The following is a 44,988-nucleotide window of genomic DNA, read 5'->3' as shown; positions in this document are numbered from 1 at the left end:
TCGCGCAGGCGAAGACCGACCGGTGGCCGCCCTGATCGAGCTGGCCCGTCAATACGGCCGATATGGCTGTCGAAGGATCGCTGCGCTGCCGCGAGGGGCTGAAAGTGCAATGAAACAACCGAGGAAAGGTCGGCGTTCGCAGGCTCACCTAAATGACGGATCGTGTATCCGGCTTCGTCCAGGGCATCGCAACCATGTCTGAAGCTACGATTTCGTCCATTGCCGAACCAATGAAGGCAAAGCCTTCCATCCCCTGAACATCCTTGATGAACACAGTCGGGAATGCTTGGCGATCAGGGCGAAACAGAAGCTGAACTCAACCGACGTGATCGACGTCCTGACAGACCTGTTCATACTTCGCGGCGCACCCAGTTTATCCGATCTGACAATGGGCCGGAATTTGTCGCCCAGGCTGTCCCAGACTGGATCGCCGCCGTTGGCGCCAAGACAACTTACGTTGAACCTGGAAGCCCGTGGGAGAACGGATACGGCGAAAGCGTCAATGGCAGCTTCAGGGACGAGCTGCTCAACGGTGAGGTCTTCCACAGCCCAAGCGAAGCTCAAATCCTGATCGAACAATGTAGGAGACTCTAAAATACAAAACGCCCACAAAGTTTACTGGGTTATCGCCCACCAGCCGCCGAAACCATCACACCGATGGATCACAGGCCAACCATGCACTAACTTCCAACTTGGACCAGTCAGATGAGGCCGCTCACTCTGATCACTGTAGTGTGGCCCGTCAATCCGCCATTCGCTGCGACAGCAAAATAGGAGGCTGGACAATCTCACAGATCGCGCACAGAAATGGACCAACGCGGCTTAGATCTCAACGGAAGAACCCGGCAAACAACTTCCGTTGGGTATGACGAAGGCGATGTCTCGTTGCTTGAAATCCTGCTGTGGCTCAGCCCTTCTCACTAGAATTTCTGTTGCGAGTCTCGAACCAAATCGGTTCCAACAATACCGGATAGCCTCATGGATTTCTTCGGCAACGCGTTAATCTGATTTGAGATCGATGTCCCTGGACGGTGTTCTCTATCGGCACGTTTCCGCCGGGCGTCGGCGCTGTGAAGCCGTCGTGACCTGATTTGTGCTATGATTAATGGGTCCCCGTCGAGTTTCAGTGAAGGGGATCGTGATTTGATTTTCTGGAGAACCTTAGGCTTAGGTTTTCACTTTTCTAAGTATTTGAACTGGAGACGCGAAGGAAAATTGTTATGGCTGCCCCAAAAAAAATTGACGTGGACGAAATCACAAAACTCGTCATTTCTGATCCAGAGAATGTGCCTGGAACGCGAATGGTTGCAGGCTGGCTAGGAAAGGGAATAAAGGGTCGGAACTGGAGGTTGTATCAGGATCCAACTTTTACCTCTTACCTTGAAATCAACGAAGATGACATAATTCTAAGCAAAAAGATCGACGAGCGTATCGCGCCTCTTGGCGGGAGTATCCTCTGGGTGAAGAGCGAGGCCAAACTGCCGCACACTCGGCTCACTCCGTCCCAAGCGCAGACCGGCTTTCTCAGCGGTCAGATTTCTCGTGATCATATGGGACGAGTGGCGTCGAGCTTCACCATCGGAGGAGATGGTGGCACGGCCATCCATCCCACAATCATAATAACCATTCTTACGATTACTATAACAAATACGATTATTGTGATCGTTTCGACGGCTACCGACAATGCATGCCCGAATCCAAACAATAGCCAAGGCCTGTGCCCAACGAACTTGTCGGCCTGCTGCTAGTGCTATCTCCGGAATGCGTGATCCCTTACCTTCTCGAAAGAGGGATTTTGACAAATGAGCAGATCGTCCATGACGATCTGGCAGTGTTGGACATATCACGACGCAACTCGAATTTCGCCCTTTCTCTCGGGACCGGGCGGGGCTTTTTCCTGAAGCAGGGCAAGCGAATGGATAGGTTCAGTACAGTCTCGGCCGAGGCTTGCTTCTACGACTGGCTTGGCGCAGGCGGCGGCAAAACCCGAGTTTCTGATAAGGTGCCCAATTGCCATTTCTACGATGAGTTCAACGATATTCTGGTATTGGAATTCTTCGAAGAAGCAGAATCACTCGCCGCATTTCAAACTTCCAGGCGCCGTCGTTTCCCACTCTGGATCGCACGGTTTGTCGCGTCAGTTCTGGCGGACCTGCATGCTTCTACTGTGCCGGAAAGTGATCGAACGGATCCGCCTTGGGTGTTTTCTCTGACACAGCCGCGGCTGGATATGTACTCGCAAATTTGCTCCGCAAACCTCGAGCTTCTTACTATACTGCAACAATACGATGTTTTTGCGGACAGCTTTCGCGAAATGTTGTCGTCATGGCGCGCAGATAGCCCGATCCACGGCGATCTGAAATGGGACAACTTCATAGTCCTGAAGAATGAGTCTGGCTCAGCCCATCAGCTAAGAATGATCGACTGGGAGACGTTCCAGGCCGGCGATCCCTTTTGGGATGTCGCATCTATAGTTGCCGAGCACCTGCGTTTTTGGCTCAACTCCATTCCGGTTGCCGGAGAGGCGCCAACAGAAGAACTGCTTGCCAGCGCGCGTTTTCCACTGGAGGCGCTGCAGCCATCCATGTCAGCCTTTTGTGCGGCGTATTTGCACCGAAGTCGCCGCTGGATCGTCGATGCTTCGGCAGCGCGGATAAAAATCGTACGCTATGCAGCAGCAATCCTGGTTCAGTTCGCCTACGAGCAGCTCCAAGGTCAGTCGCAAATCAGTTCGAACATCATTTGCTTTCTGCAGCTTTCGCAAAACATGCTCGAACGTCCGGAGGAAGCAGCCGTCCACATCCTAAATCTGCAAGTTGACCAAAGTGTAGTCGCATGAGCCTTCATCGACAGCAGCTCAACGACTTGCTTGCGGCGCTTCGGATCAACGCGAACTACAGGTACAGTTGGTTCGGGCGTCGATCTCCTGGTTTACCCAAGCATCTCCGAGAGACAGTGGGGGCGGACACTCTCAGATCGTTTTTGGTCAGTTCGGTCCAGCACCGCCTCTACTCAGATTTCTATATACGTGGTCATGCAGCGCCAACATCGACAAGGCATGGCGGCAGTTTGGACGTTGGATTGACCGAATTCGTAAAGAGTCTGTCGCAGGCCAATCAAGGAATCGGCTGCTGGCGAGGGGGGTGGCAAACAGAGCGCCAAACAGATGACCTAAGTCTTGTCAGGCGAAATGGGCTGTCGATATGGGCGCCAGCATCGTCATGCAGGTCGAATGGCGACAGCGAAGAGACCCGAGTGTTGTTCCCGAAAGAGTATTTCGGCATTTCGCCGGGGTTCTACTTGGCTTCAGGTGATCTTGAACCGAGGGAGGGCACTAAATTGCTGCGTTGCTACTGGAATGTTGCGCAGTCGGGTGCCGCTGCTCTGATGGCTGGCGTAACTGGTATACTCAATGATGCCGGTATCGCGTTCCAGTTAAAGGTTGCAAACAACGCAGAAGGGTATGACCGATGCGATAGTGCCGTTCTGTATCTTGAGAGTGCAACAGCTGCGGATGCAATCGACCGTCTGACTTCGGTTTACTTGGATTTGATGCCACATCTTTACGGGCCGGTACCCGCAATGACATTAGCCATCGGTCGAGGCGTATCGCTGGCAGAGGATCCCGGTGGAGGCGAGAGTTTCGGCCTTCACCGTTGCAAGTTGATAGCCGAAGCATTGGTGACCGCACATGAGGCCGGTATCACGAGCAAGTCCGGCCGTTTGGACAAGATCGTTTTGCGGTTCGACGATGCTGGATTGAGGCTTAGCAACCCCTATTTGGGCGCTGATTCACCGGGTGTGCCGAACCCCGGTTGGCTGGTCGAGTCGAGCCCACTCACTCGGTCTCGTACCAATGGAGCCCGATCGCCGGGCTGTGCCGACTGGATGCTGTTGGCCGAGCGCGTTTCCGCAATGCTCACTGCAACCAAGCATTGCCACGGGGAACGCTGTACTTGGACAGGATACGAAGCTGCCAACTCATCGATGCATGGTAGTGATGGAAAGGGTCGGGTACTGCGCACCCTTGGACCCAATCTCTATTCAGGGACCTCGGGCATAGCGTGGTTTCTATCGGAGTTTGCCGCACTTTCCGGGGATAAATTGGCCGCTGAAACAGCCCGCGCGGCTTCGCACCAGACGCTTGCCCGGATCAATTCCATAGAGGGTACTGACCGTCTTGGCCTGTATTCGGGGTTTGCCGGGATCATATTGGCCTGTCTGCGCATCGGCACCTTGCTTGAGGAACAGCACCTGCGCAAGCACGCAGTCCAACTGGCGGAAGAACTTGCCCACATTCCTGTCGAAGGCGGCGAAGCTGATGTGATGTCCGGCGTCGCGGGAACGATTATAGGTTTGTTGTCCGTTGCAGCGCTGGGTTCCCGTCCAACTCTGCTGGCAGGCGCGACCAATTTTGGTCGGCACTTGATCTCACAGGCGCAGGCCGGCCGCGATGGACTGTTCTGGACATCGAAGGCCGACCCGGAGGAGCTACCACTGACCGGCCTGTCGCACGGTTCCTCCGGAATAGCTCTGGCGCTTTTAAGAGTGTTCGCAGCGACGGGAATCGATGAATTTAGAAAGGCAGGCATCGACGCGCTCCGTTTTGAGCAAGCCCACTTTGACCGGGCTAAGCTCAACTGGCCGGATTATCGGGGGATTTCCCGTCGTCGTTCGCCAACGGGTGTTCCCCACGCCTTTTCGTGTTTTTGGTGCCACGGAGCACCCGGAATTGCGCTCGCTCGTGTCGAGGCGCAGGAGATAACGGGCAATGCCATCTACGGCAAGCACGCTGCTGCGGCGTTTGAAACGATCCGCGTTTCAGTCTTGGAAATGCTTGCGCGAGGAATGCAGGCGGATACTTCATTGTGTCACGGCATTTGCGGTAACGTTGATATCTTGATGTCGCTGTCAGCAAGATTGGGAATAGTACTGCCGGAGAGTGACGACATCTTGCGTCGTATTCATCTAGTCTTGTCAAAGCACTTGGACGCTGCGGAGAAAGGGAAGCCTACTAACGGCATTACCTCTATGGGTCCTGGATTAATGCTAGGATTGACCGGAATCGGCGTTTTTGCGCTTCGTCGAATGACGCACACCGTGCCTGATATTTTGGGCCTCGGCCGATTCAATACCAAGCATCCGATATTTGTGGTCGGCCCTGAGCTGCCTTTGGCTGAGTGAGCAGGCGCTGCGATGCAACTTCCCCGGACCGGCACATTCAGTGCGCTTGAAAAAAACCGAGGATGTTGATCTCACGGTTGTCGCACAAAGCGTATTTGTGCAATTGCAGATATTTCTGACGCAGCATTCTTTTGCATCGTTTCTACGCCAAATCATACCGTCACGCCCTTCAGCCTTTGGAGTGACTGCACACGCGAAACGGCTTCCTGAGAGGCAAGGCACCACCTTCTCCCAATTAGGATTTGACAAGCAGGCAATATCAAGCAGTTTCTAGTCGATGAACATTTTTGGCCGAATGTGTCAAAGAGATTGGGTTAGAGAAACCCAAGGATTAGTCCAAGTTTTGAAATTTTACTATTTTCGAAGTTAATATGCTCTTCTTGAAACCCCGTGCCGTACTCCTCTTTCTGAAACCTACCATCCATCATTAGCTGCTAAAAAATGGAAACTAGGATGTGGACCCATTAAAATGGTTGCCGTGATCTCGACTGCGTGAGTCACGCCCTGAATTTCAGGGGTGTGCACTGAGCCATCTATTCTGTCTGACTGACGAACAAATGTGGCGTCTTCAGCCTTACTTTCCGAAGAGCCATGCAAGCCAAGGGTTAACGACCAGCGTGCTTTGAGCGGGATTATCTTCATAAACCGCAATGGGTTGCGGTGTCCGAAGCACCTCGCGAATATGGACCGCCAAAGACGCTGTACAACCGATGGAAGCGGTGGAGCAACATGGGTGTGTTCGCTCGGATCATGGAAGGATTGGCTGCTGAAGATACGGATCACAAGACGATCATGATCGACGCAACATACCTCAAAGTGCACCGCACTGCCTCAAGCCTGCGGGTGAAAAAGGTGGTGCGTGGCAGTCTGATCGGTAGGACCAAGGGTGGAATGAACGCAAAGCTTCACGCCATTACCGACAGCGTTGGCCGCCCAATTCGGTTCTTCATCTCCGCCGGCCAAGTTGGCGATTGTGCTGGGGCCAGGGCATCAGAAACGGCTATCCGCTGTGCTCGATCGGATGCTGGCCTTTGAAGTGGTCACGGACCGCAAGATCACAAAGCCAGACCCGCAGAGCAACGCTGCCATTTTCGCGGCCACGCGTGAAAGCGCGATCATCCTATCGAAATCGGACGCCTGTCAATGCCGCTTGCGTATGGTGCGACGGATGCGCCTGTCGACGGAAGATGTCGATAGCGTGGTAGACGAGCTGGGTCAGGCGTTCAATCGCGCCTCAGAAAAAGGCTCTACGTACTAATAAAACGCGCCAGCCGATCCGGCTGGTGCGTTCTTCATTAGGATTGGGTTAGCCCCGCAGCACTTTACCCGCTGCATCAAAGGGCGGCTCGTGCAGGATAACCGCCTTGTGTGGGCGCCCGAGTACCATGACCTCAACCTCATCTCCTGGCTGAGCATTTTTGACGAACCCCAAGGCCAGCGACATGCCGACAGTATAGCCATATGTGCCAGAGGTCACACGCCCTATGCCTTCGCCGTCCTTGAAGATTGGCTCGCCACCGGTTGCATCGGCGTTGGAGGCGGTCACGCCGGCCTCGTCCAGACGCAAAAGAACCAATTGTTCACGCGCCAAGTTTTCCAGAACCTTCTGCGCGGCGTCTTTATTCAGAAAATCCTTGTCGAACTTGCACAAACGGTCCAAGCCGACTTCGTGTGGCCAGTATTCCGGACTGTATTCGCGGCTCCACGAACCATAGCCCTTTTCGACGCGCATAGACATCAGCGCGCGGCTGCCGACGGGGCCCGCTCCGAACTCTTTGCCCGCCTCGATCAGCGCATCATACAGGCGCGCCTGGTTTTCGGTCGGGCAGTGCAGTTCCCACCCCAGATCGCCGGTGAAGGACACGCGCAGCGCCAGAACCTCAACACCCGCCAGTTCGATCATGGCCGAACGCATGAACGGGAAATCCTCGGTTGCCAGTGATGCGTCGGTCAGCTGTTGCAGGATTTTGCGCGATTTGGGACCGGCGACGTTGAACCCGCACATGGCTTCGGTCATGCTTTCGAAGGTTGTGCCTTCGGGCAGAGGAACCTGTTTGAAGAACCGCTTGTGATAGCGTTCGGCCATGCCCGAGCCGATGATCCAGAACTCATCCTCGGCCAAGCGGGTGACGGTGAAGTCACCTGCGATACCACCACGTTTCGAGATCAGCGGGGTCAAGCAGGAACGACCCACCGCCCTGGGCATGTTGTTGGCGAAGATGGCGTTCAGCCAGTCCGCGGCACCCGGGCCCTTGCAGCTATATTTGGCAAAGTTCGAGATATCGATGATGCCGGCGCGGTCGCGCAGCATCCTGCATTCCTCGCCCACAGGTCCCCACCAGTTCTGACGGGTAAAGCCGTTGGTGTCCACAATGCCGGGATTGTCTGCAAACCACAGCGGATGTTCCCAGCCGACGTTCTGCCCAAAGACGGCACCCATCGCTTTTTGGGTCTCGTAGATCGGGCGCACACGGGCCGGACGGCCTGCGCTGCGCTCTTCGTTCGGAAAATGGATGGCAAAGCGGTGTGCGTATTGATCCTGTACTTTGGCCTTGGTGAATTCTTTTGTGGCCCAGCGGTCAAACCGCGCCATGTCCCAGGCGAACATGTCGTATTCGGTTTCGCCCTCGATGATCCACTGCGCTGCCATCAGACCCATGCCACCGGACTGTGAGAAGCCTGGGATGATGCCGTTACAGCAGAAATAGCCGTCAACTTCAGGGACCGGTCCCATCAGAACATTGGAATCTGGTGACCAAATCATCGGGCCGTTGATAACTCGCTTGATCCCGGCCTTTCCCACAGCGGGTAGGCGCTCGATGGCATTCATCATATTTTTTTCGATGCGCTCCAGATCGTCGGGGAACAGGTCATGGGCAAAGTCCAGCGGCGTTCCGTCCTCGGCCCAAAACTTCATGTCCTTCTCATAAGCACCGACCAGCAGGCCGTTGCCTTCCTGACGCAGATAGTATTCACCATCGCGATCCGAGACCGAGGGCAGGCGGGTGCCGTGGGCCTGAACGTCCGACATCGCTTCGGTCACGAAGTACTGGTGCTCGGTCGGCTGCAGCGGCAGATCGATCCCGGCGAGTTTCGCAACTTCACGGCCCCACAGGCCAGCAGCGTTCACCACCCACGGTGTTTTGATGTCGCCTTTGGGGGTTTTGACGATCCAGAGGCCGTCGTCCTGCTGTTCGGTTGCGGTGACAGGGGTAAAGCGGTGAATTTCGGCACCGCGCTGGCGCGCGCCGACGGCATAGGCGTTGGTCACGCCCGACGGGTCGACATTGCCGCCATCGGGTTCGAACATCACGCAACGAATGCCATCGTAATTGACCAGTGGGTTCAGGCGCTGCGCCTCTTCGATGCTGATCTCATAGAAGTTCATGCCATAAAGCTTGGCCTTGGCCGCCTGCAGCTTCAGCTGATGCTCACGCTCTTCGGTCTGGGCCAGGTACAGTGAGCCGGGCTGGAACACGCCGCAGCTTTGACCTGTCTCTTCCTCCAGCGCCTTATACAGGTTCATCGTATAATGCTGGATACGGCTGATATTGGTGCTGTCATGCAGCCCGTGGATGTTCGCCGCCGCGTGCCAGGTTGAGCCTGAGGTCAACTCATCCCGTTCAAGCAGAACCACATCCGACCACCCCAACTTGGTCAAGTGATATAGAATTGAGCACCCGATTACACCGCCACCGATGACCACGGCCTGAGCTTCTGTTCGCATTTTGTTATCTCGCGCGTTTTGTGTCGTGGGTTTCTTTCACGATCCGGGCGTCATCGGCAATGTCCACAAAATTCAAGGTGGGGTGAGGTTGGTTAAACTCATGGATCGGGGAAATCAAAACGAAAGCAATTCGTCAGAGTGCGGGTGCACGACGCTGCGACCTTCTCAAAACTCCAGACGATGCGCACGACCGCGTGCAACGAGTTTTTGATTCAATTCATCCGCCTCGGGAGCGCCGTATTCAAGCGCAAAGACGAAGGCATGGGTCAGGTAGAAACAGGCCGCATCGTGGTCCTGCCGCAGCCCAGCTTGATTTGCCGCTTCTTGGTACAGGTGGATCAGCGCGGGCGCATCATAGTCCGCATGTGCCCGCAGCAATTGTATATCTAGCTCGTCCAGATCCATGGTCTGCCTTTCAGTGAAATCGCAATGTTTTTGGTGCGGACGTAGTTATAAAGTGCCTCAAGCCCTTTTTCACGCCCGAAGCCCGAATTGCCCACACCCCCGAACCGGGTCGAGATGCCAACTGCGATACAATCTTTGACAAAGACCTGACTGGCCCGCAGCTTGCTTGTCACCCGACAGATTGCGGGCAAAAATGCCTGCGACCAGCCCGTACCCGGTACCGTTGGCCGTGGTGAAAGCCTCGGCCTCGGTCTCGATGGGGGTAAAGCAGCTGACGGGGCCAGGATCTCTTCTTGCACCACTCCGCTGGAGGGGTCGACTTCGGCTAGATTGATTGGAGCCATGATGTAGCCGTTGCGATTCAGACGCGCGCCACCCGCTGCGAAGCGGACACCGACCTGACGGACGGTGGATGCTATTTCCGACGCTTAAGCCATTGACCAGGTCTGCGGCGCGCTCGATCGACACGTCATAGATAGAGCGATGCGCCATCCCCCGGGCCATGGCCGAGCAGACCAGACCGGCATTATAATAGATACCGCTTTGCAGGCTAGAAATCAGCGTGCCCAAATTAGCTTCGTTCAGGGCGACAGCGGTGGATTTGCCACCCAGCTCCATCAGTGACGGGATCACGTTATTGGCCGCCGACCGCTGGATGTGCTGACCCGTGGAATCCACGGCGGTAGAACGACCTGATCTACCTGGGAACTCGCCACCAGCTTTTTGTCCAGTTCCCAGCGGATGCCATTTAGGTCCGACACAGTGCCTGCGGGCACCTCTGCACGCTCCAGTGCCACGCTCGGCGTGGCCAGACCGATCGGATTCAGTTCCGGCAATTTTGGTGATGGTCGAATTGCCCGCCGCCTTTGATAGTGCCGACGACCGGCCCGCAATGGACACCGGGAAGCTCCACGGCACGATCTGTGCCGACACCCCGTAGGGTTCGAAAAATGTATTGTCGGTATAGTTTGGACCCAAGGGGATCGATTTGCCTTCGATCTTTTCGGTCACGCCGCCGTAGTATTCGAAGTACTGTGTTGCTACGGAGAATTCATACCGCGCTGCTTCCAGCGTTGGGGCCAGGGTGTCCTCGCTCGCCTGCGCGAAACCCGCCACATGATCCTGATTGCCGGAATATTCAATTGCAATGGCAGCGTCCTTTTCGCATTCAACACACGATCCGGCCAGATAGTTTCTGGCCAGGCCGTCGTTCAGAAAGCCGCTCATGCTCCGGCGCGGCCTTTTTCGACCTGAGTCGCCACCCAGTGGTGGAAGCAGTGGGTCGGACCGTCCATGGCAGGAGAGAAGCGGCCACCGTCGAATAGAACGCCGTGACGGCCCTTTTGCATTCCCTCAACAACGAACACGTCTTCCTGAAACACGGTGTTCCACAGCGCCGAGTTCTTGGCCCGCAGTGCCTCGTGCTGGGGCGCGTCTTCTGGTTTCTGAGCATAATAGAGCTCTATATGCTCGATGGTCTTTTCCTGTGTTACCGGCTCGAGGATAAAGGCAAAGCCGTGGTCGCGCTGAACACCCAGCATGACGTTCGGATAGACGACGATGTATTCCGCGCCTTCCCTCCATTTTTCGCTGAGACCTTGGAAATCGTTCAGTTTCTCACCATCCTGACCTTCGAACTGGCGATACACATAGGTGCCCTGACCAGAGTATTTGCCCAACTCGTTGATGTTGTAGTGATCTTCCAGGCGGGAATAGCTGTTCAGACCGGGGTGAACCCACGGCAGATGGTAGCTTTCACAAAAGTTCTCAACAGCCAGTTTCCAATTCGCGTCCAGTTCCAGATGCACCGAGGCACCGGCACCGCCATGATGCATCGGTTGTTCGAACTCTTTCCAGCGCTCCATCAACTCGCCGTGAACCTCTTCGAACTCGGGCGCGTTACCGTCTAGATTTACGAAAATTACGTCGCGCCAGACGTATGACCGAATGCGCATTAGGCCCAGTTCAGCAAAATCCAGATCTTCGTGGGTGTTCTGGCCGGGGCCGCCTACATGGGGCGCTGTGCGCAGCTCGCCATTAAGGCCATAGCACCAGCTATGATAAGGGCAGCGGATTGCGCCTCGGATTTTCTGAGGCTTGTCGACCAAGATCATACCACGGTGACGGCAGGTGTTCTGGAACACGCCGATCTCACCATTGCGGTTGCGGACCATCAGGATGGGCATTCCCAGGAAGTCGACCGGTTTCGCGTCGCCTGCCTCGGGGATGTCCTTGCCAAAACCGATACCGGACCAGTTGGCAAACAAGACCGACTCCCGTTCTTCGGCAAAAACGGCGGGGTCGATATAGTGCTCGTTCGGCAGTCCCTTGGCTGTGTTTACCGGGGTTAGAACGGACGAAAGCGATGCATGCTTGTTCATCGGTCACTCCTGAGTGTGTCTGTAGCTTTGGATTTCTTCCCCATTGGCAGCGCAACAGGTCCGTCTTCAATACCAAAAAACCTAACCGATACGTGAGACTGGCTAAACCGATCCGCCTTGAACTTCGTCTAGCAGCCAGTTCTTTAGGGCCAGCGCACCTTCGGGAAGTTGTTCATCCTCGCGCCCCACCAGATAGAAATTGTTTGGGGCCGGAATACTGAACTTCTCAAGCGCCACTAACTTTCCCGAGCTGAGCATCGGTTGAATCAGTCGCTTCCACCCCAGCGCGAGGCCAGCCCCTTTGCGCGCCACTTGCAGGGCCAGCGCGTAACTGTTGACCCGCGATTGCGCCGGTATGTTGCCGGTAAACCCAAGTTCGTGAAACCATTCCGGCCAGGTGGTCCAGGTATTGTCCCTGGTTTCCAGATGGATCAGGCGGTGCTCTGTCAGGTCGCTGAGACTGGCGCCCTTCAACTTAGCGGCCAATTCGGGGCTGCACACCGGTGTCAGGGTATCGCGATAGAGTTTTGTGTGCGGCAATGAGGAATTTGGATCCTGCCCGTAGCGGATAAAGAAATCCAGGTCGGGGCGGTCGGCAAAAGATGTGTCCTGCGCCATCTGATTCACTTTCACGTGCGGATGTTCCTGCCAGAACCGGATAACGGACGGGGATAGCCATAAGGCGGCAACTGCGGTGCTCGACCCCACGGTGGCGTGGTTTTCGGAATCACCACTGCGGACTTGTTCCAGAACCTTTGACACCTTGAGGAAAGATGTGCCCAGAACCTCATAGAGAGCCGCGCCATCTTCGGTAAGTTCAACACCTCTATGCTTGCGTATGAACAAACGCGCGCTCAGGTCGGTCTCCAGCGCCTTGATCTGATGGCTCACGGCGCCTGGGGTGACGGATAACTCGCTTGCAGCGTCCTTAAAACTCAGATGACGTGCCGCCGCTTCAAAGGCGGACAGCGTGGCAAGAGGGGGCAGGTTGTAATGGCGTCGTGACATCGGGGCTACGTTGCGTTGAAGTTTAGCTTGAGCTCGTTTCAACCGAATATGAGAAATTTTGCAATTGAAAACTATGTTTTTTTCTGCAGCTTTGGCACGGCCCGTTTTCACGCCCAGAATTACCAGGCGCCGAACACGAGTTTGGATACCTGCAGGGCATACCGACAAACACGTGATGGAAAACCAGATGAACACACAAGTCGCTCGCCTTGTCCGAAAAACTGAACTGAGCCCGGATACATCAGATTTCTGCTTCGAAATCCTTGGAGGTCGGTTAACTGGCCTTGAGCCCGGCGCCCATGTGGATGTTCACCTGAGCGATGATCTGGTGCGCCAATACTCATTATGGAGTTGGAGCCAGGACGGGCGCATGATCAACGTTGCCGTAAAACGCGAGGATGATGGTCGCGGCGGCTCGCGGGCCATGCACGACATGGAAGAGGGTACCGAGATTGCCGTAGGCGGTCCTCGCAATCATTTCCCACTGGAAAGCCATGATTGCCACGTTACTCTGATCGCTGGCGGGATCGGGGCAACCCCGCTGGTGGCAATGGCGCGCGAATTATTGAACCGGGGGCAGGATTTTCGGGTCTACTACCTTGTACGCTCTCGGGACTACGCCGCAATGGACAATCAGTTCCGCGCGCTGGGTCTGGATGAATGGTATCACCTGCATTGCGACGATACCGATGGTCCGTTCGATCTGGCGCTGGTGATGCAATCCATGCCGATGGGTGCTGATGTCTATACCTGCGGCCCCGAGCCGATGCTGAACGCCGTGTTGGAGTCTGGCACCGCCCTGCGCGGTGGTGCGATCCACTTCGAACGGTTCGCTGCCGTGTCGGATATCGAGCACGCGCCCAATTACAGCTTTGAGATCGAGGTTCAGTCCACCGGGGTTGTCTACACGGTGTCACAGGACGAAACGATCCTCGACGTACTCAAAGCCAACGGTGTCCATGTGGATTTCGGCTGCTCCGAAGGACTCTGCGGGTCGTGCATGGTCGATGTTGTTAAAGGTGAAGTGGATCATCGCGATGACATTCTGACCCCTGAGGAGCAGTCTACGAACAGCTATCTCTGCACCTGTGTGTCACGGGCAAAATCCGACCGTCTCGTATTGGCGCTGTAGCGGCATTGCCAAGTTGCTCCCTGCTGTAGACTGGACTAACCGATGCGGATGAAGAGACCAATGATCATGCCTCGCCTGAAAGGCTTTAGTTTTCGTCGCGAAATCATCGCCTATGCGGTTTGGGCGTATCACCGATTTGCACTCAGAACGGTTGGAGTCGAGGATCTGCTCGCCGAGCGCAGCGTGACCGTTAGTCGGGAAAGTGTCCGGCATTGGATCAACCGTGTTGGCCGCCGTTTCGCCGATCGCATCAGGTGCGACAGGTCTGCGGCTGCTGACAAGTGGCATCTGGACGAGGTTGTCATCTCGATGGGCGGTGAAAGATTTTGAATCTGGCGGGCGGTTGATGCCAATGGCAACGTGCTCGATATCCTGGTGCAGAGGCAATGCAATGCGAAAGCCGCCTGACGTTTTTGAAACGACTGATCGACCGGTTCGGCGATCTGCGTGTCATCGTCACCGACAAACTGCGCAGTTACCTCAAGCCGATCAAAGAATTATGTCCGGGCGCTGACCATCGGCGCACACGGGATCAAACACTCGGGCTGAAGGATCGCGCCGGCCGGCGCAAAAACGCAAAAAGCTGATGGACCGCTTCAAATCTCCGAGACATGCTCAAAGGTTCCAATCCGCTCACGACCAGAGGAACACCATGCTCCGCCCCCGCCGCTATCGCCTTTCCGCCAACTCGTACCGCCACGCCGGATCGGGTGCCCACGATCTTTGGAATGGCTAGCCCTCGAGTTGACCACCTACTGTGCCGTCTTCGGTACTTTTCAACCGCCGCCAAACAACTTGGCAATGCCTCCCTGACAGTCGTGGCCGATTGGCGCTGCTCAAAAAACTGGGTAGCTTTTTCATTCGGTGGCGACACGTCTGGCCACGCGGTAGATCATCACGAAGAAGACCGGCACAAAGACCACGCCCAGCACGGTGGCCGAGATAACGCCGCCCATCACACCCGATCCCATTGCCGTTCGTCCCCCGGCGCCCGCGCCCGAAGACAGGACCAACGGCAGAACACCCAGAGAGAACGCCATCGAGGTCATCAGAATGGGCCTGAACCGCTGATGCGCCGCGTCCTTGACGGCTTGCAACAAGGGTTCTCCAGCTACGACCTTGTCGCGGGCGAACTCAACGATCAGGATCGCGTTCTTGCCGGTCAGACCAATCACCGTCAGCAGTGCGACCTGGAAATAAACGCCGTTTTCGAACCCACCCAGCCAGGCCCCTACCAGCGATCCGGTCACGCCGATCGGCATGGCCAGCATCACGGCGAAAGGAATGGTCCAGCTTTCGTAGAGCGCCGCAAGACACAGGAACACGGCGGCAAGTGACAGGGCATAGAGCATCCCTGCCTGATCCCCGGACTCCCGCTCCTCCAGTGACAGGCCCGTCCAAGCGATCTGGTAGCCCGGCGGCAATTGCTGCGCCAGCGCCTCAATCTCGGCCATGGCTTCACCGGTGGTGAACCCTGGCGCAGGGCTGCCCTGCAACTGAATGGCCGAAACACCATTATAGCGGTACAGACCCTGCGGACCGAATTGCCAGTTCGCGGAAGAAAAGTTGGACAGCGGCACAAGACCACCTGAATCATTGCGGACCCGCCAGGCCTCGATATCTTCGGGGACCATGCGATAGGGTGCATCCCCCTGAACATAGACGCGTTTGATCCGGCCCCGGTCCAGAAAGTCGTTCACATAGCGCCCAGCCCAGGCCACCGATAAAAGCTCACCCACTTCCTGCGCAGAGAGGCCCATTGCACCTGCGGCGCGCCAGTCCAGATTGATGTTGAACTGGGCCGCGTCCTCAAGCCCGTTGGGACGGATCGAGGCGATTTTCTCACTTTGCCCCGCAAGACCCATCAGTTGATTTCTCGCCTGTACCAGCTCTTCATGGCTTTGGCCGTCACGGGCCTGCAAATAAAAGTCAAAGCCGCTGACGTTACCAAGTTCGATCACCGCAGGGGGAACAATGGGGAACACAAACGCTTCCTGAATTTGCGAGAATGCTCCAAAGGCCCGACCCGCAATGGCTTGAGCGCTTCGATCAGGGGTATTTCGTTCGTCCCAATCCTTCAGGCTGATGAACGCAATACCCATGTTTTGGCCCTGCCCGGCGAAGCTGAAGCCACGCACGGTAAAGACAGAAACGACGTTTTCAGTCTCATTCTCCAAATAATACTGCTCAATTTGTTCTAGCACGCCCTCAGTCGCCTCAGCGGTAGAGCCCGTCGGCCCCTGGACCAGAGTGAAAAGGATGCCCTGATCCTCTTCGGGCAAAAACCCGGTCGGCGTGCGGGCAAACAGAAATACCATGGCAGCACCGATCAGCAGATAGATAAGCCCCACGCGCAGCGGACGTCGGATCGAGAATCCGACCAGTGACGAATAGCTTTCTGTCAGCCGGTCGAACCCGCGGTTGAACCCTCCGAACAGGCCGCGATCGCGTTTGTCATGGTCGGGTTTGCGCAAAAGCGTCGCGCACAGGGCGGGTGTCAAGGTCAGCGCAACCACAACTGACAGCATCATGGCCGAGACGATGGTGATCGAGAATTGCTGGTAAATTACCCCGGTGGAGCCACCGAAGAACGCCATCGGGATGAACACTGCCGACAGCACCAAGGCGATGCCGACCAATGCACCGGTAATCTGACCCATGGATTTCTTGGTGGCCTCGTAGGGGGAAAGTCCCTCTTCCTCCATGATCCGTTCGACGTTTTCGACCACGACGATGGCGTCATCCACCAGCAGACCGATGGCCAGAACCATTGCAAGCATGGTTAGTGTGTTGATCGTGAACCCAAAGATCGAGATGATCGCAAATGTCCCCAACAGCACGACCGGCACAGCGAGGGTCGGAATAATCGTTGCGCGCAAGCTCTGCAGAAACAGGAACATGACGAGGAAGACCAGAACGATCGCCTCGATCAGCGTGTGGACGACTTCTTCAATCGAGATCTCGACAAAGGGGGTGGTGTCGTAAGGTACAACATACTCTACGCCGTCCGGGAAAAAAGCGGAGACTTCGTCCAGCTTGTGCTTCACGCGCTCGGCTGTATCGAGTGCGTTGGCACCCGAGGCTAGCCGGATCGCCATACCCGCGGTGGGCTTGCCGTTGAACCAGGCGGATGTGGTATAGCTTTCGGCTCCTATCTCCACCCGCGCCACATCACGCAGCAGAACAAGCCCGCCGTCGGTTTCTGCGCGCACCACGATCTGTTCAAAGTCTTCCGGCGTCGACAGCAGCGACTGCGCTGTGATCGTGGCGTTAAGGGCTTGCCCCTCGACCGCAGGCAAAGCGCCGAAAGACCCCGCCGAGACCTGAGCGTTTTCTTCCGAAACGGCCTGTACGATATCCGTGGGCGTCAGCTCAAATGCGGCCAGTTGTTCTGGGTTCAGCCAGACCCGCATCGCATATTGCGCGCCAAAGACCTGAACGTTGCCGACACCCTCCAGGCGGCTGAATTCATCGACCATGTTCGATACCATGTAGTCTGACAAATCCACAGCATCGAGGCGATCGTCGGTCGAAACAAGCGCCGCCACCAGAAGGAACCCGCCCGAGGATTTTTCGACGACAACACCCTGACGTTGAACGATTTCCGGCAGCAGCGGCGTCGCCTGACTTAGCTTGTTCTGAACCTGCACCTGCGCAATGTCCGGGTCGGTTCCGGTTTCAAAGGTCAGCGTCACCGTTGAAGACCCGGTCGATGTAGAAGACGAGCTGATGTATCGTAGCCCGTCGAGCCCGGTCATCTGTTCCTCGATCACCTGAGTTACGGTATTGTTTACGGTCTGGGCCGAGGCGCCGGAGTAGGAGGCGCTAACCTCGACTGTGGGTGGCGCGATTTGCGGATATTGTGCCACCGGCAAGTTGAAGACAGCCAAAGTGCCGATGCCCATCAGCAGGATGGAAATGACCCATGCAAATACAGGTCGGTCGATAAAGAAACGTGCCATGGGGAACTTTCACATCTGGTTGCGGGAGGCTGAGCGCTGCAGTCCATCAGCGCGGTTCAGGACTCCGGTTCCTCGGTTGGCGCAACCGTCGCGCCGACCCCTATCTTTTGCAGCCCCGCAACGATCAGGCGGTCGCCGGCTTCAAGTCCGTCCGTCACGATCCATTTGTTGCCCTCGGTGCCCCGGACCGTAAGGATCCGTTCGATGACGGTGTTGTTGTCGTCTACCACCATCGCCGTCGGCTGACCGCGCCGGTTGCGCGCGACGCCCTGCTGCGGTGCAAGCACTGCGCCCCGCAAAACTTCGACCGGCAGATGCGCGGTGACATACATGCCCGGCAGGACAATCTGGTTGGGGTTCGGGAATTCAATCCGAAGTACCGAAACACCAGTCTGCGGGTCCACTTGCGGCTCTGCCGCAAGGACCGTACCGGTCTGATCAAAGGTCGATCCATCCGCCAACGACACCGTCACCGTCGGGTCAATCATCTGCAACGCTGCCGTCTGCGATGCAACGGCCCGATTGAAACGCAACACATCCTGAGTGGAAACGGCAACGTCCACATAGACACGATCGATCTGCCGGATCACGGCCAGCGGTTCAGCCTGTTGTGCGGTCACCAGCGCGCCTTGCGTGGCCAGCGCACGGCCTACGCGGCCGGAAAGGGGCGCGCGGATCGTTGTGTGTTGCAGGTCGATCTTTGCGGTTTGCAACTGAGCCTGTGCCACCAGCAACGCGGCCTTGGCCGCGTCGCGCTCTGCCACGGCACTGTCAACCGCCTGTTGGCTGGCCACGTTGCGCAGCAACAACTCGGCCACGCGCTTTTCTTCCTTTTCAGCAGCGGTCAACCGAGCCTCGGCCTGAGCAACGCTTGCGGTGGCCTGCTGGACCTGTGCGTCATAGACGTCGTCGTCGATGCGATACATCGCATCACCTTCCTGAACGGTACTGCCTTCCTGAAACAGACGCTCGACAACGATCCCGGACACCTGTGGCCTGACTTCTGCCACACCCAACGCGGCAACGCGGCCCGGCAATTCCGAAAACAGGGTCACGTCCTGTGCTTCCAGAGTTATAACGGTCACCGGCACAGGATTGTTAGATTGCGCAGTGGCCAATGATGCCAAACCGGAAAGCAATGCAGTCAATGACATAAGCAGGAAGGCTCGGGTTCTGAGCATTTTTCGCATCTCCGTTCGGTGTTGTTATCCAAAAAAATGGTCGTGATATGAGCGGCGTCTGGGGCTGTGCCGCGTGTAGGCAATTGTTCCAGCTAGGCGGCACAGATTGGAAATCCATCAGGTGGAATTCTGCAACGCACTTCCTTCCCATAAATTCCTTACTGAGAAAGGCAATAAACTTTTTATCCTCGGCTCGTCCACTTCCCGCCTTCACATGCCACTGTGCATATTCGAACACGTTGTCGCTTCGCCCGCCGGAAGACCTATTTTTCCCGGCGCCATCTGCAATCAAGTCCTTTCCGCTCCCACCTTTCAACAGGTCGTTGCCGCTGCCGCCCGATATCCGACCATCGCCCCGGTCGCCTTTGACAAAATCGTTGCCCTCGCGGCCCGGGATCATGCCCTTGTCGCGCGTGCCGGTCAGGGCATCCGAGCCAAAGGTACCGATCTCGCCGTTGCCGTTTAGAACGCCCAGTTACCCAAGCAGGAAATTGGCATAGTCGAACCCGTTATTGGGCTGACGTCCGGTGAAGATTTCCGGGTTCAGCAATGGGTTGAAGCCAAGGCCTGTTGCCCCGGTCACCAACCCTGTCAGTCCGACGCCATCCGTGCAGTTGTTCCCTGATTAGACGACTCCGTCGGTTTGGAATTTGCTTACTAATCTCTCCTCCAGTTTCCGCAGGGGGTTACTGTCGAAGCCAAGCGGATGACCTGGTTGGCATTGCCAAGTTGTTTCCCGCCGTGGACCGGACTAACCGATGTGGATGAAGAGATCGACGACCATGCCTCGCCTGAAAGGCTTCCGCTTTCGTCGCGAAATCATGGCCTGTACGGTTTGGGCGTATCACCGGTATGCAGTCAGCACGGCTGACGTTGAGGATCTGTTCGCTTGGCGTGGCGTGACCGTCAGTCGGGAAAGTGTACGGCATTGGATCAAACTTATTGGTCGCCAGTCGTTTTCTCAAACAACTGACCGATCGGTTCGGCGAACCGCGTGTCATCGTCACCGACAAACTGCGTAGCTACGTCAAGCCAATCAGAGAACTATGTCCGGGCGCCGACCACCGGGCGCACACGGGGTTGAACAATCGGGCTGAAGGATCGCACCGGCCGGCGAAAAAACCCAAAAAGCTGATGGGTCGCTTCAAATCTCCGGGACATGCCCAAAGGTACCTTTCCGCTCACGACCAAGGGAACATCATGTTCCGGCCCCCCCGCTTTCGCCTGTCTGCCGTCGCTCTCGCCGCAGTTGTCATTTTTTGGCTATGAAACAAGAACGAGTCCTGACCCTAGGCCTCGTTGAGGCCGCTATCGATACTATTGTTGCGACTGCGTGCATTCAATTGTGCTCAGCCGTAATCAATTCGATAAACTGAGAAACGGTTTCTTGTGGAACACCGGCTGCTTCAAAGATCGCGGCAGCAAAACTCACAGGCGCTGTTCCAGAAGCGGTAATAAGTCGATCTGCTGAGACCGCCGAAGCACTTTGAACGTAGTGCGATACGCCATCATATCCCTCGGCATTCTTGACTAAAAACTCGGTATCGTTTGAAGTATGCGGCTTCTCGTTCAGCAATCCAGATCTGGCCAGGGCTAGGGTGCCACCACAAATCCCCCCTATTGGAACGCCTTTTTCATTTTGAGCCACAAGCATGTCCGAAATGTCCGGCGCGGTATCAGAATCCCACACGGTGCCACCAATAACTGCCACTACATCCGGTTGCCAATCGACCAGATCGCTCAATCCTTTGGAGACAACAACTGTCAATCCGCCCATCGAGATCAATTGCCCTGGAGTAGGAGAGAAGTACATCACATTGAGCCCATAAAATGAACCGCCGATACCACCTATCAAGGCGTACTCCCAGTCAGCGAACTCGTCTGTAAGTATCAGCGCAACTTTCACCATTTTGCTGTGCCCCTTAGAATCGCAGGAAGGAACGTATAGGGAACACTATGGACATGCAACGTAGCTGAGTCATCAAACATCCACATCCTTCGGTCCTGTGACCTAAGCAATCTTACCGGGTCAGCCTTCAAGCAGTTTTGTTTTTGAAGGCAGGTCGGACTCCGCCTATTCTGACGACGGATGATTTAAACTGGTTTTTGGAGGAAGTATTATGTCCGTTCCACAGATTGTTACCGTCGTTGGCTGTTTTTCCGTATCCGCAGCGAATGCGGAGGCATTTCGAAAAAACTGTGCGGAAATGATAGAACTGCGCAGTCAGGAACCTGGCCATGTGGCGTCGGCCTACAGTTTTGGCAAGGATGGGACGGCCGCTTCACGCGAAGATTACGAGAGCGCTGACGCAGTGATCCGCCATATGGAATTGGGCACACACATCTTTGAAAGGACACAAGCCTTGGTCGAGATAACCGGGGTAGAGTTGCATGGTCCTAGGGCTGAGCTTGAAAAACTGCGCGATTTGTTCAGCGAGATGTCTCCGAGATTCTATGAGACCGAGTTTGGGTTTCGGCGGTAGACGGGTTTGACTGTTTGATTGATGCCAAGGCCGTAATGCTTAGCCCATCATCGTGAGGGCCGTGTTTTCAGGCCCAAAGAAGACGTGGACGCCTGCTCCCTTTTTGTGGGTGCGACCCTTTGATCCTGCACCTGTGTTAGGGGAAACCAATCCGATGCTGCTTGAGTTGCTGGTTCACGGCAGTCCAGTTTTTTCAGTTTCAACACCGGCAAAGCTTTGGAATTTGACAAAAACCGCACGACTGCGACAATGGAAAGCCCCACTTGCGATAGGCGGGAACGGATCAAATGATGGGAAGACGCCGTTTTTTGACTCGTATTCTTCCAACCACATTCGGGACAAGCATCTGGATGCGCAGCCTGTCCAAAAATGCGGAGGCAAAAACCGTCGAACGTGAGAACAACAAAGTACTAACGGTAAAGGAAATGGAGATTCTGGCTGCCTGGTGTTCAACTATCGTGCCGGGTGCAGGAGACGCCGGGGTGGCAAAGTTTGTCGATCAAAGCCTTGCAGGAGATCGGGCTTCGTCGCTACTGCTCTTGCGGTACCTCAATGCCAGCGACATGGCGGGGTTTTACCGTCTGGGTCTCGCCGGAATCGAGCAGGAATGTACCCACCGGTTTAACCTGCCATTTGTCCAAATAACCAAGAGTCAGAAGATGGAATTGGTTGAGGCGGCCGTAACCTCGGATATGCAGATCTGGACCGACCCGGATCCGAATTTCTTCTATTTCATTTCACGAAGTGACGCGGTGGATGTGGTTTATGGCACGCAGGCGGGGTTTTCGGATCTGAACATCCCCTATCTGGCGCATATTCAGCCACCGCGACCCTGGTAACGAATTGACCGCATATGTGCTAAACCAAAACGCGGGGAACCAATGGCGAAAGCGGCACATGACAAAGTTGAAGTCGTAATTGTCGGTTCTGGCATCGCTGGCAGCACGATGGCAGCCGAATTGGGTGAGGCGGGGTTTGATGTACTGGTGCTTGAGGCCGGACCAGAGCGCTATCTGTCTGAAATGGTCAGCTCGCAAATCTGGTCGCGGAGGCTCAGATGGGCCGGGCCGGAAGTTCTGGAAACAGGTGACCTTGTGGGGGCGGCGAATTTTGCCATGGGTTGGGGGACCGGCGGCGCGGGCCTGCATTGGTACGCGAACTGGTACCGGCTGCATCCGGACGACTTTCACGTCAAATCTATGTACGGACGAAGTCTGGACTGGCCCATAGGATATGATGATCTGAAACCATGGTATGACCATGCGCAGTCCTATTTCGGGGTATCAGGAGACGACGATCCGCATGCGCCATCAGCGGCGCCTTTTCCCATGCCGGCCATTTCCTTATCCAAACAGTCGCAGGCAATCAAACCAGGTTTTGATGCAGAAGGTTTGAGGCTGACGACAAACACTTTGGCGGTGAATTCCGTCCCGTATGCCGGGAGAGCGGGTTGCCTGCTTGACGGCTGGTGCGATGCTGGGTGTCCGATTGGAGCATTGGCGAACCCATTGGTGTTGCAATGGCCACGGGCGCGAAAGGCTGGGGTTAAACTGCGCCACAATGCCTACGTGGCACGGGTTGAAACAGACCCTTCAGGATCGAAGGCAACCGGTGTTGTATATCTTGATGAGCAGGGCCGTGAAAATCTGCAACCCGCCGACATTGTCATCTCGGCCTGTCATACAATCTGGAATGCACGGCTGCTGCTGTTGTCTTCCAGTGACAAGCATCCCGATGGGCTTGGCAATGGAAGCAAGACACTGGGGCGATATTTCATGTCCCACGCCCTCACGACCATCCACGGGCTGTTTAACCAGGAAACAGAACCGCATTTGGGTGTATCTGGCGCCAATTCACTCTGCTTGGAAGGCTATGACGACAAACAACCAGCACAAGATGCCTTCGGTAGCCGCGCCTGGCTGGTAGGACAGGCGGCAAAACCAAACGATCTGTTGGGGACTGCTCTGGCAAAACCGGAATTGTTTGGCGCGGCTCTGGATGCATATTTGCGTCAGGCCAGTTTGCACTACGGAAACATGGCCGTGCTTTGCGAGGAGGATGGCATTCCGGAAAACTGCATCAAACTCGACGCATCAAAACATGATCGTTATGGATTGCCGCAAGCGCAAGTGAGTAATTCGCTTCCGCGGGCGAATGCGTCCAGATCAGAGCTAGCCAAAGAGGAGGGCCTGCGCATTTTCAAGGCCGCAGGGGCCCGTGACGCCTGGGCAGGGCCGCGAAACCCAATGCACATGATGGGTGGTACAATCATGGGCGATGACTCGTCAGCGTCGGTAACGAACTCCTTCGGACAGGCGCATGAAGTCGATAATCTGTTTGTCGCTGGCGCAAGCCTGTTTCCCACACCCGGCGCGGTCAACCCTACCGCTACTCTGGCCGCATTGGTGTTCCGCACAGCAGATTACATTCGCACCCATCGATCAGAACTGCTGCCCTAAAGGGAGCTGCGAGGGGGCGACCGCCCCTGCCTTCGGAGGTGTCGGGCAGTGATTGAAACCAGCGGTTTAGCACACTGTCTGGTGACCAGAACGCTGTCGAGCTGACGGTTGTCGCGCAAACTATTGGAGCGGCCAGAGGCAGGGATATGCTGGACACACTTATCCCAAGTTTTCAGCGAATTGACGAAACCCAGAGGTTTACGGCAAATCGAGTTGGCCCTTGCGGATCATTCTGGCGACTTCGGTCAGCACTAATCTCTTCCAAGTCACGATAAGGCACAGTGTACCGCAAAAAGAAGTATTCAGCGTACCAAACCGCTTCCTTGAGGAAGTGGCAGCCCTTCAATGAGGCCATTCGGAAACCTGTTCGCGATGGATTTGAAGGTAGCAACTACCGAACACACATTCTCGTCAATCAAAGCCAAATGTTTGCGACACATCCGGTTTTTTTCGCGCAACGCGGGTAGGGGCTTTGCAATACGAAAAAATTAGGGGTTGTGAAAATGTTGCGTCGCGAATTCATAGAGAGGACAGCGAGGGCGTCAACACCTTCAGAACCTCACTGGCGAACTATCGCAAATTTCATCAACAAAGCAGTGCGCCGCTGAGGTCGAAGTGTTTGGGAAACATTGCACGTAAAAACCGAAAAACAATTCTCATTGCCTCGTTGCGATCAAAGGAATCCGGGTGGAGTAGATAATCGGTCCACATACCTTCTAGCATTGCTAGTGTGCCGTGCGTGGCGTCCCGCGCAACCTGATTGGGGTGTTCATTTCCGGCTTCTTTCGCAATTCGCAAGAATGCGTTGAAGATCAGGTTCCGAAGTTTTGCATCGCGTGTATCTGAAAAGGCCGCAATCGCCGCTCTGTTTCTGGCTTCACCTCGAAATGCGTACCAGATTGAAACATTCTTCTTATTGAGGATGGCTTCACTCAAATCACCCCGAACAATCATCTCAATATGTTCTTGACCAGTTTGCCCGGTCGTTTCCAACATGGCATGGATGCCATCGTAGTATTGCTCGGACGAGTAGCGGGCCGCCTCGTCCACCAGATTGTCCTTGCCGCCGAAATGAAGGTGAATCATCCCGCGGGACAAGTCGGCACGTTGAATGATCTCGCTGACTGACGTCTCAGAAATTCCCTTTTCTGCAACCGAGTCGAGGACTGCCTCGATAAGAGACAGGCGGTTTCGTTCTCGTATCTGTTGGCGTCTTCCAGTCATTTGATCAGGCGGTTCAGTTTGTTTTCAAGCTCTTGCGGTGCCTTCTAACGGCGTTTGTGAAATTGGCCAGCCCCGTTGTGGAATTATCAGTTGACACAGCTAGCCCGAAAATTCCAGAATTAAATGGACGATTGTCCATTTTGTGATGGGAAACGTCTCGCCATTGAAAGCAATGTTCAGCAGGGAAGCATGGCCGGAGTCATTAGAAGTGAAGCGGGCAAAGGCCTGGCATTGAGCGCCCCTGCGACGCTCTATGTTGGCCTGCTTGTGGCCGTGCCTCTTTGCATTCTTGTCGCCTACAGCTTTTGGACTCAGACCTATGTCGAGATTGACCGCACGCTGACATGGGCGAATTACCAAGAGGCGTTCACCGATCCCTTGGTCCGACACCTGATGATCCGTTCAGTTGCAATTGCCGGGGCGGTGACATTGGTAACGGTCTGTCTGGCCTATCCGATTGCCTACTTCATCGCATTTCGGACGCAAAAAAAGACCCTCTGGCTATTGCTGATCACTATTCCCTTTTGGAGCAGCTACCTGCTGCGTGTGTTCAGCTGGAAGCTGATCCTTGGGTTCAATGGGGTGATGAACTCCGCTTTGATCTCATTGGGGCTGATACAGGAGCCGCTGACTTTCCTGCTCTACAACGAGTTCGCCGTTGTTCTCACGCTTGCGCATGCCTGGGCGCCATTTGCGATATTGCCGATTTATGTGTCGCTGCAGAAAATCGACCGCAGCCTGTTAGAGGCCGCAACCGACCTTGGATGTAGCAAGTTGGAGAGATTTGTCCGCGTGACTTTGCCCCTGACTGTGCCGGGGATCATCGCCGCCTGTCTGATCATTTTCATCCCAACCGTTGGCGACTACGTCACTCCGGCATTGGTCGGTGGGTCACAGGGCAAAATGGTGGCCAATCTAATCCAGGTGCAGTTTGGCGCCGCCAATAATTGGCCATTGGGTGCAACCCTGTCTCTGCTTGCTATGCTTTCGGTCGGTTGCGTCGCAATCCTGTTCGTGCTGGTTGTCACCGCACTGGGGCGGAGGATCAGATGACCAAAGCTATTCGTATCCCCTGGTTGCTTGTCTATGCAGTCGCCTACCTTGTGTTTCTTTATCTGCCAGTGCTGCTGTTGCCGCTGTTTTCCTTCAATGACGGAACCATCGTGGCTTTCCCGCTTAAGGGTTTTACGTTGAAATGGTACGCGCAATTGGGTCAGCAGGATACGTTGCTTCAGGCGATGGTGAACTCGCTGATCGTCGGCAGTGTGACCGCCCTGATGGCGACGTCTCTGGGTCTGTTCGCCGCGCGCGCCTATGTTCGGTACCGTTTCAAGGGGCGGGAGTTTTCCGAAGGCTTGGTCATGCTCCCGCTGGTGGTACCCGGCATCATTGTCGCTAGTTCGATGCTGGTACTGTTTATTAGCGTCGGGCTGAAACCTTCGCTGACAACCGTGATCCTTGGGCATGTGTTCGTGGCCTTGCCCTTCGCGGTATCGATCATGAAGTCCGCCTTTGACGATTTCGACCAATCGTTGGAGGAGGCCGCCTTTGACCTCGGCGAAAGCGTTGTGGGAACATTTAGGCGTGTCACTCTGCCAATCGTTGCACCGGGCATTGTCGCGAGCCTTTTGGTCACGTTCACCGTGTCCTTCGACGAGTTCGTTCTAGCCTTCTTCCTGTCCGGAAACAGCCCGACACTGCCGGTCTATATCTGGAGTCAGATCCGCTTCCCGGCAAAACTGCCCAACACACTGGCACTTGGCTCGTTACTCTTGCTTTCGTCCGTTCTGCTGCTGCTGATTGCCGAATACTTCCGCCGCCGTTCCACCCAATCTTCTGATTGAAGCCAAAGGAAACAAACAAGATGAGCGAACAGAACATCATCGAGATTCAGGGCGTGGAAAAACGTTTTGGAACCTTTGTCGCTGTGTCCGATCTGAACCTCACCTTGAAAGAGGGTGAGTTCTTTTCGCTGCTCGGACCTTCGGGCTGCGGAAAGACAACCGCTTTGCGCATCATCGCGGGATTTCAGGATCACGAAGAGGGCGAGATCCGGATAGATGGTCGGACGATGGGTGAGGTGCCTGCCAACAAGCGGCCTACGAACATGGTGTTCCAAAGCTATGCAATCTTTCCGCACCTGAATGTGGGTGACAATGTCGGGTTCGGCTTGCGAAAGACAAAGCTCACGCGAAGTGAAATCAAGGAACGCGTTGCCGAGGCGCTTGAGATGGTTGAGCTCGGAGGCTTGCAGGATCGCAAGGCCAATGAGTTGTCGGGCGGACAACGGCAACGTGTGGCGCTTGCCCGTGCGCTGGTCATGCGGCCCAAAGTGTTGCTGCTGGATGAACCATTATCCGCGCTGGACAAAAACCTGCGCGAAGCGATGCAATTGGAAATGCGCCGCTTGCAACAAAAGCTTGGAATTACGTTCGTAATGGTCACGCATGACCAGTACGAAGCGATGACCATGTCCGACCGGATAGGAGTCATGTTCGCTGGGCAGCTCAAGCAGGTCGACAAGCCCGAGGTTTTGTATTCCCAGCCGTGCAACCGGGAAGTGGCCTCTTTCATCGGTGGAATGAACTTCCTGGATGCCGAGGTAACGGCTGAAAGCTCTGAATCGCTGGAGGTTAACGTTCAGGGATTTGGGCAGATGACAATCGGGGTGAACCCAAACGTTCAGGTGCATGACAAAGACCTGCTGGTCGGCGTTCGGCCCGAGCAATTGGAAATCAGTGCAGAAAGGCCAGATGGATACGACGCTCTTGTTCAGGGCGAAGTGTCGGACGTCGCCTTCTATGGTGAGAGCGTCCACTATTATGTGCGTGTCGATGGTCTAAAGGACAGCATCGCCGTTGCAGTGCCGAACTACTTTCACACGGTCGATCACAGCCGCGGCGACACTGTTTGGCTTGGTGTTCAAAGCGCCTCGGTAATTGATCTAGGCAAACGTGACTCTTTGGGAGGAGACAAATGAAAAAAGCAGCATCACTTGCGGCAGCAGTAGTTGCCACCTTTGCCGCCGGACAAGCGCAAGCCAACGCGGCAGATCTGACCGTTTTTGACTGGTCTGGATATGAAGATCAGGGCTTTTACGGCGATTACGTCGAAAAGTACGGCGGCGCGCCGAGCTATACTTATTTCGGCAGCGTGGAGGAGGCGTTCACCAAGCTTCAATCCGGGTTTGAGGCAGATCTGGCCCATCCCTGTACGGACGCCCTGAGAAAATGGGTTGCGGCGGACATGCTTAAGCCCATTGATACCAGCAAGCTGGAGAACTGGGACAAACTGATGCCCAAGATCAAAGAGGTTGATGGCATCACGATCGATGGACAGACCTATATGGTGCCTTTCGAATGGGGCAATACCGGCCTGATCTATCGCACCGATATGGTTTCGGCGGACGATGTTTCGCTGCAATTGCTTGCAGATCCTGCGTATCAGGGCAAAGTTGCGGTTCCGGATGCGGCATCCAGTGCTTTTGCCATGGCCGCGCTGGCGACCGGTGCCTCAAGCTATACTGATATGAGCGACGAGGAATTCCAGAAAGCGGCGGATTACCTGCGCGCAATTCACCCGAATGTTCGCTTTTACTGGTCTGACGCAGGTCAGCTCGATCAGGCGATTGCCAGCGGTGAGGTGACGCTGGGCTGGGGCTGGAACCAATCGGAGCTAAACCTGATCTGGAACGAAACTCCGGCAGTTATGATGCGGGATGTGGACAAGGGCATCGCCACCTGGGTCTGCGGTTATGTGCATCTGAAGTCCGCCAAACAATCGGATGAGCAGGTCTATGACATGCTCAACGCGCTCAGCTCTGCCGCAAGCGGTAAGTACATCATCGAAAGCTGGGGGTACGCCCATGCCAACGAGGACGCTTTCGCACAGGCCGACCCGGCTCTGATCGATACCTACGGGTTCTCGGACGTGGACAGCTTCTTTGAGGGCAGCTTGTTCTTCGATGCGGTCAACCCGGAACTGGAAGCAAAGATGTTGAAAGAGTTTGAGCGCATCAAGGCAGGTTTCTAGAGCCACCTAACAACACAGTCGGGATTGGTGGGACCTTAGCAAACCTGCCAATCCTACGGAACCAATTCCAATTTTTCTGGAGGAAGCGCGGCAATGTCAGGCGCTGACGGATATTCTGTTCTCTTTGAGCCGGTTCAGATCGGGCCCGTGACGGCCCGCAACCGGTTCTATCAAGTGCCCCATTGCAACGGCATGGGGCATCTTCGACCGCAGGCCGAGGCGGCCATGCGGGCGATGAAGGCCGAGGGTGGTTGGGCCGTTGTGTCCAACCAAGAGACCGAAATTCACCCCACTTCAGATTTGTCCCCATATGCGGAAAACCGACTTTGGGACGAACGGGATATTCCAGCGCTGTGCTTGATGACAGAAGCTGTCCATGCCAAGGGTTCGCTTGCGGCCATAGAACTAGCGCATAACGGTCACCATGCGCAGAACCACCTGAGCCGTGCGCCCTTGCTGGGCCCGTCAGAACTTGCCCTGCAAACCGCGTATCCCAAACAGGCTCGGGCAATGGACAAGGCGGACATCCGAGAGTTTCGCAAGTGGCACCGCGCGGCGGCACGACGTTCGCGCGAGGCGGGCTTTGACATAGTGTATGTTTATGCCGGGCATCACATGACGTTGCCGCACCATTTTCTGTTGCCACAGTTCAATGACCGGGCGGATGAATATGGCGGTTCTCTGGAGAACCGGGCGCGACTTACGCGAGAGCTTCTGGAAGAAACCAGAGAAGAGGTTGGGGACGATTGCGCCATCGCTCTCCGGTTCGCGGTGGATGAAATGCTCGGGTCTGACGGGATGCAGGCGCAGGAGGAAGGTCGAGCCGTCGTCGAACTGTTGGCAGAGCTTCCCGACCTTTGGGACGTGAACGTTGCGGATTGGAGCAATGACTCTGCGACGACCCGCTTTGAACCCCGCGACGGTTTTCAAACCTCATATATCGAGTTCGTCAAACAGGTTACTTCCAAGCCAGTGGTCGGTGTCGGCCGCCTTACGTCTCCGGATTTGATGGTGTCTCTGGTCAAGAAGGGCATCCTTGATTTTATCGGCGCGGCGCGACCATCCATTGCTGATCCGTTTCTTCCGAACAAAATCAAGGAAGGTCGCATCGAAGAAATCCGTGAGTGTATCGGCTGCAATATCTGTGTTTCATCGGATTCTCTGGGCGTCCCTATCCGGTGCACGCAAAACCCTACAATGGGCGAAGAGTGGAGGAGGAAATGGCACCCTGAGATCATTGAGCGCCGGGCGAAAGAGGAAGCTGCGCTTGTTGTCGGCAGCGGTCCGGCCGGGCTTGAATGCGCCATGCAGTTGGCGCGCCGGGGCTATGAAGTCACCCTGGCTGAAGCCAGGCAAGAACTGGGCGGCCGCGTCTTGCAGGAATCCAGCCTGTCCGGGCTGTCCGCCTGGAAACGTGTGACAGATCACAGGATTTATGACCTTCAGCAACGCGGGAATGTTCAGCTGTTCACCGACAGCCTTTTGTCGGCAAGCGATGTCGTCGAACTGGGTATTCCGAACGTCTTTTTGGCCACCGGTGCATTATGGCGACGCGATGGTCGCGGGAAATCTGCATTTCACGGCGTCTCAATAGACCCAGGCTCTCAAGTTTTCACTCCCGACGACATCATGTCCGACGCAGTGCCGGGGGACGGCCCAATCATTGTCTACGATGATGATCAAGCCTATCTCGGTGGAGTTTTGGCGGATCACTTGGCTCAGGCCGGACGAGAGGTCGTCTTTGTAACGCCGGCCTCAATGGTCTCACCGTTTACCGAATTGACGTTGGAGCAGGCCAAAGTGCAACGCAGTCTGCTGGAAAAAGGTGTGCAGCTTGCATTGTCCCAGACCTTGGCCAGCATCGCGCCCGGAACGGTGAAATTGCTTTGCGCTTACACGGGGCGAGAACAATCCATTGATTGCGGCTCGGTCCTTTTGGTGACGCAGCGCGCAAGAGAGACCACCCTGTATGATGAGCTTCTGGGCTTGGCCGACAGCCCTCTTAGTAAACTGGAATTGATCGGAGATGCCGCAAACCCCGGTTTAATAGCTGACGCCGTATACTCGGGTCACATGGCCGCTCGGAATTTCGAACGCGACGCAGGCGATATCGACCGCGATTTTTTTCGTCGGGAAATCGTCTCCCTTGAATCTATGTGAGGTGCGCTATGCCAAAAGATGACTTGCAAGTAATGCGCGATTTGATGGAAGCACAGCGAGAAGGGTTCGCTTTGCCGCGTCACTTCTATACATCTCAGGCGGTTTACGAAAACGATATCAGCACGTTCTGGAACCGCAACTGGATCTGGGTCGGCCATGTCAGTCAAGTCGCTGAACCCGGTGATTATTTCCTCTTCGACTACGGGCCTGAGTCCATAATCATTGTTCGGGATCGCGCAGGCGAGGTGCGTGCGCATCTGAACGTTTGCCGCCACCGGGGATCGCGGGTTTGCATTGAAAAGAAAGGCAAGGCGCGCAACTTCATATGCCCGTATCACGCGTGGACTTTTGACCTCAACGGCAAGCTGAGAAACGGACGAGCAATGGGGACAGATTTTGACCCGGGCCAATATGGGTTGTTCCCGGTTCAGGTGAAGATTTTCCAAGGCCTGGTCTTTGTCTGTGCGGCTGAAAATGCTCCACCGCTGGACGCTGCATTGGAAAGACTGGCCCCACTTTCAAAGCCGTTTGATTTTGAAAACCTGAAGGTCGCCCATGAGGCCTCATATCCGGTTCCGGCGAACTGGAAACTGGCGCTGGAGAATTACCTGGAATGCTATCACTGTGCGCCGTCCCATAAGGACTACTCTCGTAGCCATTCCCTGAAAGACCCGGCTCAAGTTCTGGAGTTCAGCGGGGCTCTGCATGAACGAATGGAGGAAGCCGGAATTCCAACGGAGGAACTCGACCTGACCGGAGAGAATGCGGACGCGCCGGGCGCAGATGTCTATTGGCGGCGCTACCCGCTGTTCCCTGGCTATTTGACAGGCAGTAAGGATGGCGCGCCTTTGGCGCCGCCTCTGGGTGAACTGAGAACCCATGACGGCGGTGCCACCGATTTGGGTGTCGGAACACTGAACTACTTCCTGGTCTATGCTGATCACGTGGTCGGGTATCGGTTTGTACCGCGTTCCTTGCAAGAAACGGATATTCAGATCGTCTGGTATGTTCGCGGAGACGCGGAAGTGGGTCGCGACTATGACAAGGAGGCCCTGACATGGCTCTGGCATGTCACGTCGCTCGATGACGAACGGATCATCCGTCACAATCAGGAAGGCGTGAATTCACACCATTTCGTCCCGGGGCCGCTATCCGAGATGGAATGGAGCATTCCCGGTTTCTATCGCAACTACTTCAGCATGATCTGAGACGCGCATAATTCGGAGAAAAAAACATGACAGAACTAACGCAGCGCAGATCAAGACGGCGTGGGGGCGGGCGTGAGGCGCGCGCAGCAGTACGATCCAGTAACGCCCCTTCGCAGGCGATTTGGCCGGGTATTCCCGGTGGGCGATACAAGCCCCTGTCAGACGCGGACATGGCGCGTATTCACGAGGCCGCGCTTGCTATTCTGGAAAGAACAGGGGTAGGGGATCCCACGCAGGAAGTTCTTGATCTCGTATTACCCAAGGGGGCGACTTTGAACGAGCATGGCAGGCTGTGCTTTCCTCGGGCCTTGATGGAAGACCTTTTGGCCAAGGCCGCTAGTGAGTTTTATGTCCATGCGCGCGGATCGCGGGCTGGGAAGGATGATATGCACTGCACCAAGGATAAGGTGTACTACGCAAACTCCGGTACCGCTGTGACCACGTTTGACGCGGAAACGCGCAGTTACCGGCCATCAACACTCAAGGACATTTACGACTTCACCCGCTTGGTAGACCGGCTAGACAACATTCACATGACCGGTGACACGGTTTTGGCGACGGATGTGCCACAGGACTACGAGCATGACATGAGCATGCTCTATGCCATTCTGGCGGGTAGCGAGAAGCCTTCTTGCCTGACATTCCGTACACGCGAGCATATTCAGGACGCAATCCATTTGTTCGACCTGGCATCGGGAGGGGAAGGCAAGTTCCTTGAAAAACCCTCGGTCATTTTTGGTGGGTGCCCAATCGTTTCACCGCTCAGATTCGGGCGCGAGAATCTGGAAATCCTGATTGATACAGCGAAAATGGGGCTGGTATGCGACCTGGCTGTTCCGCCGCAAGCCGGGGCGACGTCGCCTGCGCCGCTTGCCGGGACCTTGGCACAAGCCGTCGCCGAGACCCTGTCATGTGTGGCAATTGCCAACTTGATCAACCCTGGCACTCCGGTAGTCTTTGCGGCTTGGCCCTTCATCACTGACCTGCGCACCGGTTCGTTTACAGGCGGCAGCGGTGAACAGGCGTTGATCTCGGCCGCAGCCATTCAGATGGGCAATTTCTATAACCTGCCGACCAGCGTCGGATGTGGTATGACGGATTCCAAGATACCTGATGCGCAATACGGTCTGGAAAAGGCGCTGACCTTCGCTTTGGCGGCCCATGCCGGTGCCAACAGGCTGTGTGAATTTGGCGGTATGCTTGGCAGTCTGATGGGGTGCAGTTTTGAATCCATGGTCATCGACAATGAGGCCGCGGGAATGATCTCGCGAACACTGCGTGGGATCGAGGTGAGCGACGACACGCTCTCAGTCGACGTCATCCATGAATGCGCAATTGATCCCGGTCATTTTCTCGGCAACCCGCAGACCTTGCAATATATGGAGACCGAATATGTCTATCCGACGCTGCTAGACCGGGAACTGACCGATACCTGGGAGAAAGCAGGTCGTCAGGATATGTTTGAGCGGAGCCGGTCGGTTGTGGACGATATCCTGTCCAATCACTACCCAAACTACTTTGGTAGCAAAGCCGATAAAGAGGTGCGGTCCAAGTTCCCGATTAAACTGCCGCCTGAGGCGATGCGAGCGGGTTGAGCGCTGCGACTGCCAAGAAGGCATCGCATTTACAAGAGTGTGATGCCTTTCCGCTGCAAAACCTAAATCCTCAAAGCACCCTGTCGCGTCAGATCTTCGGTCGCCAGCTGTATGCCTTTTTCAAGGATGTCGAACATCTGGTTCAACTCGTCTTCTGTGATGATCAGTGGTGGGGAAAACACGGACATATTGATGATAGGGCGCAGGATCAGGCCGTTCTCTTGGCAATGTCGGTCAATCAATGCACCTACTGATTTATCAAAGTCCAACAGGTTTTCTGCTTTTGCGTCAGCAACACATTCAACGCAGCCCACCGACCCCATACCATGCCGTCCTCTGTCATGACGTGAACACCAAGACCTCTTTCGGTAAAAGTTCATTCATTCAGACCGAGATGCGACATTCCCTCCCACGGGTGCAGGAAGTGCTTGTTGTCCCAGTCGCGTACGGATTGAAAGTTGGAATTGAAAAGGGTCATGCGCCACCTTATTGTAACATCCTTCACAAAATGAACAAACATTCATTCAATGCCAATCCTTGATCTTTTGATCCGCTAGATGCGACAAGACCAAAAGCGGCACCCCAGCGAAGGACAAGTGAGATTACTCTCGAGCCAGATAGCCCAACCAATGCCCGAGATCTGAGCAAGTTGCAGAACCGAGAGCAGCTGATCCAGGCAGCTGCAGACGCTATTCACGAATAAGGAATTCGCGGATCGACCTCGGCTAGGATCCAGGAATTATCCGGATTGTCTCGGGGAATGGTAAACCTTCATTTTGGTTCTAAGGAGAAGCTGCTGCTCGCTGTGGCAGAAGAATTGTCAGAGCGCTACGCGGGGCAGTGGAGGGCAATAGCAGACGATCCAAAGTTGGACGCGGCCCAAAAGCTGATTTCTATCATAAAGGCGGACTTCGATCCCTTCGTTCTTAATCCACGGGATGTTTCGATCTGGTTTTCGTTTCGGGCTGAAGCGCTCTCGAATCCACACATCTTTCCTTTGATCGACTCGCGAGACAAAGGTTTTCGAGCCGTGATCCTGGAACTATTTGAGGAAGTAAATAGCGAAGGTGAGTACAAAGACGTCGAAGGCAAACTTGCCGCAGACGCATTGATTGCACTGTTGGAAAGGCTCTGGACCGATTACCACTTGCACTCAGAGATTTTCAAACCCGAGGAGGCTTTGAAGATCTGTCTGTTTGTACTGCAGTCAGTGTTTCCAAAGCACTTCAACACTCAGCAGTCCATGCGTGAATGTGACTAAAAGGTTCGGCTCGAAGCGGGTACATTGCGCCTCTCCGACCAACGGGCGCGCCGCGTGAGGTCTCAACAAATGAGCCAGAGCATCTTCAACGCTGTCGGCTCAATCGTCTGCTTCAATAAATGATGTGTATGCTGCCTAACGACGAGATCGGTTTCTCAAGGATACGTGCGACGCCTCTCTGGTCAGGCGCCGCATGTGATAGTTTAATTATCGGTCACGTCCGAAATCCACGTTCCCGCTGCAACAGCTCGTGGAAGCCCAAGCGGGCCAATCGCCAAAAGCGCGACCTGCCGCAAGTCTTCAGCAGGAATTCCTTCGGCTAGCCCTCGGCGGCTATGTGAATGTACGGCACCTTCTGACGCGGCGCCAATCGCGAGTGCCAGTTTGACAAGCCGGCGTTCGCGTTCCGTGAGGTTCCCGGCCTGTGCGGTCGCTGATCCAAGTGCGGCATATGCATCCCAGATGTTGGGGTGTTTTGCAGCAAGCGCCCCTGCGGCGCCGGGCAGATCTTTGGTCATTTCAATCTCTCCTTTTCGTTAGCTCATGCCTTCGGAAATGATTTCTTCAAATGCGTTCTTGGCTTTCTTTGGCATTTTGGCATCGAGGAACCCGTCCTGCATATCAGAAGCGCCGACCTGAATGACCATTACCATACCCATCCCGAGATGCGGTTTGCATTTAACCCCGATCATGCCATCGGCAGTCAGTTCAACCTCAACTTCTTCATTGATCTTGCCCACGAAAGGCTCTTGCCCTTCGGGAACCATACCTTCGACGGTTTCGGCATTGTGACCTTTGTCCGCTGCGCGGAAAGCCACGATATCACCGACCTGAGCAGAGACAAATCTCGGTTCAAACACCATTGTTCCAGCTTCGCCTCGGTTCAGCATCTGGACCTCTATGGTTTCGGCAAGGACCGAAACCGGGGCAAGAGCCAGCAGGGCGGCTGTGGTTAGAGATTTGAGTTTCATCTTACGTTTCCTTATGAGGTTTCAAGAGGTTCATCCGCCAAGTGCGGACATATGGCGCGCCACGGCGGGCTGTGACATTTGGGAAAGGTCGAAGCGGTGGCGCTCGGGCTTCATCAGCAACGCGCTTCGAATGGCGTACGATGCCTCGTCCTCGGATCGGCGCAGGAGCGCGCGCAGGTCAACCGAACCCTCGTCACCCATGCAGGTATAAAGGCGTCCGGTGCAACTGACCCGCACCCGATTGCAGAGCGCACAGAAGTTGCAGGACATCGGGGAAATCAACCCAAGCTGGCCACTTGTCTCTGCGACCTGCACATAGCGCGCCGGACCGCCAGAGTTGCGGTTTATTGGGGTCAGCGTCCATCGGCGCGCCAGGTCCGATTGCAGATCACGTAGGGAGAGCACGCTGTCATTTCGGTCCAGACCAGTATCGCCCAGCGGCATTTCCTCGATCAGCGTCAAGCCCATGCCGCGCCCATGGGCAAAGCGGATCAAATCGTCGACTTCGTCTTCGAACGCGCCACGGCTGGCAACCGTGTTCAACTTGACCCGTAGGCCCGCGTCCTGCGCGGCATCCAGCCCGGCCAGAACCATGCGAATATCACCAAGTCGGGTCAGGCCGCGGTATCGATCCGGGCTCAGCGTGTCGAGCGAGACGTTGACTCGCTTTACCCCGCAAGCCGCCAAACCATCTGCATGGCGCGCCAGCAATGTGCCGTTGGTGGTGAGTGTCAGTTCATCCAGCGCGCCGGACCGCAGATGCCGCGACACATCCTGAAACAAGTCCATCACATCGCGGCGCACCAGAGGTTCGCCACCGGTAATGCGCAGCTTGCGCACACCACACCGAATGAAAATGTCAATGAGGCGGGCCAGTTCTTCGAGGCTCAAAAGTTCGCGCTTGGGAAGAAATGACATCTTCTCGGCCATGCAATAGGTGCAGCGCAGGTCGCAGCGGTCGGTGACCGACAGGCGCAGATAGGTGACGGTTCGGCCAAAACCATCGACCAGCGGAGTTAGCGTTTCTCGCGCTTTTCTTTTGGATGTCGAAGATGCGCCAATGCGCGCAGTTTTAAGGGGGCTCAGGTCAGAAGTGTCGGCATTCTCACCGCAACCATTGCTGTTTGTGTTGTCCAGCATCGGACCCTCCTGCATGTGATGGGGATTTTTTAAAGTTTTGCGTGGCCGGGCGTTGCCCCGGCCACGCTGGTCTTCGGTACCTTAGTTGGCGTCGGCCGCGTTCATCATCAGGTATTCCATGACGAGTTCACGTTCGCTGTCATCAAGGCCGGCCCGTTCGAACATGGACGGCACGATGCCTTTCCACTGTTGTTGCGTGTAGTGGGTCACTTCCCGTGGGGCGTGACAGACAGTACACCGCTGGAAGAACATCTTCTCGCCCGGAGTCATGTCGGCGTAGAGGGATGCCGTCAAAGCTTCGAGCCGCTCCAGGCCAAGCTTATCATCGTCAATCGCGGCAAGCTCCATGTCTTCGATGATCGCAGGTTTGTCGTAGGCCATGTTCGGACCTTCGGGGTCTTCGCATTTGCGCATTTCGATGAGGACGGTGTTGGCCGTGGTTGCTTCGCTAAGACCTGAGGCGCGCTGCGTCGAAGTCAGGAAGTTCACCAGACCGGAGTTACAGCGCCCCTTGCTGTCAAGTGACGGCCAGCACCCTTCGTAGATCGAAACGACGCCCGGCATGATCTCGTCGCTGACGACGGCCCCGGCGATAACGGTGCCTCGGTTGTTGTACAATTCTACCAGATCACCGTCTTCGATGCCGCGTGCTGCAGCGTCTTCGGCATTGATCCGCACCGGCTCGCGACCCTGAACTTTATAAATACCACGCAGGGTTTCCGACTGATCCATCTGGCTGTGCAGGCGGTACCACGGGTGGGGCGATACGACGTGCAACTGGCCTTCCTTGGCATTGCCGAGATATTCGTGTTTCTCCATCCACATCGGCATACCGGGGCAGTCCTCGATCTCCATATTCGCGATGTTTTCGCAAAACATTTCGATCTTGCCCGATGCTGTGTGCAACGGGTTTGCTTCCGGGTCCGTGTAGAATTCTCCGTGGCGCACCCACTTCCGGGCCTCGGTAGGTACCGGCATCCGGGCATAACCCTTTTCCCAGAACTCTTCGAACGGGGTTTCCTTGGCCGCGCCCGAAGCCTCATAGGCCAGTTTGATGTGATACATCTTGTCTTCGCTGTCTGTGAACTGCGCCCACAGACCCAGTTTGTCGGCCAGACCTTCGAAGATTTCATAGTCGGGCAGGCTTTCGCCAACCGGTTCGATCACCTTCTTCATCGCGTAGACGCGGTCGTTCGAATAGGTGCCGCCCGAGGTGATGTCATCCTGTTCCAGTGTCGAGGCTGCAGGCAGGACGATATCAGCCCAGCGGGTCGCAGCTGTCCACCACACATCGACAGAGACGATGGTCTCGACCTTCTCAAGCGCGCGGATCAGCCGGTTGGTATCCTGCTGGTGCGACATGAAGTTGTTGCCGGCATTGAAGATCATCTTGATGTCGGGATAGGTGTTGGTCTGCCCGTTATAGAAGAAATCCACGCCCGGGCTTTCCAACGCCTCGGTAATGCGCGAGGCCGGGACGATCTTCTTGACGAAGTTTCTGCCCTGGCTCATGCCGACCGGTGTGGCGTTGCCACCCTGAGGCATACCGCCGTTACCATAGTGCCACGAGAACCCAACGCCCTCGCCCGGTTTACCAATCTTTCCAAGCAAGGCCGCAAAGTTGATCAGCGACCAATAGGCCATCTCGCCATGTTGGGCGCGCTGGATGGCCCAGGAACCGGCGATGCTGGTTTTCGACGATGCGATGAGTTCAGCGAGATCCTTGATCTCCTGCTCGTCAATGCCGGTGATAGCCGAGGCCCAGGCGGGCGTTTTTGGTGTGCCGTCGGTTTCACCTTTCACATAGGCAATCCACTTGTCGCTGCCGACTGTGTATTTGTCCAAATAGGCCTGGTCTTCCAAACCGTTTTCCAGCGCGTGATAGGCCATCGACAGGAACAGGGCGGTATCGGTGTTCGGTATGATCCGTTTCCACTCTGCGTTCAGATAGTCGTCGCTGGCGGTGCGCTGCGGGTTGATCGAGATGAACTTGACGCCCGCATCGCGGATTTCTTCCCAATGGGCATACATGCCGTGGTCGGCCACGCGGTACTCGATCCGGTTGTTCTTGATCGGGTCACAGCCGACAAGCACGAACAGTTCGGTATTGTCGCGGATGGTTTCCCAGGCGGATTGCGCGGAATAGACTTCCATGTCGCCGATGATATGCGGCAGACATACCTGACCGGCACCAGCCGACCAGTCGCCTGCCGTGTTCGTGCAGCCGCCCATCAGGTTGATCAGACGTCCCTGCAAAACATTCGGGCGGAACACGCCGGCATTCGACCAGCCGCCATAGGATGAGCTGAAGATCGCTTCGTTTCCGTGGTTGGTGGCAGTATCCAGCAGCGCCTTGGCGGTCAGGCTCCAGGCGGTGTCCCAATCGACGCGGACATATTCTTCCTTGCCGCGCAATTCGGGCTTGATGTCGCCACTTTCCCATCCTTCCAGATAGGATTTACGCACCATCGGGTAGTTGATCCGGCTCTTGTCATAGGTCCGGTCCATGACGCCGTAGGCCAGCATCTCGGTGGGACGGGCATCAAGCTCCATGATTTTGTTGATGCCGATAAGCTTGCCATCGCGGACCACGGCCTCAAATGGGCCGAAATGGGTCGCGTGGAACGTGCGCCCCCCGAAGGAGTTGGGGTCCAGCGCTGCAAGTGCTGTCGAATTCATCAGGGCGGTTGCGCCGAATGTGGCGATACCCCCTTGCAAAAAGGCGCGGCGGTTTGGCGTTGAGAAAGACATATCGGGCCTCCTGTGACTGGCTTCTGGGCGCACATTATTCTTTGGGCGAAGCTGTCACTTTGACTGCGCACAACTGCGGTTGTCCGAATATGTAAAGAAATGTAAAAGCAGCCTATGGCGCAGCATATCCTCATCGTCGAAGACGACCGCACAACCCGGTTGCGGCTTGCCGCTTATCTGCAAGAGCAGGGGCATCGCGTCAGCATGGCCGAGGATGCGGACGAGATGGAAAGCATCATCGAATACGATCCGCCGGATCTGTTGCTGGTCGATATCAACATGGACGGAAAGGATGGCCTGACGATCACCCGTGAACAGCGGGCAAAATCACGGGTCGGTATCATCCTGCTGACAGCCCGCGATGATCAGGTCGACAAGATCGTCGGATTGGAAATGGGTGCCGACGACTATGTAACCAAACCATTCGACAAACGTGAATTGGCGGCGCGCGTGAAGAATCTGCTGGCTCGGATTGCGGATATCGGGCAGGCACCCGAGGGCCCACCGCCGGTCGAATTGTTTGGCGTTTGGTGTTTTGATCGGATTCGGCACCGGTTGGTCTCGGTCGCAAGAACAGAAACACTTACACCTCAGGAATTCGCGATTATGAAGGCACTGGCAGATCACCCTGGGCAAACGCTCAGCCGCGCGCGGCTTTCAGAACTGATCGGCCGCAGCTCCAACCGCGCCAATGACAGGATGATCGACGTGGTGGTTGGACGGCTGCGCAAGAAGTTGGAAAAAGACCCGGCCAACCCCGAATGGATTTTGACCCAACATGGTAAGGGTTATCACTTCGTTGATCCGACTCCGACCTGAAGCCCCGCCTCTTTAGCCGCCACTTCAAGGGTTGATGCCGCGGTCTTGGCACTGGCGCAGACCCGGTCCAACAGGGCCTCGCTGGCATCACTGTCTTGTGCCTCCAACTCGGCAAGCAGCGTACACAGGGTCTCAAGCCGGAAATTCGCAGCGGCTCCTTTCAACCGGTGGGCGGCTTTGCGTTGCTGATCAGCCCGTGTGGATTTGATCGTTTCTAAAGCCTCGGGCAATGCGCGCAGAAACTCGGATACGATCAGCCCGGTTGTTTCCGGGCCCAGATCTGAAATATCGCTGCGAAGACTGTACAAAACCGCCGTTTCCTGCCGGGGCGTTTCGGTCGCGCTGACAGGCGAAAGAACTTCTGTCAAAGCCCTGGGCGAGATCGGCTTGGCCAGAATGCGCGCAACGCCCAGCCGGGCGCGGTTCTGTTCCGTGTCATCAATCAAATGCGCCGTCAGCGCGACCAGCTTCGGCGCGTGTTCCCCGGCGCCAATCCCTGCGGCTACCTCCTCGCCTCGCATGTCCGGCAAATCAAGATCGATCAGGACGAGATCGAAGCGATTGTCGCGGCAGCACTTCAATCCGGCCATTCCGGTTTCAGCCTCTTGCACCCGACATCCCAGCCGCTCCAGATAGCCCCGTGCCACCATGCGGTTCACGGCATGATCGTCGATCACCAGGACATTGCGGTTGAGATCGGCCTCGGACAGTTGGGTTTCGTCTTCGGCCACACAGTCGGCATCGCCGGGCATCAACGGAACGGTCAGGGTAAACCGGGTGCCGACGCCAGGTTCACTTTCGACGCTCAGCACCCCGCCGAGCGCTTCGGTCAGATTGCGCGAGATGGCAAGACCGAGACCAAGCCCCTCTATTCCTGCGCGTTTTACGGTTGCTGTCCGCGTATAGGCATCAAAGGCCTGAGCGATAGCCTCGCGCGTCATGCCTATTCCGGTGTCGGTCACCGTGAAACTGACAACGGGCTGTCCTGTGTCCTCCGCCACCGCGTGGTCCACGGTAAGCGTGACAGTCCCGCGCTTGGTGTATTTGACCGCGTTCGAGATCAGGTTTCCCAGTATCTGTCGGATTTTCACAACGTCGCCGAACAGCACCGGGGGCGCGGGTTCTGTGAGTTCGACAACGGTCTGCAGCCCCGTCTTTGCGGCCAGCGACTGCAGCTGGTGACCAAGCTGGCCAACAAGATCGCGCAGGTGAAAATGCACGGGGTTCGTGCGATTACCGCTGTCTTCGCTGCTCGCATAGTCCAGAATGTCATTTGTGATCTCCAGCAATTCGCGGGCCGAGCGGTGCGCCGTTCGCACCCGATCTTGCCGGTCCTTGTCTGTCACTTCGGCCTCCAGCAGCCCCAACATCCCGATAATCCCGTTCAGCGGGGTGCGGATTTCATGACTCATCCGGGCCAGAAACTCGGTTTTGCTTCGGTTTGCGGCCTCGGCCTCGGTGCGCGCCGCGTCCGAGGCCTGCATCTCGGCAACGACATCGCCGGTACGCGCGATCACCGTCTCTTCCAGATGTTCGCGCAGCTCGGCTGCTTCGCTTGCGCGGCGACGCAGGATGTTGAGCGCTTTTTCCATACGCCCGATCTCATCATGGCCGCTGATCTGCATCGGCGCGCCATATTCACCTTCCGCCACGGCCACAATGCGTCGGGCCAGCTCTCCCAGACGCGCGACCAGGTGCTGTCGGGCGTAAAGCCACAGGACCGAACCGGTGATCACCGCTGCAGCGACCACCACAAGCAACGCGATGTTCATTACCGACGACTGCCGTTCTGCTGCCGCGATCTGGGCGACCCCCTGGGCCTGCACGGCATCGCGAGCCTGTCGGGCTTGCGACGACAGGCTCGCGATCAGGGATTGCAGGCGTTGACTGTCGTCAGCAATCGCCATCTGCAAGGCGATCCTGTCCTGCTGCCGGTCAACCAACCCACCTTGCGCGATGGTATCCTGCAGCTGTTGCAGCGCAGCCTGTGCCACGTCCCTTGCCGTAGGTGTCGGCAGGTAGCGGATGCGACGATCGGCCAGCGTCAGACGATCCGATAGCTCGGTGCGAAGATCGGCCAGCGCATCTGGCGTGGCAATCACCTGCACCTGCTGCAGCTTCAGCCGGATCGTATCAACCACATTTGCGAGCTCTGTCAACCGTTCGAAGGCAAAGAAATGGCGATCCGCAAGTTCGTCCAGCGCCGGGCGCGGATCGCCGTCAGACTCGGTATAAATCCCTACGATGCCAGCTGTTATCCTTAGTCGCGCCAGATCGGTCTCGTCGCTGATGATTGATTCCAATTGGCCCGCCAGCTGGATGATCTCGTTTGTTTGTTCCGCGATGTGGATGGCAAGCTGCAACTCCTCTTGTCCGTTTTTGGCCATTTGCGCGACAATCTCGCTGGCGCGAGATTCCGGCCCTGTTTGGGTCGTGGTCGGGCTCATGCCCAGCAAGACCTGAACCCCACGTTCGATGCTTTCGACGGTCTGGCCAAGCGCAACTGAAATTCGATCAAGATCATCGCTGGTATCCGCTTGCGTGAATGCGGTTGCAAGCGTGCCAACAACTTCGGCAGAGGCGCCGATCCGGCTGGCCAGCTCTATTGCGGGCAGGTTGGTTTCGATTAGATCGTTCTGCGTGCGAATCAGATATCGGTTGACGGCAATCGCGACGATACCCACCATAATGGAAAGCGCCCCCATTGCTGAAAGGATCTGGATCAGCCGCGTGTCAAATCTCGTCCGTCGCATTGTCAGACACTACGGGGCCATCTGGGTTGGTTCAATCTTGGCGGCCGGACTTTGTGTCGCGTTCTGGTCTGCTGCCGCGGCGGGTCCGCGTACGCTGGTGTGCGTGCTTGTTCCCCATTTCAAGGATGAATACTGGCTAAGCGTCGGCTATGGGCTGGAACAGCAAGCAGAGCGGTTGGGGTTGGACCTTCGATTCTATGAGGCGGGCGGCTACCGCGCCCGTTCTCGGCAGATCGAGCAGATTGAAACCTGCATTGACCAGGGCGTCGATGCAATACTCATCGGCGCAGTAACATCTGATCATGCGGATCTGATCGCATCGATAGAACAGGCAGCGCTGAGGACCCCTGTTTTTGGCCTGGTCAACGAGCTTCATGCAGATACCCTGAGTGGGCGCATCGGAGTCGACTGGCAAGATATGGGACAAGCCGTAGGGCATCACTTGACCAAGCTGCATCCCGACGGATCGCCGCCCAAAACCGCAATCTTTATTTCAGGTCCGGCAGAAGCCGGTTGGACGGGCCCACTGGAGGCGGGGCTGCGCAATGGCCTGAGCGGCAGCGAGGTGACCATCCTCGAGGTCTTTGGTGCCGACACGGGCCTTAGTCAGCAACTGGCTCAGGTCGAAACGGCCTTGGAACGCTATCCCGATGCGGATTACCTGATTGGTAGTGCACCAGCAATTGAGGCGGCAATTGGTGTACTTGTGAACTCAGATGATCCTGATCCGCCGCAGCTGATCTCTACCTATATCAGCCATACGGTCATGCGTGGCTTGATGAATGGAAGGGTCATAGCAGCTCCATTTGACGATCCGGCCATGCAGGGTGACATGGCACTCAATCAGGTTGTGTCCGTTCTGGCATCTGAAAAACCGGTCGGGCTGACTGGGCCTGACATAATCCTGTTGACCCGGTCAGATCCGACGTTGGTCGATATCCAGATATCTCCGGCAGAGTACTTTCCAAGCATTCAGTAAGTCAGCGGAAAGCAGACCGTCATATGTCAGTGAGCAGGACCGACGATACTAGTGGTTCTTTTGGGCATCGAATCCACGTTTCTTACAACAAGGCTTTTCACTTGTGGTTCTCAAAAACCATTACTACCAAAGTTCGGTTCTGCTGGCCTTTGTCTTTCAGCGCGACACGGTAT

At 56.0% G+C, this 44,988-nt stretch carries 35 protein-coding genes and 4 pseudogenes; 23 read left to right on the top strand and 16 right to left on the bottom strand.

What is annotated here, in order from left to right; translation table 11 throughout:
* The 6 genes and pseudogenes from ACR0IM_RS23425 to ACR0IM_RS23400 all read left to right on the top strand — a co-directional run.
* Positions 1-684 (top strand): annotated as a pseudogene (locus ACR0IM_RS23425) (integrase core domain-containing protein); the annotation flags it as partial.
* A gap of 536 nt (positions 685-1,220) precedes the next feature.
* On the top strand, positions 1,221-1,748 hold the full coding sequence (locus ACR0IM_RS23420; protein ID WP_480596065.1) for a hypothetical protein: 528 nt from the start codon (positions 1,221-1,223) through the stop codon (positions 1,746-1,748).
* 47 nt (positions 1,749-1,795) lie between these two features.
* Positions 1,796-2,839 carry a phosphotransferase family protein gene (locus tag ACR0IM_RS23415; RefSeq protein ID WP_480683369.1) on the top strand — a complete coding sequence of 348 codons (1,044 nt, stop codon included), beginning with the start codon at positions 1,796-1,798 and terminating at the stop codon, positions 2,837-2,839.
* Positions 2,840-3,255: 416 nt separating this feature from the next.
* A complete protein-coding gene (locus ACR0IM_RS23410; RefSeq protein ID WP_480683368.1) occupies positions 3,256-5,184 on the top strand; it encodes a lanthionine synthetase LanC family protein in 1,929 nt (642 codons plus the stop codon).
* Positions 5,185-5,708: 524 nt separating this feature from the next.
* Positions 5,709-6,174, top strand: a pseudogene (locus ACR0IM_RS23405) (IS5 family transposase); the annotation flags it as partial.
* Positions 6,175-6,193: 19 nt separating this feature from the next.
* Positions 6,194-6,442: a hypothetical protein gene (locus ACR0IM_RS23400; RefSeq protein WP_480683367.1), complete on the top strand. Its 249-nt coding sequence runs from the start codon at positions 6,194-6,196 to the stop codon at positions 6,440-6,442.
* A 48-nt stretch (positions 6,443-6,490) separates the two neighbouring features.
* Here the strand turns inward: ACR0IM_RS23400 and ACR0IM_RS23395 are convergent, their stop codons facing one another.
* The 6 genes from ACR0IM_RS23395 to ACR0IM_RS23370 form a co-directional block, all read right to left on the bottom strand.
* Positions 6,491-8,911, bottom strand: a complete 2,421-nt coding sequence (locus tag ACR0IM_RS23395) for a GcvT family protein (protein WP_480683366.1) — start codon at positions 8,909-8,911, stop codon at positions 6,491-6,493.
* A gap of 165 nt (positions 8,912-9,076) precedes the next feature.
* Complete coding sequence (locus ACR0IM_RS23390; RefSeq protein ID WP_480683365.1) at positions 9,077-9,316, bottom strand: hypothetical protein; 240 nt, start codon at positions 9,314-9,316, stop codon at positions 9,077-9,079.
* Entirely contained in the window at positions 9,298-9,444 is a 147-nt protein-coding gene (locus ACR0IM_RS23385) for a hypothetical protein (RefSeq protein WP_480596149.1), read from the bottom strand. Before ACR0IM_RS23385 ends, ACR0IM_RS23390 begins: the two co-directional genes overlap by 19 nt.
* Positions 9,386-10,543, bottom strand: a complete 1,158-nt coding sequence (locus ACR0IM_RS23380; protein ID WP_480683364.1) for an aldehyde dehydrogenase family protein — start codon at positions 10,541-10,543, stop codon at positions 9,386-9,388. Before ACR0IM_RS23380 ends, ACR0IM_RS23385 begins: the two co-directional genes overlap by 59 nt.
* The gene (locus ACR0IM_RS23375) at positions 10,540-11,697 is read right to left on the bottom strand and encodes an aromatic ring-hydroxylating oxygenase subunit alpha (RefSeq protein WP_480683363.1); all 1,158 of its coding nucleotides are present in this window, start codon (positions 11,695-11,697) and stop codon (positions 10,540-10,542) included. Before ACR0IM_RS23375 ends, ACR0IM_RS23380 begins: the two co-directional genes overlap by 4 nt.
* A gap of 102 nt (positions 11,698-11,799) precedes the next feature.
* Complete coding sequence (locus ACR0IM_RS23370) at positions 11,800-12,705, bottom strand: LysR substrate-binding domain-containing protein (RefSeq protein ID WP_480596094.1); 906 nt, start codon at positions 12,703-12,705, stop codon at positions 11,800-11,802.
* Between the two features lie 187 nt (positions 12,706-12,892).
* On the opposite strand from ACR0IM_RS23370, the gene ACR0IM_RS23365 reads away from it, so the two are divergent.
* Together ACR0IM_RS23365 and ACR0IM_RS23360 are read left to right on the top strand one after the other, a co-directional pair.
* Positions 12,893-13,837, top strand: coding sequence for a PDR/VanB family oxidoreductase (locus ACR0IM_RS23365; RefSeq protein ID WP_480683361.1), 945 nt, complete (start codon positions 12,893-12,895; stop codon positions 13,835-13,837).
* A 48-nt stretch (positions 13,838-13,885) separates the two neighbouring features.
* Positions 13,886-14,573 (top strand): annotated as a pseudogene (locus tag ACR0IM_RS23360) (IS6 family transposase).
* 121 nt (positions 14,574-14,694) lie between these two features.
* On the opposite strand, the gene ACR0IM_RS23355 reads toward ACR0IM_RS23360, so the two are convergent.
* Genes ACR0IM_RS23355 through ACR0IM_RS23345 form a run of 3 tightly spaced genes read right to left on the bottom strand, consistent with a single transcriptional unit; the run spans position 14,695 to position 19,380 of the window.
* Positions 14,695-17,799, bottom strand: coding sequence for an efflux RND transporter permease subunit (locus ACR0IM_RS23355; RefSeq protein WP_480683360.1), 3,105 nt, complete (start codon positions 17,797-17,799; stop codon positions 14,695-14,697).
* A 56-nt stretch (positions 17,800-17,855) separates the two neighbouring features.
* Positions 17,856-18,953 carry an efflux RND transporter periplasmic adaptor subunit gene (locus ACR0IM_RS23350; protein ID WP_480683370.1) on the bottom strand — a complete coding sequence of 366 codons (1,098 nt, stop codon included), beginning with the start codon at positions 18,951-18,953 and terminating at the stop codon, positions 17,856-17,858.
* On the bottom strand, positions 18,898-19,380 hold the full coding sequence (locus tag ACR0IM_RS23345; RefSeq protein ID WP_480596102.1) for a calcium-binding protein: 483 nt from the start codon (positions 19,378-19,380) through the stop codon (positions 18,898-18,900). Before ACR0IM_RS23345 ends, ACR0IM_RS23350 begins: the two co-directional genes overlap by 56 nt.
* A 364-nt stretch (positions 19,381-19,744) precedes the next feature.
* Between ACR0IM_RS23345 and ACR0IM_RS23340 the strand changes: the two are divergent.
* A pseudogene (locus tag ACR0IM_RS23340) lies at positions 19,745-20,249 on the top strand (DDE-type integrase/transposase/recombinase).
* Positions 20,250-20,319: 70 nt separating this feature from the next.
* Here ACR0IM_RS23340 and ACR0IM_RS23335 read toward each other — a convergent pair.
* Positions 20,320-20,889 carry a DJ-1/PfpI family protein gene (locus ACR0IM_RS23335; protein WP_480596105.1) on the bottom strand — a complete coding sequence of 190 codons (570 nt, stop codon included), beginning with the start codon at positions 20,887-20,889 and terminating at the stop codon, positions 20,320-20,322.
* A 211-nt stretch (positions 20,890-21,100) separates the two neighbouring features.
* Here ACR0IM_RS23335 and ACR0IM_RS23330 point away from each other — a divergent pair, with 211 nt between their 5' ends.
* From ACR0IM_RS23330 to ACR0IM_RS23320, 3 genes are all read left to right on the top strand, one after another.
* A complete protein-coding gene (locus tag ACR0IM_RS23330; RefSeq protein ID WP_480596107.1) occupies positions 21,101-21,463 on the top strand; it encodes an antibiotic biosynthesis monooxygenase in 363 nt (120 codons plus the stop codon).
* A 308-nt stretch (positions 21,464-21,771) separates the two neighbouring features.
* Positions 21,772-22,302, top strand: coding sequence for a gluconate 2-dehydrogenase subunit 3 family protein (locus ACR0IM_RS23325; RefSeq protein WP_480596108.1), 531 nt, complete (start codon positions 21,772-21,774; stop codon positions 22,300-22,302).
* 42 nt (positions 22,303-22,344) lie between these two features.
* Entirely contained in the window at positions 22,345-23,922 is a 1,578-nt protein-coding gene (locus tag ACR0IM_RS23320; protein WP_480683359.1) for a GMC oxidoreductase, read from the top strand.
* Positions 23,923-24,507: 585 nt separating this feature from the next.
* Here ACR0IM_RS23320 and ACR0IM_RS23315 read toward each other — a convergent pair.
* A complete protein-coding gene (locus ACR0IM_RS23315; protein ID WP_480596112.1) occupies positions 24,508-25,146 on the bottom strand; it encodes a TetR family transcriptional regulator C-terminal domain-containing protein in 639 nt (212 codons plus the stop codon).
* Positions 25,147-25,335: 189 nt separating this feature from the next.
* Between ACR0IM_RS23315 and ACR0IM_RS23310 the strand changes: the two genes are divergently transcribed.
* From ACR0IM_RS23310 to ACR0IM_RS23270, 9 genes are all read left to right on the top strand, one after another.
* Positions 25,336-26,199: an ABC transporter permease gene (locus ACR0IM_RS23310; RefSeq protein WP_480683358.1), complete on the top strand. Its 864-nt coding sequence runs from the start codon at positions 25,336-25,338 to the stop codon at positions 26,197-26,199.
* Positions 26,196-26,990, top strand: a complete 795-nt coding sequence (locus ACR0IM_RS23305; RefSeq protein ID WP_480596117.1) for an ABC transporter permease — start codon at positions 26,196-26,198, stop codon at positions 26,988-26,990. Before ACR0IM_RS23310 ends, ACR0IM_RS23305 begins: the two co-directional genes overlap by 4 nt.
* A gap of 20 nt (positions 26,991-27,010) precedes the next feature.
* A complete protein-coding gene (locus ACR0IM_RS23300) occupies positions 27,011-28,126 on the top strand; it encodes an ABC transporter ATP-binding protein (RefSeq protein WP_480642295.1) in 1,116 nt (371 codons plus the stop codon).
* On the top strand, positions 28,123-29,178 hold the full coding sequence (locus ACR0IM_RS23295) for an extracellular solute-binding protein (protein ID WP_480642297.1): 1,056 nt from the start codon (positions 28,123-28,125) through the stop codon (positions 29,176-29,178). Before ACR0IM_RS23300 ends, ACR0IM_RS23295 begins: the two co-directional genes overlap by 4 nt.
* Before the next feature lie 93 nt (positions 29,179-29,271).
* Positions 29,272-31,338, top strand: a complete 2,067-nt coding sequence (locus ACR0IM_RS23290) for an oxidoreductase (RefSeq protein WP_480683357.1) — start codon at positions 29,272-29,274, stop codon at positions 31,336-31,338.
* A gap of 8 nt (positions 31,339-31,346) precedes the next feature.
* A complete protein-coding gene (locus ACR0IM_RS23285; RefSeq protein WP_480683356.1) occupies positions 31,347-32,546 on the top strand; it encodes an aromatic ring-hydroxylating oxygenase subunit alpha in 1,200 nt (399 codons plus the stop codon).
* A gap of 26 nt (positions 32,547-32,572) precedes the next feature.
* Positions 32,573-34,141, top strand: coding sequence for a trimethylamine methyltransferase family protein (locus ACR0IM_RS23280; RefSeq protein WP_480683355.1), 1,569 nt, complete (start codon positions 32,573-32,575; stop codon positions 34,139-34,141).
* Positions 34,138-34,395 carry a hypothetical protein gene (locus ACR0IM_RS23275; RefSeq protein WP_480683354.1) on the top strand — a complete coding sequence of 86 codons (258 nt, stop codon included), beginning with the start codon at positions 34,138-34,140 and terminating at the stop codon, positions 34,393-34,395. The genes ACR0IM_RS23280 and ACR0IM_RS23275 overlap by 4 nt, the downstream gene beginning before the upstream one ends.
* A 506-nt stretch (positions 34,396-34,901) precedes the next feature.
* Positions 34,902-35,402, top strand: coding sequence for a TetR family transcriptional regulator C-terminal domain-containing protein (locus ACR0IM_RS23270; RefSeq protein ID WP_480683353.1), 501 nt, complete (start codon positions 34,902-34,904; stop codon positions 35,400-35,402).
* Positions 35,403-35,605: 203 nt separating this feature from the next.
* Here the strand turns inward: ACR0IM_RS23270 and ACR0IM_RS23265 are convergent, their stop codons facing one another.
* From ACR0IM_RS23265 to ACR0IM_RS23250, 4 genes are all read right to left on the bottom strand, one after another.
* Positions 35,606-35,920: a carboxymuconolactone decarboxylase family protein gene (locus ACR0IM_RS23265; protein ID WP_480596135.1), complete on the bottom strand. Its 315-nt coding sequence runs from the start codon at positions 35,918-35,920 to the stop codon at positions 35,606-35,608.
* 18 nt (positions 35,921-35,938) lie between these two features.
* Positions 35,939-36,373: a pseudoazurin gene (locus tag ACR0IM_RS23260; protein WP_480683352.1), complete on the bottom strand. Its 435-nt coding sequence runs from the start codon at positions 36,371-36,373 to the stop codon at positions 35,939-35,941.
* A 30-nt stretch (positions 36,374-36,403) separates the two neighbouring features.
* On the bottom strand, positions 36,404-37,513 hold the full coding sequence (gene moaA / locus ACR0IM_RS23255) for a GTP 3',8-cyclase MoaA (RefSeq protein ID WP_480683351.1): 1,110 nt from the start codon (positions 37,511-37,513) through the stop codon (positions 36,404-36,406).
* 81 nt (positions 37,514-37,594) lie between these two features.
* Positions 37,595-40,264, bottom strand: coding sequence for a molybdopterin-dependent oxidoreductase (locus ACR0IM_RS23250; protein ID WP_480683350.1), 2,670 nt, complete (start codon positions 40,262-40,264; stop codon positions 37,595-37,597).
* Between the two features lie 114 nt (positions 40,265-40,378).
* Between ACR0IM_RS23250 and ACR0IM_RS23245 the strand changes: the two genes are divergently transcribed.
* A complete protein-coding gene (locus ACR0IM_RS23245; protein WP_480683349.1) occupies positions 40,379-41,083 on the top strand; it encodes a response regulator in 705 nt (234 codons plus the stop codon).
* Here ACR0IM_RS23245 and ACR0IM_RS23240 read toward each other — a convergent pair.
* Positions 41,056-43,836 (bottom strand): ATP-binding protein, encoded by a 2,781-nt coding sequence (locus ACR0IM_RS23240; protein ID WP_480683348.1) that lies wholly within the window; start codon positions 43,834-43,836, stop codon positions 41,056-41,058. The genes ACR0IM_RS23245 and ACR0IM_RS23240 overlap by 28 nt on opposite strands.
* On the opposite strand from ACR0IM_RS23240, the gene torT reads away from it, so the two are divergent.
* A complete protein-coding gene (gene torT / locus ACR0IM_RS23235) occupies positions 43,814-44,815 on the top strand; it encodes a TMAO reductase system periplasmic protein TorT (RefSeq protein ID WP_480642309.1) in 1,002 nt (333 codons plus the stop codon). The two genes, ACR0IM_RS23240 and torT, sit on opposite strands and share 23 nt — an antisense overlap.
* The last annotated feature ends 173 nt before the right edge of the window (positions 44,816-44,988 follow it).

The organism is Ruegeria sp. BF6 (assembly GCF_056538665.1).
Note: the sequence above shows the minus strand (reverse complement) of the source record. Positions and strands in the feature narration are given on the sequence as shown.

Bases quoted from the DNA above. Each gene is read 5' to 3' on its own strand.
- ACR0IM_RS23420 (WP_480596065.1), top strand. From the start codon at position 1,221: ATGGCTGCCCCAAAAAAAATTGACGTGGACGAAATCACAAAACTCGTC.
- ACR0IM_RS23395 (WP_480683366.1), bottom strand. From the start codon at position 8,911: ATGCGAACAGAAGCTCAGGCCGTGGTCATCGGTGGCGGTGTAATCGGG.
- ACR0IM_RS23390 (WP_480683365.1), bottom strand. From the start codon at position 9,316: ATGGATCTGGACGAGCTAGATATACAATTGCTGCGGGCACATGCGGAC.
- ACR0IM_RS23380 (WP_480683364.1), bottom strand. From the start codon at position 10,543: ATGAGCGGCTTTCTGAACGACGGCCTGGCCAGAAACTATCTGGCCGGA.
- ACR0IM_RS23375 (WP_480683363.1), bottom strand. From the start codon at position 11,697: ATGAACAAGCATGCATCGCTTTCGTCCGTTCTAACCCCGGTAAACACA.
- ACR0IM_RS23370 (WP_480596094.1), bottom strand. From the start codon at position 12,705: ATGTCACGACGCCATTACAACCTGCCCCCTCTTGCCACGCTGTCCGCC.
- ACR0IM_RS23365 (WP_480683361.1), top strand. From the start codon at position 12,893: ATGAACACACAAGTCGCTCGCCTTGTCCGAAAAACTGAACTGAGCCCG.
- ACR0IM_RS23355 (WP_480683360.1), bottom strand. From the start codon at position 17,799: ATGGCACGTTTCTTTATCGACCGACCTGTATTTGCATGGGTCATTTCC.
- ACR0IM_RS23350 (WP_480683370.1), bottom strand. From the start codon at position 18,953: ATGTCATTGACTGCATTGCTTTCCGGTTTGGCATCATTGGCCACTGCG.
- ACR0IM_RS23345 (WP_480596102.1), bottom strand. From the start codon at position 19,380: ATGATCCCGGGCCGCGAGGGCAACGATTTTGTCAAAGGCGACCGGGGC.
- ACR0IM_RS23335 (WP_480596105.1), bottom strand. From the start codon at position 20,889: ATGGTGAAAGTTGCGCTGATACTTACAGACGAGTTCGCTGACTGGGAG.
- ACR0IM_RS23330 (WP_480596107.1), top strand. From the start codon at position 21,101: ATGTCCGTTCCACAGATTGTTACCGTCGTTGGCTGTTTTTCCGTATCC.
- ACR0IM_RS23320 (WP_480683359.1), top strand. From the start codon at position 22,345: ATGGCGAAAGCGGCACATGACAAAGTTGAAGTCGTAATTGTCGGTTCT.
- ACR0IM_RS23315 (WP_480596112.1), bottom strand. From the start codon at position 25,146: ATGACTGGAAGACGCCAACAGATACGAGAACGAAACCGCCTGTCTCTT.
- ACR0IM_RS23310 (WP_480683358.1), top strand. From the start codon at position 25,336: ATGGCCGGAGTCATTAGAAGTGAAGCGGGCAAAGGCCTGGCATTGAGC.
- ACR0IM_RS23305 (WP_480596117.1), top strand. From the start codon at position 26,196: ATGACCAAAGCTATTCGTATCCCCTGGTTGCTTGTCTATGCAGTCGCC.
- ACR0IM_RS23300 (WP_480642295.1), top strand. From the start codon at position 27,011: ATGAGCGAACAGAACATCATCGAGATTCAGGGCGTGGAAAAACGTTTT.
- ACR0IM_RS23295 (WP_480642297.1), top strand. From the start codon at position 28,123: ATGAAAAAAGCAGCATCACTTGCGGCAGCAGTAGTTGCCACCTTTGCC.
- ACR0IM_RS23290 (WP_480683357.1), top strand. From the start codon at position 29,272: ATGTCAGGCGCTGACGGATATTCTGTTCTCTTTGAGCCGGTTCAGATC.
- ACR0IM_RS23285 (WP_480683356.1), top strand. From the start codon at position 31,347: ATGCCAAAAGATGACTTGCAAGTAATGCGCGATTTGATGGAAGCACAG.
- ACR0IM_RS23280 (WP_480683355.1), top strand. From the start codon at position 32,573: ATGACAGAACTAACGCAGCGCAGATCAAGACGGCGTGGGGGCGGGCGT.
- ACR0IM_RS23270 (WP_480683353.1), top strand. From the start codon at position 34,902: ATGGTAAACCTTCATTTTGGTTCTAAGGAGAAGCTGCTGCTCGCTGTG.
- ACR0IM_RS23265 (WP_480596135.1), bottom strand. From the start codon at position 35,920: ATGACCAAAGATCTGCCCGGCGCCGCAGGGGCGCTTGCTGCAAAACAC.
- ACR0IM_RS23260 (WP_480683352.1), bottom strand. From the start codon at position 36,373: ATGAAACTCAAATCTCTAACCACAGCCGCCCTGCTGGCTCTTGCCCCG.
- moaA (WP_480683351.1), bottom strand. From the start codon at position 37,513: ATGCTGGACAACACAAACAGCAATGGTTGCGGTGAGAATGCCGACACT.
- ACR0IM_RS23250 (WP_480683350.1), bottom strand. From the start codon at position 40,264: ATGTCTTTCTCAACGCCAAACCGCCGCGCCTTTTTGCAAGGGGGTATC.
- ACR0IM_RS23245 (WP_480683349.1), top strand. From the start codon at position 40,379: ATGGCGCAGCATATCCTCATCGTCGAAGACGACCGCACAACCCGGTTG.
- ACR0IM_RS23240 (WP_480683348.1), bottom strand. From the start codon at position 43,836: ATGCGACGGACGAGATTTGACACGCGGCTGATCCAGATCCTTTCAGCA.